Origin of the sequence: Cysteiniphilum sp. 19S12-1 (assembly GCF_052030685.1) — a bacterium.
Taxonomy (GTDB): domain Bacteria; phylum Pseudomonadota; class Gammaproteobacteria; order Francisellales; family Francisellaceae; genus Caedibacter.
Genome location: NZ_JBQAJM010000001.1, coordinates 115343 through 156900, shown reverse-complemented (window position 1 = coordinate 156900; position 41558 = coordinate 115343). Strand labels below are relative to the sequence as shown.

At 36.9% G+C, this 41558-nt stretch carries 35 protein-coding genes (1 of these 35 cut by a window edge); 26 read left to right on the top strand and 9 right to left on the bottom strand.

Annotated elements, in window-relative coordinates; all coding sequences use genetic code 11:
• Nucleotides 1–675 precede the first annotated feature (675 nt).
• Together glpK and ACTS4L_RS00730 are read left to right on the top strand one after the other, a co-directional pair.
• Complete coding sequence (gene glpK, locus ACTS4L_RS00735; RefSeq protein WP_440617564.1) at nt 676–2169, top strand: glycerol kinase GlpK; 1494 nt, start codon at nt 676–678, stop codon at nt 2167–2169.
• Entirely contained in the window at nt 2169–3086 is a 918-nt protein-coding gene (locus ACTS4L_RS00730; RefSeq protein WP_440617565.1) for a Dyp-type peroxidase, read from the top strand. Before glpK ends, ACTS4L_RS00730 begins: the two co-directional genes overlap by 1 nt.
• On the opposite strand, the gene ACTS4L_RS00725 is transcribed toward ACTS4L_RS00730, so the two are convergent.
• Nucleotides 3083–4345 carry an aminotransferase class I/II-fold pyridoxal phosphate-dependent enzyme gene (locus tag ACTS4L_RS00725; protein ID WP_440617566.1) on the bottom strand — a complete coding sequence of 421 codons (1263 nt, stop codon included), beginning with the start codon at nt 4343–4345 and terminating at the stop codon, nt 3083–3085. The genes ACTS4L_RS00730 and ACTS4L_RS00725 overlap by 4 nt on opposite strands.
• Before the next feature lie 3 nt (nt 4346–4348).
• Entirely contained in the window at nt 4349–4861 is a 513-nt protein-coding gene (locus ACTS4L_RS00720) for a RipA family octameric membrane protein (RefSeq protein ID WP_440617567.1), read from the bottom strand.
• Between the two features lie 269 nt (nt 4862–5130).
• Here ACTS4L_RS00720 and ssb point away from each other — a divergent pair, with 269 nt between their 5' ends.
• Genes ssb through ACTS4L_RS00705 form a run of 3 tightly spaced genes read left to right on the top strand, consistent with a single transcriptional unit; the run spans nt 5131 to nt 7023 of the window.
• Nucleotides 5131–5658 carry a single-stranded DNA-binding protein gene (ssb, locus tag ACTS4L_RS00715; protein ID WP_440617568.1) on the top strand — a complete coding sequence of 176 codons (528 nt, stop codon included), beginning with the start codon at nt 5131–5133 and terminating at the stop codon, nt 5656–5658.
• Nucleotides 5659–5675: 17 nt separating this feature from the next.
• Nucleotides 5676–6278, top strand: a complete 603-nt coding sequence (locus ACTS4L_RS00710) for a M15 family metallopeptidase (protein WP_440617569.1) — start codon at nt 5676–5678, stop codon at nt 6276–6278.
• A 22-nt stretch (nt 6279–6300) separates the two neighbouring features.
• On the top strand, nt 6301–7023 hold the full coding sequence (locus tag ACTS4L_RS00705) for an ester cyclase (protein WP_440617570.1): 723 nt from the start codon (nt 6301–6303) through the stop codon (nt 7021–7023).
• On the opposite strand, the gene ACTS4L_RS00700 is transcribed toward ACTS4L_RS00705, so the two are convergent.
• From ACTS4L_RS00700 to ACTS4L_RS00670, 7 genes are all read right to left on the bottom strand, one after another.
• Complete coding sequence (locus ACTS4L_RS00700) at nt 7024–7779, bottom strand: methyltransferase domain-containing protein (protein WP_440617571.1); 756 nt, start codon at nt 7777–7779, stop codon at nt 7024–7026.
• A 196-nt stretch (nt 7780–7975) separates the two neighbouring features.
• Nucleotides 7976–9373, bottom strand: a complete 1398-nt coding sequence (locus tag ACTS4L_RS00695; protein WP_440617572.1) for an MFS transporter — start codon at nt 9371–9373, stop codon at nt 7976–7978.
• 89 nt (nt 9374–9462) lie between these two features.
• Complete coding sequence (locus tag ACTS4L_RS00690; RefSeq protein WP_440617573.1) at nt 9463–10683, bottom strand: MFS transporter; 1221 nt, start codon at nt 10681–10683, stop codon at nt 9463–9465.
• A 140-nt stretch (nt 10684–10823) separates the two neighbouring features.
• Nucleotides 10824–11090 carry a helix-turn-helix transcriptional regulator gene (locus tag ACTS4L_RS00685; protein WP_440617574.1) on the bottom strand — a complete coding sequence of 89 codons (267 nt, stop codon included), beginning with the start codon at nt 11088–11090 and terminating at the stop codon, nt 10824–10826.
• A gap of 327 nt (nt 11091–11417) precedes the next feature.
• The gene (locus ACTS4L_RS00680) at nt 11418–12167 is read right to left on the bottom strand and encodes a sensor histidine kinase (protein WP_440651597.1); all 750 of its coding nucleotides are present in this window, start codon (nt 12165–12167) and stop codon (nt 11418–11420) included.
• An 820-nt stretch (nt 12168–12987) separates the two neighbouring features.
• Nucleotides 12988–14082: a hypothetical protein gene (locus tag ACTS4L_RS00675; RefSeq protein WP_440617576.1), complete on the bottom strand. Its 1095-nt coding sequence runs from the start codon at nt 14080–14082 to the stop codon at nt 12988–12990.
• A gap of 176 nt (nt 14083–14258) precedes the next feature.
• Entirely contained in the window at nt 14259–15464 is a 1206-nt protein-coding gene (locus ACTS4L_RS00670) for a hypothetical protein (protein ID WP_440617577.1), read from the bottom strand.
• A gap of 292 nt (nt 15465–15756) precedes the next feature.
• Between ACTS4L_RS00670 and ACTS4L_RS00665 the strand changes: the two genes are divergently transcribed.
• The 21 genes from ACTS4L_RS00665 to ACTS4L_RS00565 all read left to right on the top strand — a co-directional run.
• Entirely contained in the window at nt 15757–17964 is a 2208-nt protein-coding gene (locus tag ACTS4L_RS00665) for a hypothetical protein (protein WP_440617578.1), read from the top strand.
• A 79-nt stretch (nt 17965–18043) separates the two neighbouring features.
• On the top strand, nt 18044–19378 hold the full coding sequence (locus ACTS4L_RS00660) for a hypothetical protein (protein WP_440617579.1): 1335 nt from the start codon (nt 18044–18046) through the stop codon (nt 19376–19378).
• A 32-nt stretch (nt 19379–19410) separates the two neighbouring features.
• The gene (locus ACTS4L_RS00655; RefSeq protein WP_440617580.1) at nt 19411–19902 is read left to right on the top strand and encodes a hypothetical protein; all 492 of its coding nucleotides are present in this window, start codon (nt 19411–19413) and stop codon (nt 19900–19902) included.
• Nucleotides 19903–20003: 101 nt separating this feature from the next.
• Nucleotides 20004–21632 carry a hypothetical protein gene (locus ACTS4L_RS00650; RefSeq protein WP_440651595.1) on the top strand — a complete coding sequence of 543 codons (1629 nt, stop codon included), beginning with the start codon at nt 20004–20006 and terminating at the stop codon, nt 21630–21632.
• Nucleotides 21633–21730: 98 nt separating this feature from the next.
• A complete protein-coding gene (locus ACTS4L_RS00645; RefSeq protein ID WP_440616478.1) occupies nt 21731–24715 on the top strand; it encodes a hypothetical protein in 2985 nt (994 codons plus the stop codon).
• A 152-nt stretch (nt 24716–24867) separates the two neighbouring features.
• Nucleotides 24868–25935, top strand: coding sequence for a hypothetical protein (locus ACTS4L_RS00640; protein ID WP_440616479.1), 1068 nt, complete (start codon nt 24868–24870; stop codon nt 25933–25935).
• Nucleotides 25936–26102: 167 nt separating this feature from the next.
• Entirely contained in the window at nt 26103–26582 is a 480-nt protein-coding gene (locus tag ACTS4L_RS00635; protein WP_440616480.1) for a hypothetical protein, read from the top strand.
• Nucleotides 26583–26695: 113 nt separating this feature from the next.
• Nucleotides 26696–27367 (top strand): hypothetical protein, encoded by a 672-nt coding sequence (locus ACTS4L_RS00630; protein WP_440616481.1) that lies wholly within the window; start codon nt 26696–26698, stop codon nt 27365–27367.
• Nucleotides 27368–27735: 368 nt separating this feature from the next.
• Nucleotides 27736–28434, top strand: a complete 699-nt coding sequence (locus tag ACTS4L_RS00625; protein WP_440616482.1) for a winged helix-turn-helix domain-containing protein — start codon at nt 27736–27738, stop codon at nt 28432–28434.
• Between the two features lie 80 nt (nt 28435–28514).
• Nucleotides 28515–29300, top strand: coding sequence for a hypothetical protein (locus ACTS4L_RS00620; RefSeq protein WP_440616483.1), 786 nt, complete (start codon nt 28515–28517; stop codon nt 29298–29300).
• Nucleotides 29301–29438: 138 nt separating this feature from the next.
• Entirely contained in the window at nt 29439–29951 is a 513-nt protein-coding gene (locus ACTS4L_RS00615) for a hypothetical protein (RefSeq protein WP_440616484.1), read from the top strand.
• 84 nt (nt 29952–30035) lie between these two features.
• On the top strand, nt 30036–32504 hold the full coding sequence (locus tag ACTS4L_RS00610) for a TcfC E-set like domain-containing protein (RefSeq protein WP_440616486.1): 2469 nt from the start codon (nt 30036–30038) through the stop codon (nt 32502–32504).
• A gap of 8 nt (nt 32505–32512) precedes the next feature.
• Entirely contained in the window at nt 32513–33508 is a 996-nt protein-coding gene (locus ACTS4L_RS00605) for a hypothetical protein (RefSeq protein ID WP_440651593.1), read from the top strand.
• A 12-nt stretch (nt 33509–33520) separates the two neighbouring features.
• Complete coding sequence (locus ACTS4L_RS00600) at nt 33521–34018, top strand: hypothetical protein (RefSeq protein ID WP_440651591.1); 498 nt, start codon at nt 33521–33523, stop codon at nt 34016–34018.
• Nucleotides 34019–34027: 9 nt separating this feature from the next.
• Nucleotides 34028–34579 carry a hypothetical protein gene (locus tag ACTS4L_RS00595; RefSeq protein ID WP_440616489.1) on the top strand — a complete coding sequence of 184 codons (552 nt, stop codon included), beginning with the start codon at nt 34028–34030 and terminating at the stop codon, nt 34577–34579.
• A gap of 21 nt (nt 34580–34600) precedes the next feature.
• Nucleotides 34601–36106 (top strand): hypothetical protein, encoded by a 1506-nt coding sequence (locus ACTS4L_RS00590; protein WP_440616490.1) that lies wholly within the window; start codon nt 34601–34603, stop codon nt 36104–36106.
• Between the two features lie 570 nt (nt 36107–36676).
• The gene (locus ACTS4L_RS00585; RefSeq protein ID WP_440616491.1) at nt 36677–37234 is read left to right on the top strand and encodes a type 4 pilus major pilin; all 558 of its coding nucleotides are present in this window, start codon (nt 36677–36679) and stop codon (nt 37232–37234) included.
• A gap of 137 nt (nt 37235–37371) precedes the next feature.
• A complete protein-coding gene (locus ACTS4L_RS00580) occupies nt 37372–38232 on the top strand; it encodes a pilus assembly FimT family protein (protein ID WP_440616492.1) in 861 nt (286 codons plus the stop codon).
• 39 nt (nt 38233–38271) lie between these two features.
• Nucleotides 38272–38955 (top strand): TcpQ domain-containing protein, encoded by a 684-nt coding sequence (locus ACTS4L_RS00575; protein WP_440616493.1) that lies wholly within the window; start codon nt 38272–38274, stop codon nt 38953–38955.
• A 10-nt stretch (nt 38956–38965) separates the two neighbouring features.
• Complete coding sequence (locus ACTS4L_RS00570) at nt 38966–40561, top strand: hypothetical protein (protein WP_440616494.1); 1596 nt, start codon at nt 38966–38968, stop codon at nt 40559–40561.
• A 17-nt stretch (nt 40562–40578) separates the two neighbouring features.
• Nucleotides 40579–41558, top strand: the 5' portion of a protein-coding gene (locus ACTS4L_RS00565; protein WP_440616495.1) for a hypothetical protein. The gene runs 460 nt beyond the window's last position; only the first 980 of its 1440 coding nucleotides appear in the window; it begins with the start codon at nt 40579–40581; the stop codon falls past the right edge of the window.

Below are 41558 nucleotides of genomic sequence, written 5' to 3'. Positions count from 1 at the left end.
AACTCAGAAGTGAAACTGAATAACGCCGATGATAGTGTGGCATTCGCCATGTGAAAGTAGGACACCGCCAAATTATTTGACATTGAAAGACGATGGAATATCGCAAAATAAACTAATAGCACAATATCAAAAGGCACCTAACGGTGCCTTTTTGCTTTGTGGCATCAGATTTACAATAAAACCTTCCATGGTGATCATTCCGGACTTTGAATCAACGCTCGGGAGAAAGTACCCCCTCGCTTCAAAGTCGTTAAAAGCAGTGCTTTTAACCCATTCCGAACTGACGAAGTGAAACTGAATAACGCCGATGATAGTGTATTTATTAAAAATACTTCCTGTATTTTTTCAAATCGGCCACTTGCAGGTCCGTGACAAGTGGCGTTCGACGGCAGATAGTTGGCACTATTTGGTTTTCCGTCTCACCATTCGCCATGTGACAAATTTGTTGGGAACAAATTTGATCAATGGAAGTATGACATTGACCATGAAATGGCGTAAGGCAGGACGCCTGAAGTTAAGTAGAACATCATCAGGTTTTTTATTATTACAAAGGCACCTAACGGTGCCTTTTTGCTTTGTGATATAGAACTTTTCAAAAATACCTCGTTTATATTTGTATCGTAGCGGCTATAGCGTATATGATATCGGCGGAGCTAATGATAAGGAGACGTATCTATGTCGCAATATATTCTAACACTCGATCAAGGTACAACGAGTTCACGTGCGATTATATTTAACCAAAAAGGTCAAGTGGTTGAAATGGCACAACAAGAGTTCAGGCAAATTTATCCAAAACCAAGCTGGGTTGAGCATGACCCTAAGGAAATTTGGAGCACACAGGCTGGAGTTGCTGCAACTGCGATTACTAAAGCGGGTATTAATGGTAAGAATATTGCCGCTATTGGCATTACCAATCAACGTGAAACAACGATTGTTTGGGAGCGTGATACAGGTAAGCCGATTTATAATGCAATTGTATGGCAGGACAGACGCACAGCGGATTTTTGTAATAAGTTAAAAGCTGAAGGTCATGCCAAAATGATCCAAGAAAAGACAGGTCTTGTGATTGATGCCTACTTTAGTGCCTCTAAGATCAAGTGGATTCTTGATCATGTTGATGGTGCACGTGAAAAGGCCATGCAAGGTAAATTATGCTTTGGTACGGTCGATACTTGGCTTATGGCTAAATTTACCAACCTACGCCTACATGCAACAGACGCAAGTAACGCAAGTCGGACAATGCTTTATAATATCCATACCAATCAATGGGATGATGATTTATTGAAATTATTTGATATTCCTAAAGAAATGATGCCTGAGGTGAAATCCTCAAGTGAAGTGTATTCACAAACAGCAACTACTCTTTTTGCGACAAAAATTCCAATAGCAGGTGTGGCAGGAGATCAACAAGCGGCATTATTTGGTCAAATGTGTACTGAACCTGGAATGTTAAAGACAACCTATGGTACGGGTTGTTTTATGATGATGAATACAGGAGACACCCCAGCAGTTTCAAAGAATAACTTATTAACAACAATTGCTTGGCAGTTAAATGGCAAAACCACCTATGCGCTAGAAGGTAGTGTCTTTATGGGTGGTGCTGTTATTCAGTGGCTAAGAGATGAATTAGGAATTTTGCAGAATGCCGCTGACAGTGAAAAGTTAGCATTAACTGTTGCTGATAATGGTGGTGTTTATTTAGTGCCCGCAATGGCAGGTTTGGGTGCGCCGCACTGGGATCAATCAGCACGTGGTTCAATCTTTGGTTTAACGCGAGGTAGCTCTAAAGCGCATATTGCGCGCGCAGCACTAGAGAGCATTGCTTATCAAGTAATGGATATCGTTAGTGCCAAAGTCTCAGATACGGGTATTCATTTGACTGAAATGCGTGTGGATGGAGGGGCTGTGGCAAATAACTTTTTAATGCAATTTCAAGCGGATATGCTTAATGCTAAGGTTATTCGCCCACAAGTATTAGAGACAACCGCATTAGGAGCTGCTTATTTAGCTGGTCTTGCTGTTGGTTATTGGTCAGATGTTAATGAATTAAAATCATTATGGTCAGTTGAAAAGGAGTTTACAAGCTCACTTAATAACGAACTACGCACACAATATAGTAATTATTGGCATAAAGCAGTGACAAGAGCAAAAGGATGGAGTGAAGAATAATGATGCAAGTTCCAAAATATCAGCAAGGCATTTTAGAAAATTTACCATCATCGGCAATTTATTTATTTTTTGTCTTAGAGGATAAAAGCAAATTAAATGAAGTGATGCAAAGCTTATGCCAACTCATTGATGGTCAATCTACCGTGATTGGTTTAGGTGAGACGCTTATGCATAAAACGGAGCTAAAAAATGATTTCAAAGCATATACGCCAACCGTAAAGCAGCAAAAACTTGCGCCTAAAACACACTGTGATTTAGTGCTTTGGTTGAGAGATAATGATCAAGGTATGTTAATGCATAAGGCGCGTCAAATGATTGCTGTTGTAGGTGGTGCCTTTAAGTGCACGGATATATCACGTGCTTGCACTTATTTAACCTATGAGCAAGAAGGCAAAATGGTTGATCATGATTTATCTGGTTTTGAAGATGGTACAGAGAACCCTCAAGGTGATGAGCAATTTAATACTGCAATTGTTGTAAGTGATGATAAGCATTTGGATGGTTCGAGTTTTTGGAGTATTCAAAAGTGGCAGCATGACTTTAGTTGGCTTGATAAAGCGAGTCAACAGGTCAAAGAAGAACTTATTGGGCGAAGCTTGGATGATAATCGTGAATTTGAAGATAATAAGCCGTTTGCCCATGTAAAACGCACGGCACAAGAGAGCTTTGATCCTGAAGCGTTTATGTGGCGCCGATCGATGCCATGGATTAATGATCAGCTTGAAGGAGGTTTAATGTTCTCCTGCTTTGCCTCGAGCTTTTATCCATTTGAAGTTCAATTTGCACGGATGACAGGTGACGAAGATGGTGTTGTCGATGGATTGTTTAAGTTCTCAAAGGTACTGTCAACTCAGTTTTTATGGTGTCCACCTTTTGTTAAAGGTAAGTTGGTTTTACCTAAGTTTATGGATGATTAGTTTGCTTCTAGTGTCGCAATTTTGGTAACAACGGCTAACACTTCAGTGGCGATTTTAAGCTCGGAGACTGTTGGCAACGAAGGTGCAATACGAATATTGCAATCTTGTGGATCCTTGCCATAAGGGTAAGTGGCACCTGCGCTAGTTAATTTAACACCCGCATCCTGCGCCATTTTGACGATTTTCTTAGCAAGTCCTGGTTGACTATCAAAACTGATGAAATAGCCACCTTTAGGCTCATGCCACTGTGCAAATTGACCATTTGTGCCAAGTTCAGTGCTCAGCACTTCATTCACAATGTCAAACTTAGGTTTTAAAATAGCGGCATGTTTTGCCATGTGTTGCATAAAAGCCTCTTTATTTGGAAGAAGCCTTAAGTGGCGTAGCTGATTAATCTTATCATGACCAATGGTTTGTGTTTTTAAATGTTGTACTAACCAATCATAATTGCCTTTATTAGCGGCAATAACGGCAACGCCAGCGCCAGCATAGGTAATTTTTGAGGTTGAAGCAAACATAAATACACGATCTGGATTACCTCTTGTGCTACACTCGCTAAGAATATCAAGGATCTCAGCTTGATCCTGCATATCTAGGTGGTGTACAGCATAGGCATTATCCCAGAAAATTCTAAAGTTACTTGCTGCTGTTGTCATCGCAGCAAGACGCTTGATCGTATCATTACTGTAGCTTTCACCCGTTGGGTTGCTGTACTTAGGTACACACCACATGCCTTTGATACTGCTGTCATTGGCAACAAGTTTTTCCACTTGATCCATATCTGGACCATTGCCAGTTAAAGGGATATTGATCATCTCAATGCCGAAAGACTCACAAATGGCAAAATGACGATCATAACCAGGGGTTGGGCATAAAAATTTGATTTTCCCTTGTTCAGACCAACTTTTTGCCTGATTTGGCAGTTTGTGAATGAGCGCTTTAATGATCGTGTCATACATCAAATTAAGTGATGAGTTGCCACCAACAATTATTTGGTCAGTATTAATACCAAGAACATCAGCAAAAAGTGTTTTGATTTCAGGAAGTCCTGTAAGTAAATCAGGCGGACTGTAATTGCGATAATCAGGTGCAACAACGACATCCTGATGGTTAAGATTGTTAAGCAATTCATCGGATAGATTAAGCTGCTCAACACATGGCTTGCCACGTGTCATATCAAGTTTTAATCCCTGATCAATAAAAGATTGGTGCCGTGTCTTTAGTTGTACCAGTTCATCTTTGATTAAAGTTGCAGTCATTACTTATTTCCCCCAAGCAATCAAAAGATAGATGTAGATGCCAATATATAACAAGAAGAATACAAAGGGCATATAAGTTTCAATACGTTTAAGTGGCGTGAAAGAGCCTTTTTGCAGTGCAGTAACGCGCTCAGCGGAAAAAATTGGACTGGAAGGTAGACGTTTTTCAAGTGCGCCAATGACTTGTTCTTTGATGTTAACCGTGTGGCGATAAAAGCGTACCACGCGCCACCAACAGTAGCAAATGGCTAATAATCCCAACAAAGGCAAGACTAGTAAACCAAGTGATAATTCAGTGCTTGAGCGACTAATGCCAAGCGCCATAATACCAACGATGGCGATATTGGTGATAAGGAAAAATAGGTTGATTGATACGCGGCGGAAGCTTGCGCGATCTGCCATCTCAACGTAGATTTTATATTGTTCTATCAACAGTGAATAGTATTGTTCATTACTGAAATGATCTTGTTCTTCATTCCATAAATTATCCATGTTGATGTTATCATAACGACTCATGAATGATTAACTCCAATTTGTTATCAGTTTTACATCACTCAGATTAGCAGATTTGCAGGCAATGGACTATGGCAAAATGGCGTATTGTTTAATAAAAAATGATGAACTGGATTCTAGGAATAAAGTATTGCATAACAGTTAATTAGCTTATGAAGTTTGTCAATAATCTTACACGCTAATCGTGTTAACGCTGCAATCATTGTGATACCATAGGTCGGTAAATTTTAGATTAAAGAAAGTTTAGAATAATCAGAATAAAAAGGTGATTTATGGCTAAAGGTACAGTAAACAAGGTGATTTTGCTTGGACGATTGGGTGCGGATCCTGAGGTGCGCTATATGCCAAGCGGTATGTCAGTAGCGAATTTGCGACTAGCCACCAATGATGGCTATAAAGATCGCCAAACAGGGCAGTTTGTTGAAAATACAGAATGGCATCGTGTGGTGGTCTTTGGAAAGCAGGCAGAAACAGTTGCTCAGTATACACAAAAAGGTTCATTACTTTATATTGAAGGGCGTATTCGCACGAATAAATGGCAAGATCAAAACGGACAAGAACGTTATACAACTGAGATTGTTGCCAATGAAATGCAACTAATGGGTGGGCGAAGTGATAGTCAAAACAATGCTAACCCTCAGCAAGGCTATTCGCAGCCACAATTTAACCAACCATCAGCGCAACCACAGCAGCCTGCAGCTGGTGCATACAATCAGGCGCCACAACAACAAAATAAGCCGCAAGCACAACCGGATTTGAGTCAACTTAATGACTTTGATGACGATGATATTCCTTTCTAATATTCGGTAGTTGTCCCATGCATAGCGAGTTTATTGAGTTAACCCAATCTGACCCAATGCGTTGGGATATTAAATATAGTTATGATGATAATATCGCAGGCAGGGGTATAGCAGGCTATTATGCGAATAAATGCTTGATGACTAAAGCCTGTTACGCTGCATTGCAGCAGGTGGCTCAAAGTGTAGCTAAGCATAAGTTGAGCTTATTGATTTGGGATGCTTATCGACCTGCTAAAGCCGTTGATGATTTTTGGCAATGGGCACAGGATCCTCATGATAATCACACGCAACGTCAGTATTACCCTAACTTAAGTAAAGCTGACTTATTTGGGCAAGGCTATTTTAATAAAACATCAAACCATTGTAGTGGCAGTACGGTTGACTTAACTTTGATTAATCAACAGGGCAAAGCGCTGGATATGGGTACGATCTTTGATTATATGGATCCCTTATCTCACCCCGACAATAATGAAGTTTCAAAAGAAGCAATTGCCAATCGAGCATTATTGCGTCAAGCAATGTTAAATGCTGGGTTTGAACCAATAGCGACAGAATGGTGGCACTTTCGATTGCTCGATGAGCCATTTGCTAATCAAATGTTTGATTTTGATATTGTGTAATTAAAAAAGAACAGGGATGTCAATGAGTAATAACAAGGTTAATGAAACTAAAGAATTCTTAGACGCTCTATTAATTGGGCGCGATAATAATGCGTTGGGTGAGTTTCTAACACCTGATTGTTTGGCTTTGACTGACTATGGCATTGCTTTTGGTCGTGATGAAATAGCCATGGATCTTTCTTTTTATTTTCAATCAGTTGATGTCAGATCACTTGATTTTTTGCAACAAGCGCATTGTGCCGACACCACCGTATTGCAGTTCTCTGAAAACTGTGAACATATTGGTGAGTTTTGCGGTATAGAAACCACAGGCAAGAAATTTGTTTTTAATGCTTCAATTATGTTGCGTTGGCAAGAGGATAAAATAAAAGAATATTCGTTATCACCTGATATGGCGGGTGTTTTTGCACAGATTACGGATGATAAAACCGCTGCAAAAACGCTAGAGGCATTGAATGAGTCAAATAGTCGTTGCTATGCAATGTTAGCAAAGCTTTATGTTTTAATTAACGCACAAGGACTTTATCTGACAAAGCAGCAAATTAAATGTCTGGCTTTGTATTTTGAAGGGTATAGCACGGTTGTTAGCGCTAGAATACTACAGTGTTCTGTCGGTACAGTGCGCACGCATATTCGTAATATTCAGGAGCTCTATCGTAGCCATTTTCCAGGGAATATTGAAGCATGGTTTAAAAAACAGGGGTTATTTCAGAATATGCGCCGTTATGCGCGTTTGTTACGATAATTATAAGGGTTTATGAAAGCTAATAAAAGCCGGGTGAATGATTAGTGAATAATGATTATCATCGACATATTTACGCTTAGCATATTCCATAACATCTGCATTGAATGGCTCAATCCCTTTTTGTAAAAGTTGTTGATACATTTCATAGGTGAAGCTGTCCTCTAAGATTGAGAAGCGGCAAATCTGGTACATTTCATCCAAGGTTGTTGTATTGTAAAAAGCATCAGTTATCTCGAGATGATAGTTAATCTTATGTTTGTTAGCAATTGCCTTGAGAAGCTTATAGCACTTATATTGTGGGTTGTAACTTATGCATTTTTCATAGTGCTCACCCTTATTAGAGGGCACTACAAACATTAATACGCCTCCTGGAGCGAGCGCTTTATATGCCTTTAATGCAAAAGTCTCCCAGTCTTTTTCATCAACGTGATAGAGCACATGTGAGCATAATATAAAGTTATACTGCTCGGTTAATTCGGTTTCTTGGAAAGTTTGATTGATCACGGTTAGATCATCAATTGATTTTAATAGACTTGCGTAAGTAGGATTAGGTTCGATCGCCAGAGTATTATTAAAGTGTGGTGAAATCTTATTGGTAATTTTACCCTCGCCTGCACCAATGTCTAAAAAACGATTACAGTTGATGGTAGATAAAACCTCTTTCGTAATATGATCTATGATTTGCTTAGAGTTATCATGTTTTTGCAGGATTTTATAAATCTTAGCATATTCTTGTGCTGTATGTATGGTTGCCATTATTTTACTCTTGTTGTGTGGTTTATTAGATTGCAAAGTATGTACGAGCGGCTTTTAAAGCTATAACCCCTTAAGCTTTAAAAGCGCTGTACAATCGGCCCCCACCGTAATAGGTTAGCATGTGGAAAGATTATTTATGCTATGGAGGCATTTTAAGCGCTATTGTTTTATAAGTGAATACCACAAAATTAAGGTATTAATGTGAGGTTCTTAAAAAGCGATTAATGAGAAATGTAATGATGCCAAAGGCAAGGCAAATAATCGCAATATATAAAAATACATGACTATAGGTCTGATTGCTTAATAATAAATTTGTTGCTTTGTTGTCGGTAATAGTCAGCATAGAAAGTTGGCCTGAAACGGCAACACCAAGACCACTTGCAAACTGCCAAGCGCCTAACGCAAAGCCTCTGTTTTTCTCATTAATATACTCTCCAGCGGCAGCATTGCCATTGGGTTGTACGAGAATTTCACCTAGTCCCAAGAAGAAGAAAAATATAACAATCCAGAAAAAGGCAACCTGATGATTAGCACCACTAAAATAGATAGCTAGTGGAATGCTAGCACCTGCAATTGCGGTAACAATAAGCCCAATAAAGAACTTTTGATCAAAGGCGTTGTGCTTAAGCTTGCGATACCAAAAGTAGCTCACGCCAATTGCACAAATAAACATGCTGATATACCAAAATGTGATGACAGATCCAGCTGGGTATACAAAACCAAAAATATGTCGATTTAAATTGTACTCAGAAAAGAGAGTAATATTAGTTTGGGCTAGCGTTGCAATGCTCCAGTAAGCAACATTGATCAAGCAAAATACAAGGAACTTTAGTACCCCTTTTTTCTGAGTCATGTTGGGTGCTTGTTTAACGAGATAGAAAAAGTAGCCTACAAGCAGTATACCGACAATATAAATGGTTAATGCAGCTGTGTTTGGTCGTTGGATAAGATAGTGCACAACGATAAATGTAACCACAAACACGAGTATGCTATAAATATATTTGTTGAATGAAACTGAGCTGTTAGATTTGGGGTATATGTGTTGAAAGCCAAGAAAAAGCAACAAAGCAATGACGTTATAAACAGCGCCTATATAAAAGGCCGCTTGATAGCTCAAATAATCCGCAATAAACCCAGAGCTAAAGGTCGCAATCATACCGCCGGTTGCTAAGCTAATATAGGCAACCGTGAAATAATAAGATCGTTTAGCATTTTGCTCAGGAAAGCAGCTATTTAGTAGTTTCCAAATGCTTGGCAAGTAAAACGCGCCACCAATGGCAATACAACTTAAACTGGTGACAAGTAAGGGCTCACCAAATTGTGCTAAGGCAAAAAAGCCAAAAATACTAAACAGTTGCCCAATGATTAGTGTGCGTTTGGCATCAAGCAGCTTATCAGCAACAATGCCGGCGACAAGTGGCAAGCAATAAAAAAGTGAAAAGAGTGCGGTGTTGAGCATATATGCTTCACCTTCACTGACCTTAAGTGATAACGTTAAATATAGCACGGTTAAACTAAACATTACACCGGTACTCATCGTCTGAAATAGGGTAATGAAAAAGGTCAGTGTGACGGGTTTGTTTTTGATTGACATATAAATTATCCTTATTTTCTCCCTTTAAAGTAAAGTGTCATGATACGCGAAATTCAAAACAAATCACTAGTAAATAAGTATAACTTATGTTACTTGTCTAGTTTGATGACTAATCCTGCGATTAAAATACTCACCGCGGCTAGATATAATGGTAGTAGTAAGTAAAATGTTGTCAATAAGCCAAGCGTGAAAGCATTAATCGCCCAAGCAATACCAAAAACAGATGTAGTACCACCCATGATGGCACCCTGTTCATGGCTCTCAACTTTGTTGGCAATCACGGATAATAAGGCGGTGTAGAAGATGATTTCTAATAACGCGCCAACAAATGCGCTGATAATCATCGAGCTTGGGCTTAAGAAAAAGGTGCAAAGCGCCAACAAGATCGCAATAATAATACCACTTAACAGCATCGCAAGATGATTGTTAAGGCGCTTAAGCACGACGTTTTGAAAGTAAAGTGTTGAAAATGCAAAGCCTAAACTCATGATCACAAAAACAAAACCAATGCTTGCCGGTTCAAATTGGAACGCTTGTGCTAGCACTAATGGCAAGCCTTGGGCGTAGTAGCCCCAGCCGATTTGCAAAAGCAAAAAGGCTAATGCAAGTATTTTGACACGCTTATCGCTAAACATTACTTTAAAGCTAAAGATGAGGCTTATTAGCTTAAGCTTTTGATTCTTGATGCGATTGGTGTAGGTTTCGGGTAGGAATAAACAAACACTTAGTAGGTTGATTACAGATAATCCGGCACCAAACCAAAACGGTAGTGTAATGGCTTGATACTCCGTTTGCGATAATAAGCCAACAGCTGTCGTTATTAGGGGACCAAAGACAAAGCCAATAGAGGCAGCAAGCGTGATTAAACTTAAATTTTTCACACGATTTTGTTCGTTAGAAATATCCAAGATAACTGCTTGCGCGATACTAAAGCTGCCACCAAAAAAGCCGCAAATAAAACGACTAAGTATAAAAATGCTTAATGAGCCTAACGCTAAGGAGCTCACAGATAGTAAATAAGCAATAATTGTACCTGCTAGTGAGACGATGATCATCAGTTTGCGTCCATATTTATCAGAAAGTCTGCCGATAATCGCACTACCAATAAAAATCCCCAAAGGCCATACTGCCATCGATAGACCATAATAAAAATTGCGTAGCGAATCAGGTATGCCAGATCCAAAAAACGGACTTTGTTTTGACATGATGATCTCAGGAATGACGGGAAAAACAAGCCCTACACCCATGACATCAATAACAATAGTCAGCATCAAAATAGCGACTAATAAGCGGTTGTTAACCGGTTTCATTGATAACTCCAAATATTTAAGTAGCATTTAGTAAAGTTGGCAAGTGCTCAACTTTTTATCATTATTATAACTAGCGAGCCACTTTAGAGTGTTGGCAGATAAACTGCAATTAAAATGATCGGTTTTTTCTGGTCTGTTGTTCATTCAAATAACCCTTTCTGATTCGGTGGGTCGAATAACAAATCATCGACTTTAACACCAAGATAGTTTGCGATTGGACCTAATATTAGAATGCTAGGATTACATTTTCCATTACAGATTTTGCTGATGGTTCCGGTTGACATGCATAAGGCGCGAGATATTTCTACAGTGTTAATATCTTTTTCGTACATGAGGAGTTTAATGTTTTTCCCGATGATAAATAGCTTGCGAATTTCATCATCATTGCGACCTATAGAGGTTTCCATTGCTTTGTGGGTGCTCAAGTGGCTACACGCTTTGGAAAGATGCTATAGAAAATAAAAATATTATTCAACAAAAATATTGTAACATATAACATATTCTGATATCATGCCACCCGAGTTGTCGACGAACCGTAGTCCGCCCCAGACACGTTCGTAGCTGAATTTCCTCCACCTTCCCTAGAAAATGGACTTTGTTCTCAGCAAGGACGGCAACTCAGAGAGTCACGATCTTCCTATAGGAAACAATAGGAATAGTAAAACGTTATTTTGAATATATCAAGCTTTTATTTTGAAAAAATCGATTTTTTTTACTTTATCAGGGTGAGGTTATTATAATTCCTTAAAAATAATCTTGACAATCAAGCCCGAAGAATGAGGATTGTTTTCGATGAAAAGTATTGCTTTATTGTGTGTAACAATCTCTTTGACGATGGATAAGCCTAAACCTGAGCCTGAAAGGTCATGACCTCTAGCACAATCCACACGGTAGAATGGATCACAAAGTTTGGCTAGGTGTTCTTTAGGTACACCTGGGCCTTTATCGATAAACAGTAAGTACAATTGATCACTCTCTTGTTTAACCTCCACCATGACATCACCTGCATATTTTAGCGCATTGTCAATCAGGTTTTGCATGACGCGTTTGAGTGCCTTATGCTGAGTTTTGATAATAGCGGACTTCAGTTTTGTTGAAAACGATACATTAAATCCATTTGATTGGTATTCATGACATACAGATTCGCTAAAATCAACTAAATCAATTCTTTGCTGCTTTTCATTTAGATAATACTTTTTTGTGTAAGTACTAATTTGACCAAGTAGATATTCCATATCGTCATAATATTGAGTAAGTTCCTTGTGGTGTTCCTCAGGGATTTGGTTATACATATAGAGCTTGGCTTTTGTTAGCGGTGTTTTTAGATCATGCGCAATTGCTTTAATGGTATATATTTTTTCATCCATAAGCGCTTTAAGTTTTTGACCGGTTTGCTCCATCAACTGTGCTAGGTTTTTTAGGTTAAATGGTTTCATAGCAGATGAAGTATGGCTAAGGTTGAGTTTATTGGCAACTTTTTGCATTTGCAAAAATGGTTGAATTAACTTTTGCTTATACAGGAAATGTAAAGGAGTGACGATTATCATAAATATGGCAAAGAATAAGAGCAGAAAATATAAATAATAACGATTTGGTAACTCAATAGTGAAATTTGCACATTGCTTAAGGTCTGCATAACAAATAGAGACCTGTTTTGAGGAAAAAAATGGTAATGAGCCTAGCCCGTCTTTGATTTGCTTTCTGATGTCTGTATACAAAAGGTGACTATTTTTTTTATACTGCGCCGGCATATCCAGTTCAATAACTGGCAAAAAAACAGGCTTTTGAGTAAATAGATAGGTAATGTAACTAGGAGTAGTATGTGCAATCGGTTGTTGGGCGCTTTGCAAGGTTTCGTTCTTGCGCAAATAGACTTGAAATATCGTATTGGTTAGTGAGTAAATTATTTTATGATCTTGATGATCACGATAATTCTGGTATGAAAGGACGATAAAGCATAAGTTTAAAATAACAAAAATAATGAACAGAACCGGGAAAAACCAAAATCTAATATACTGTTTAATATTGTCATAAAATTTCATCATAAGCTTTAGTTGGTCTTTGTTGTGTAAAATCATCCATGATTATAAGGAATCGTCATCAAATAAACTAAATGTTTGCATTGCCTATCCTCCCTCTATCTGTGTTGCTTAAACTTTATCATAGCCTTACTATGTCTGCGTTTAAGACGCCTTGATAGAAAACAGATTTGCTTTGCTAACCTTTTACTTTATTTTTCTTCAATCCCTAACGAGATAAACTGGATCTATTATATCCAGTTATAATAAGTCAGCAAGTTTTATTTTAAGCAATGTGCTTGTTTAGTTGTATTGCTATTTGATTTAAAATTGCCCAATAGGCTTGCTCAGGTTGTATGGCAAAATGCTGGGCAAGAGCTTGAGCAAATGACACCATCATTTTCGCAAAAAGATTGCTGTTAGCTGCCTTAACAATGGCATTGTAATCAGATATTGTTGATATATCTGTCTTTATCATGAACATCAATGCTTGATAGCTGTCAGTGAGTCCTGCCTGTTTTTCTGATTTGTGGACATGATCAATAACACTTTGTGGTAACTTTAAAGTAAAGATTGTGACACCGAAAACCTTAATTGGCTTATTGATATGTAATGCTGACTCAAGGGCATTGTTAACATCAATGATTGCCTGAGTAACACCTGAAATGGTTGCATTTTGGCGCAATAATTGAATGTTTGATTCAACCATTTCAGGTTTTATATTGTAAAGATTATCAATCGTTTCCTGCTTGGTCTTTGCGTAGGCATCTTGGGCATCAATTTGTAGTTGATAAGCCATGGCATTAATGGTGACATATGTGTTTTTAGCACGGTCTAGACCTTGTTTTTGGATGTTTGATAAACCATAGATTGTCATATAATTGATGAAATGATTAAAGTCCTGTGCTTTGTCACTGCTATCGTTATTTTGCCAGAAATTAACACGTGCTTCCCATGCCTTATCAAAAGCATCCTTATAGTTTAGTAAATGTTTATCCATTACAGGAATGTTACTAACATTTTGTAATGCATTATATACCTCAGTGGCAGCAACTTTGGTTTGTTGGGTAGCTAGAGAAATGTTTGGGTCCTTCTTATATGCAGGATATTCTTTGATTAGTAGGTCGGCAAATGAAATTCCCGTTGACATTGTTTCAATATAAGAGTGGCTTTTAGCTGCATTATAAAATGCCTTTAACTGTTTGACGCTCTCTGGATTGCCGGATATGCTGTCTTCTGAGAAGTCTTGAAGTGACTGACTGATGATGTCTTTATTAATTTGGTCAGTATTTTGTTGAGTAGAGCTTGCAAATGATAGATTTGCGCCTGTTATTGCAAGTGATATGCTCGTCAAGGCAGTGGGTAATTTCTTAAAGTCCATTATATCTCCTTTGTTTTTCAATTGGTTAGTTTTGCAGAGATATACACACCGTAGAATGATTTACAGTCGGTATACAATAAATGATTTTGTGCTCTGCAGCACTATTGTTAATGCGAAATAAGGAAAATACTGCACGAGTCAAAGCAAAATGGACGGATTGTCTGAAGTTTGAGTGGTTAGATACCTGATATTGAAGGTGAGGCGGTGGTCACAGTGGCATTATTTAATGTGGAATTAAATAATGTAGGCGCATAATTATTATCGGTCGTTTTGTCATTTTCATTATTATTTGTATTTAGAAGCTTATTTTTTTGATATAGGTTATAGATGCTACTGAAAATGGCGATTGCTGAACAAAATAAGGCAGCGGCAAACCCAAAAGTTGCAATATTAGCGCCTATAGCAAACAATACAACGGTAAGAACTGTTAAAGCAACAGTGATTAGAGCAAAAAACTTAAGCGGCTTTTCTAAGCGATAAAGGAATTCACGTCTCTTGATTTGACTTGTGCATAATGTTAGTGCGAGCATGGATTCATGACAATCACCTGCTTTATTGTTGGCTTTAAGACGGTCTTCCAGTTGTTGTAAGGATTTGATCAAGCTTTTATAACTTTCTTCACTATTGTTAGCATTTTGAATTTCATTCTGCCACTTTTGATAAGATATCTGGACCTGAGATATGCTCTCTTGATTAACCAATTCAGCTAAGGCATCAATCGACAATGACTCACACATTAGATAGCTAATACGTGCATCACACAGCTTGGCTGCTCTTTCGCTTAGGAGCCATGAAATAACTAAAACACTTGCACCACCAATAGGACTAGCTAGCGTGCTGATGGTGCTTAGTAAGCTACAGGTTGATACAATTAATGCGCTTAATGCAATCCCACTGCAGAGGGTGAGTTGTGCCGTGCTGTATAAATAATGATTTCTTGCCCATTTATCCTCCTTTTGATCGGAGTTTACTGCCATTATACTGAGTATCATCGTGTCAAATAATTGCCAAGCTAAACCGATAAAAGGTAGTTGTAAAGCTAATGATTTAATGCTTAATGCCAGAATTTCATACACGTTACGAAACAAACTAAGCCAATCGACACAAAAACTATAAGTGTGAACAATTTTTCTGGTTGTGCTCAACGAAGCGTGCTTGAATAACACTTCTAATTTTTTGAGTGTTTTGAGATCCGTCTGTGTGTTGTTGCTAAGTTTTGCGCGCAAAAACGCCTTAAGCTCGGGAGATAGCGTATGCAGATTCTCCATTTCCAATAAAGCGTGTTCCCAATGCAAATTGATCGACCCCTTATAAGAGAAAGGCCAAAATTCCAAAGTTGGCTTACGACGATATTTTTCTAATTGATCGGTAAAGATTGGCATAGACATCATCCTTTTAAGAGTAAAATAAATAGATATTTAAAAATATCTGGGCGATACACATAAAGCAATGACAGATGCTAGATATGGACAAGGTGATTGTTTTGTGTGATTTGCAGATGTCTTTATTAAAGGGGCAATTCATGAATTGCCCCTACTAATCAATCTGTCCGATAACTGCGTCAAATATTGTCACTTAAAATATAACAATGTAACTTTTGTGTCAGGCATCAATATGATGCTTTGGTAAAACTATTAAAACATAAAGATTAAAAATTAATTTTAGGAGAAATGTATGTCATTTAAAATTATTAACTCTAAGGATTCATCTCATTATTTAACTATTCAGAAAAGTTCTGCTTTTCGCAATACAGGCAGTAAAGTTTCTGAGAATGATAAGAGTTACTTCGGTAATAAAGCGACGCACAAAAATGGTTTTTATCCTGAAGATATTGAGCAGGCATTAATCGAGTTATCAAAGGACAGAAGTACAATTGTTCTAGATAAAGAGGGAAAGCCATACGATGAAAACCCTAATGTAAGTCGTGATGGGAATGGAGACTTTATTTTATCAAATGATTATTATGATAAGCTTAAAGTTTTTACTCGTTTAGAGTCGGACAATAGCTCAAAAGATTTAGCAGAGTCTATGGATAAACTCGGAATGATTATTTCTTCTGCTAAGGAAAACTCGGCTGACAATAAGCAAGCGCTACGAAATTTTAATGCAAATGTGATAAAGGGTTTTTTGCAAACAAATGATATGGAGACACTTCAAGCAAAAGTTAAAGTGGAGGTTGCTAATCTTGAAGCTTCATTAAAGTTTAACTCCCCTTCTTGGTGGACTCGTACAGGCAATACTGTTAGGGATTTTTTCGATGAATTAGGCACGGCTATTAGCAATTTCTTTAAATACATAGGGAGTAAAATATCATCGATATCTACTTCTAATTTACAGAAAAGGCAAGCAGCGTTGGAGCTGGAGCTAAAGTCTCGTGAAATTACAGATGAGCCCACTGTGCAACAGCTAAAAAATTTGATGGCTGACTTTGATAAGGATAGAGCAGTTGGAGTTGATGTGTCAGCGGAGAGAGTGAAAAAATTTATAGAGGATAATCAGGAATATAAAGATTTAATTAGAACAATCTCTAATCAAGGAAAAGAAAATTCGACTGCTTTGGCAAGTTATGGTACGGTGCAAAAAGAGATCGATGCAACTTTAGACAATATTTCCAGTGCGATAGAAGGTGCTTATAAAGCCAAAGAGTTGGATGATGAAAAAGCAAGAAATGCCTTGGCGAGAGATAATAAGTTTAAATCTAATTATAAGCCAGGGGTTGCGAAAAATAGAACCCAAAAAACTATAGACGCGCACAAAATGAATTTTAGCAGTGATCTTGAGAAGTATTTTGATGAACGACGAGAAATAGAAAACCGCAGTTCTATAAAAAATAATGATAATGTCAACTTGGATGCAAAGTCAGTTGATCATGCAGACCAAATTAAAACAAGAACTAATACAACATCAACTACATTAACTACTCATCTAGAAAGATATAAAGATGGAGTATTCAGTGATAGCAAAAATAATGAAAATAAGAGTGAGTCAAATTCAGATAAAATTATAAATCAAGAAAACCTAGAAAAGGAAATTAGTGATAAAGTAAGTAAGCTTAAAGTTAATGTTGAAAAAGTCATTAAAAGGAATAAGGAAGAATCGTCTAACAATACAAATCATAATACCAGCGACTCGCAAAACAAAGTAAATCCACTCTTCAAGCCCAGCAATAAACTTGGAGAACAATCAACCAAAACCACGAGCAAAAGAGTAGAGGTAAAAACAGGGTTAGAGTTGGATTCTATAAAAGAGGTAGCGTCTAATGTTGAGGAAGAAAAACCTTCTAACAACAATATTGGTTCAACAAATCAAAACATTAATACCAATACTAAGGTTGCAAACATTGAAAATCAAGGAAACCTAAAACTGTTACTGGAATTCTTTAAAAACAACACAATCAAGCCCAGTTGGAGTACTTATACCTACTATAAAGAAGGTAATGTTAGTATTGGAGAGAAGCAACATATTGATGTTGTGCTACCAAGGTATGTCCTAGATGCTTACGATTCAGCACAGCATAATCTTCAGACGATAGTTAGTGGTATTGCAAAAGATTTAAAAGAGAATAGTGGATATAATCAGATTGCTCAAAAAATTACTGAAGCTAGAAATAAGCATCATGAGGGGTACGATAAATACGTTACAGAAGACTTTAAAATGGCTATAAAGTCAGGAAATGATCTAGGTTTTTACGCAAATGTTCCAGAATATATTAAAGACCCAAGTAATGTAGAAAAAGCGTTAAAAAAACATGAGGATAGGAGGGGCAGGAGGGGCGGCAAAGATTGGCAAAGTGGATTAGAAGAAAATGTACTGCCAACTCTGTTTGATTCTAATAATCAAGGCAATAACATTCAACAAATGGGAGTGCTGTCAAAACAATGAGTTTCATACTAACAATTCATGTTTTAAAACCTAAAATGCGTAACTTTAGTTCGTAATTAAAAACTAAAAAGGCAAACATATGATTAAATATCAACTAAAAGACAATGGTGGCAATAATAACAATGACTGTTTGTTAATTGCCATTGGTCGACTGGATAATCCAGATTTAAAGGAACAACAAGCGCTTGAAGCTGGTTGGCAGGCTGTTTTTAACGGTGTCAACAAGATGTCGCTTGATGACTTACAGATGCTGTATACCGAACTAAAAGATGCTTATTCAAGAGATATTGATAATATTGGCAACTATTTTTCCTTGGATTTTAATGATGATAATTCAATAGCGTTATTCAAGTCTGAATTGAAAAAAACATTTGGAGATAATAATCTATCAGAAGAAGTTATAAATTCTCAGTTGCAGGACAAAGTAAGGCAAGAAGTTAATGCGTTTTTGGGGCATTTAAAACAACAAAAAGATCTCCAAAAGTACGTTGAACTGCTTAAAACCATTCCTGAAGATAAAAAACAGCATTTGATGCTGGTATCTGTCAATGACTTAGAGTCTCATCCAAGTCAGGTCTATGAGCAGTTTAGAGATTTAATATCATCAGGTAAAGTCCCGCATTTTATGGCTCATAACGGTGGGCATTACAGTAATATTGTGCCCACTAAAATTGATTATGAACTATTTGATCAATCAACTGACCCAGAGCAATTAATCAAACAAGCATTTGTTAATCTCATGAATGATGCATTGCTTGATGCTACAGGGTTTACTCATCCTGAAGTATTAACACGATCAGATGATAATTCAAATTCACAATATAGCTTACAGACCTTGGACAATGATCTTAAGTTTGAACAGGATATGCGGCAAGCTAAGAGCGAGTCAGCAACGTTGTATCAAGAAAAAAGATTAAATAATTCCAGTGAGAATATATCAAGCAATATTCTACAATCTGGAAGTGTCGATTACCCCACGCTAGAAGAGCTAGAGGCATACTATCATGAACAAGAGGTTGCGACGAAATTAGAATCGCTTCTAGCGTTTGTTGATAAGAATATTGACAAGGATTATATCAATAATTCGCGTTATACCTATCACTTAAATCATAATGGTAAGGATTATGATGTGCCATGGAGTTTGATGCAGGCATACGATCCTAGAACATTTGGAAGCTATGATAGTGATAAGATTATATCAGGGCTAAAGGCAGATCTGAAGCAGGAGAATTCAGCGGATATTATTGCTCAAAAATTAAAAGCACCGATGTACGGTAAGCTATATAACAATACATATGGTGTAAGCAACAAATATACAGAATGTCTGAAGAACCCTAAACAGCTTAATAATGAATTCAGTTTATTTAATCCTGAAAATCAAATTGGTTTAAAAGAGTTCAGTAAACAAATTTAAAAAATATCAACCAAAAGTAAGGAAGATTAAAAGTGACTGTTAATGTAAATGAAATATATAACCAAGCCAAGCAATTGAAAAAAGCGGGACTTGATTTTAATGAACGCCTATCAGGAATTGAGCAATACTTATTAACGAAAGAATCTGGTTTCGTGCAAACATTGGTCGATAAAGGTGTTCAAAAGGATGATGCATTTGTCGCGTGGTTTGGACTATCGCCAATGGCAGCGCAGAAAGATACATTTGAGGGGTTTAAACAACTGATAGATACTTTAGAGTCTAATCCAAAAGAGTTTTCAACAACAATGCAGCAACTAAGGGATCATTATTTGGTTGAAAGTGGCTCAGGTAATCTCAAGGTTTTTTTGGCTGAAAATCGCTATAAAAATGAAGCGTTTAATACGGCTTTTGGAAATGCGTTGGCAGACACGAAGAGTGATAAGGCGGATAGTGGAAATCATATGATTTTTAAGCAAAATAAAGAGATGTTTGAACAAAAAGCTGTAGCAGGAAAGTCTGTATAGTTTTCACGTAAGATAGGGGGTGGAGAAAAATAAAGTAACAGGGTTGCAAAGCAAACATCTCGTTTGTTTTGTAACAATTCATTACATCGGGGGAGTGTGTTATGGAAATAGCATTTGCACATGCGACTGAAAGGGTTACAGCGAATAAAGTAGACCCAACACAAAAAATAGATGGCAAAAATTCAAGGGCTGGTAATCCCTATAATGGTTTTTATAGATTGAGTAAAAAAGATCAATCACTTGAGGCGGGTGATGAGTATTTTATCAAGGTGCCAATAAATAAAACAGAATTTTTTTTTGAAGCGTTAGCAGCGCGAATTATTGCTAAATTCAAGGAAAAAAATGTGATTCCTGTAGAGTATCAGCATTTGTTTGTTACTGCGGAGCCGGTGACAATTTATGATGGAGATAAAGAAACAAAAGCCTTGGCATCCAAAAAAGCGAAAGTGACAGAGCTTTTTAAGCTGTTTTTCCCATGGGAGGAATCGAAGCTTAGGAGTAACAAGTTAGAGAAATTTGACAATAAATATTTATACCAACTGATTACTAGTTTTAAATCTGCAAATAGTGGATTATCAATGGTAATATTTATGTCACTTTTGCTAGGTGACTATAGTGTTCATTCAGGTAATGTTTTTGGCATAAGTGGGGATGATGGCAAGTTGAGTTTTGGGAAATTAGACTTTGGTGCTGCTTTCCGCGACTTTGCAAAAAATAAGAGCTTGATTAAGCCGCATGAGTATGAGGTGAACTTATACAAAAAGTGGTATAAAAACTATCTTGAGTATTATTTGCGAATCCCAGGGTTTAAAGCCTCTTTGGAAGAGGTAAGAGAAAAGTTTTCAGAGGCTGACATAGACAAAATTAAGCGTTGTTTTAACGATGGCTTCGACGAATGCTATACTTTTTTTGATTTGAACAATCATCAAGCCATGTGCCAGAAGTTGTCCAAATATAGTGGTATTGATTTTGCCGACCAACAGCGCCGAGAATCACAATTTGGGACAATTATTAGCGATCGGCTGACAAGCCCCTTAGTTACAACAGAAGCAGGAGAAAATGTAAAAACGTATAAAAAGTACAACACCATTGAAAATCCAGTGTATGAACTCAGGACTTTTCATGGGCAAGTGTGTGTTGGTGAGCAAAAGCCGTTATCTGCAAAAAGTAATTCCGCAGAGATCAATCTGTGGGCGATACTAAAGAGCAATTATGAACATAAAAAAGATGACACGAGTGATGATATAAAAGCAATTTTTACCAGTTTGATGAAGATTTATGCGCATATGCTGGGTAAGAATGCTTCAAAAGAAATGGTGCATGATGCTGGTTTAAGGGCTAAGAAATATCATATTTTAAATCAATTGATTAATGGTGTTAGTGATATTTTGATAAGTGAGGAAAGCAATGAGCTAAACGGCTCAAAGTACAAACAAGTGATGGAAAAGTTTGATGCAATTGAGAGAAATGGTGGTTTAAGCATTCTAGATATACATTCCTCAAAAGGGAAAGCGCTTTTACGCAAACTTGTTGAGGTTGTTTTGTACCCTTTGCTGTTTGTTGTCTCGTTTGTTTTTCCAAATGCTAAAGACTTGCTGGCGCCAAAAAGTGCAGCACTTTTTAATCAAGCAAAAAATACGCTCACACAAACGTCTGAAATTCAGTTTAATGCCCAGTTTCAAAATCAGTTGGAAGCAGGACAGCAAATGGAAGCACACCCAACAAAATGACTGATATTTATTCTGAAGGTGGCTTTTGAGCACTGTATAAGTCAATAATAAATTACTAAATTATTTTTATTGTTAAATGTATAAATTAGGAGAAGCATATGCCCAATCAATTAGCAGCTCAATCCATGAAAAATATTACCCAGAATCATAAAAATTACCTTGAGCAAGTAATGAAGACAAATATAACGAGAGAGTTTAGCAAGAAAAACGTAACTGATGAAAAGATCAAGTTATTAATGATGCAGTTTGAACAGTCTTCATCAAAGTTTTCAGCATCAATAGATACCTTGCTTGAGGGAGCATCGGTGTCAAGCCAGATTAAAACAAGGGTTTTATCAGGTGTAGCGGGTGTTGTAAGTGGTCTTGTTGCTCGATCTGCACTAAATGAAATACTCCCTATTCCTGATTTTACACCAGGTAAAAATCTTGCAATTAATACAATCAGTGTGGCGCTAGGGGGTGTTGTTGCGAATGCGTTTTATAATATTCTGCCTGAAAAAACAAGGCCAGCAAGAGACTCAGAGGCATTTCAACAACAATTCAAAGAATCAGGTTTCTTTGCGTTGAGTAACGACTTAACCGAAAAATTTATCAGACTCTTTCACTATCGTGAATCACTATTGTTCGGAAAGCAGCATAATATGCCGATTGATATGCGTGCTGAATTTAAGGAATCATCAAGTACGGATGAATATAAAATTGCCGTTGAAACCTACTTTTTGACTGAACTTGATAAACTATTTGTGAATACATTCAAAGATATTTATGAGATCCATGATGAAAAGATTCAAAATGATAAAAATAGTTATGGTATGACAAGAGGCATCAAACGTTACTTTGATGATGTTGATCCAGATAATTTTACACAAAAGCTTCAGGTAAACTTTTTAACTCAAGTCAGCAAGTTTCTTACCAATCAAGCTGATGAGCCAAGTGTATATGCGCAATATCCCTTTTTGGCAGCAAGTGCGCTAGGGCTAGCTGCCGGTGCTTTGACAATTGCTGCCGCACCTGTAAGTGCGGGAATTGTTTCAGGGGTTTTAATGGGTGTATTTGCTTATTATTTACCGTCAAATATTGAGTCATTAATGTATAGTCATAGTAAAGATGAGCGGCAAACACTTAAGAAAATTACACAAGCAATTAATGATGAAGCAATCGAACTTGATAGACAAACCAAACAAGTGATGCCTACTTCAAACAGTAGTATTAATCAATTACAAAATTATGTTTCTAATCAATGTGATGGCGTTATATATAATGCTTATATTCTAGTTGGATCAACGCAATCCTGGCTTCAGGAATATGCTAAGCGTTATCGTCATAGTAAACGCATTGAAACCGACCTTGGTGCAAATACGATTGAACCAATCACCAAGACTGCTGATCGTCAAGCGATAGACTTTGCCAAGTTGCTCGCGGCAAATATCAATGACTCTACATTTGAGAAGTGTATCCAAAAAACTCAAGAATATTTAAATAATCGTGATAACAGCAGTTTTATCGAAAAATTTGGCGTGAAAGCAAAAGTCAAAGATCAGATATTAGAAATTGTTGCTACTTTGCCGAAAGATAAAGTGTTGCCTCAGTATTTGACTGCTTTTTATGTCAATGAACTTGGTGGTATTGCGCATGATTTAACACAAATACGTGATCTTAAGACCAATGAGGCGTTAACAGATGCTGCTAAAAAACTCAATACTGCCTTTGGTGCGACTTCTTTAGACAAGCAGGCATATATTTTAAGAGGGGATAGTGTGTTACGTCATCTTGTGGCGCTGCCTGCAGACGAGAAATTGCCAAAGATTGATGAAAATAATATCGATAATTACTTAACGCAATCCAGAGATTTCTTATTTTCGTTATTAAAAAAACCAGACATTGATTTAAATGCAGAAAATCACCTTGAACAAGCGCTTACATACAGTAATGAGTTCAGTGTCTATCATACATTACTACTTAAACAATTAGCAAAGTTGATTGATCCAAATAATCAATCAGTAAATGATAAAACAAAGGCAAAAATACATCTTTTTCTTAAAGAGAAATTATTTGTTGATTATTCAGACTTGTTAAGTCAAGCATTTACTGATGCCTTGTTAACTGGCAATAATCCAACGCTTGAAAGTATGCGTGAATCAATGCGCAATGCAATGGCTTATACTAAGCGATTTTACTCTCCTTATGCACTTATCACGGCAGAGGCAGAAGCATTTGTGAATAATAACGATAAGCTTCTTTTTGCATTGCATAATAAGCGGGTTAATTTCATGCCCGAAGCATCGAAGGCGTATATAGATAAACTCGATAAAGCTATAGAATCAACGGCAAAATTTATTGAAAAAATCAAAGATAATCAAATTCTTATTGGTACTGGTGCATATGGCGTTTATTTATACGAAGTACAGCAGGAGATTACAAATGCCATCAATGATATTAAGCAATATATAAAGGACAATCCTGATCACAATAACGTGGATCTAAGTCAGGCAATAGAGAAGCTCGGTACAAATAAGGAGAAGATAGATCATAAACTTTCCTTAGAGAATATGCGTTATGACAATTCACGGTATTATCAGTTGATTGATGAGATAATAACCGAGGTGCAAGCCTATGAAAAATCACAACATGGAACCTTTAGGAATGATAATAATAAAATAAAGGTGGCAACGGCTGTTATTGAAAATCTTAAAGCATTAAAAGATAAACCGATTGAACAAGTTAAGTTTGATGATATTTTCAAGCTTTCTGAAGGTTCTGATCAGGATAAGAGGGATCTGCAAGACTTAAAGAATAACATTGATAAATCGCTACTTGATCGAATTAGCGGTCTTTTAGAGCACTTCAAGGCATATATTGATCAATTGACGAATGCTTCAAATAATCATCAAGCTGAAGTAAAGATTGTTAAGCGCGATGGAAATCTTGAGACATTTTATGAAGTGGCGGATGATTTATCTGACGATAATGAAGACTATGAGGTTTGTAATAATGAGCATGAAATAGAAAAGAGTTGGGAGTTTGTGTCTATGTTTAATCAAAGTGTACCTGATAAAGATCCTAATTTGGCAAATGGTCAGTAACTAACTAAGCACCTAAACAATAGTTCCTTGGTAATAATGGATATTCGGATTAAGCCCGAATATGACAACTCGCAGTCATTCTTGGACTTGATCCGAGAATCTAAAAAAACACATGACAATATTTACATAGGTACTTAAGAGGGAGACCACTCATGCCAAATGATTTTGAAAATAAGGTGAATTCCGTTGAAATGGTTAAAAAAGCCATGGATTATGCGCATAAGCTAAATTTACCATTGGTCAATAGCACTATAAGACCTCTTGTGCTTTACGCGATGGCTTCAGTTCTTTCAAAAGTAATGGAGAGTGCCTCTAGCGGTTATTTACCAAGTGATAAGACACATGAAATCATACAAAACACCCTTACATTTTTACTGGGAAATGTTGTCGCACCATTGGCAGCAACGCAACTGTATAAAATAGTGGGGGATTTTTTTACAATTAAAAATATCGATAAAACAGACAAAGCTGAAATTAGTGATGCTGAAAGTCTCAGGCGTTCAGCCTTGTTTGTGAACTTATTTTTGCGAATTAATGGTTCATATCCCATCATAAATAGGTCGATAGACCTATACTTGAGTTTGTATAACTTTCGGGAATGGATCTATCTGGTGACGGGAAGCCATCCATTGATGTTTGGTAAAACTTCCTTAGATGCTTTTGATATTGATTTTTTTAACTCACGTAATCTAGATTACGCATTTGTAAGTTGCAAAGATGCACAAGGGAAAACGTGTTTTGAGACCAAATTTAACGTACCTTTGATTGCAAAATTGTATCCGCATAAAGTGGGTTACCTACCGGGCAAATGGTGCAAGGATAATGATAAATGGGTGTTTGCTACAACGGTTTCAAAGGATGAATTAATTCGAGAGTGTGATCAAAGATACCAGCAAAATTGGTTTACAGGAGGTGGTAAAGTATCTGATGTTGTTGCGTTAACGGCATTGGGCAAAACATATGATATTCACTATTACAAGCCTATGTTGTTAACGAGTGATAGTGAAAAAGGGATCGAAGATTTAAACAATCGGTCAGAGAGCGCGATTTATGAGTCATCAAAACCTGTATTGGTTAAGTTTGACCAAACTAAAAAAACGCATGCAGCAAATAACGATCGTTTGATTCATGACTTAAAGCAAGTTGCAGATAATAAATATGAAAATGTTTTCTGGGTAAAGCAACAGGAAAATGTTAAAGAAAAGACATTTTCACAATAATTTCTGAGGGGCTAATTCATCAGGTAATCAAATTGTCCAATCAGGAGGTTGTCTATTGAAAAACTGAGTAACAATATGTAACTTTAAGCATGCCTGTTTAAGCACAGCGATCTAAAAATTGATCAAAAATTCATTCATCAAGAAATTATAAATCAAAGGAGATAAATATGGGGCGTAACGAATTATTAAATGCTATTGAATCAATAGCTAATGAGGAAATTAAAAACCAGGTAATTGATTCTGTAGGTGAGTTAGAAGCAGAGTATAAATCTAAGTTAGAGGACTTAGCTAAGGACAATAGTGATCTAGAAGAAGCTTTTAACGAGGCGATAAAGATTGGGGAAGAATACAAAAGCCAACATGAAAGTGACAATCAACAGATAAATGATCTTAATGAAGCCTTAATTAAGAATCAACAGCAATTTGATAAAGTAATTAAAGACTTTTATCAGGAAAATGAGCTACTTCAAGACAATAATTTCAAACTACAAGATGAGCTAAATAATATAGGAAATAAATTTAATAAAATGGAAAGTGTACTTAGCTTAAAAAATGGAGAGTTAGAAACCGTCGAGTTTCAGCTTGCAGAAGTAAAGAATGAACGGCAAGAATTATTGACACAACACCAAAAATCAGAAAAAAATTAATCAAAGACATTGAGGAAAAAAACAATAAGCTCAAAGAAAAAGCTGAGTTAATTGATGTTCTGGGAGAGAGAGTTGATCAACTTACTAACAGCAACCAAAAGCATCAACAAGAAGTGTTATTAAACCAGAAAAAGGTTGAAGAGTTAAATAAGGAAAACAACGCTTTACGCAAAGAGAGCACTGATAAAGACCTTTTAATTGAAAAGTTGCGAAATGAACTTAAAGCATTAAAGGGTGATTTAGATGATACGAAACAAGCTTTAAATGATGAAAAGCAGGCAAATGCTGAAATGCTTAAGAAATCATCAGAATCTAATGGTCTAACTTTAGATGAGGTTTTGAAAGAACAAAGTTATACAATAGAAAACGTTATACGTGAAAGTTTCAAAGCTCCTGACTCAATCAACACAGATTCTGCTGTAGGCAAAAACTTTAAGGAAGCTTCTGTAAACTTCCAAAAAGAGTTTATGAGTTCTCAAAATACTTCTCAACAAACAGAAGATTTTTGGAGCAGCTATGGCAGTAGTATAGCTGCTGTTATCAGTGCAGGTGCTGTATATGCTGTAGCAAGTGTATTTGCAACTCCTGCAGTGGCAGTGCTCTTGGCAGGTGCATCAGGTATGGGTGTGAAAGCTTACAATGCGAGCGATAAAAATCAGAACCTAATGCCTAATGATGCAGTGAGTGATGGTAACTTAAAAGATAGTCCTAGCAGCCAATCATCTATGAAAATGTTCAATGGTTATGAATCTACCAGTGATAATGTGGTTAAGCATCAAATGTAATCATTTTTATACCGCATGCAAATCATTTCCTTTAAGTCAAAACGCCAATACAGGCTTCGACTTACGCTCAGCCAACGTTTACACAATCAAAGTGGGCAGGAATATGATAATAGTCTTGGAATCCTAAATAAAATAACAGCATTAGGGATGACTCAAAGTTACAGGTGCGCCTAAACAACACCTAAATGACAAGTGAGTGAGGTAAAGAAACAGTGCCTATTTATGCCACCTTGTGACAAAAAATAATATATCCCACCTAAATAATTATAAAAATACATCATTAGACTTTTTATTACCTAACTAATTGGCATGGTTATTTTAGGATACCACCCGAGAGTTTTCTATTGACGAAAGTATAGGTCTGGGGTGTGTTCAAAAATAATATCTTACTATTTGGTATACATAAAACGCAGATGCAGCAATTGATTTTGTGTTTACCAAATTGCCGTTTTCTCATATGTCACCACACTTTACAGTTACAAAAACAGATTAAAACACAAAAAATTTCTCTTTTAGTGATGTCAGCATTTGATGGACATCAAACAAATATTGCTATATGCGATAGACTCTGTAAGCAATACAACAAGCTTCCTGTTATTGTCGTAGGAGGTGTTGAGGATACTGAATTAGAAATGTCCTTTTATTGTGCTGGCGCTGTGGATTACTTGTGTGGAGATATGAATATCAAAATACTCTCACGAAAAATTGAGTCAACCTTGCGGGTGTTAAAAGCTGATGAGCATTGTAATCAGTCTGAAGATATTATTATTGGCGATTATCGGTTTAATATAGATAGGAAAATTCTAGTTGACCATAAGGGGACTCAGTACAAGTTAACACAGTCAGAGTCATTTGCGCTTGATTTGTTGGCACAGCGCCAAAATCAAGTTGTTTCAAGAGATGAGCTTTATTGGTGGGTATATGATCGCCCTTATGATGGCATGGATAGAACCATTGATGTTTTGATGAGTAAATTAAGAAAAAAATTACATACTCAAAAAACAAACAAACCGTTAATTAAAACTGTCAACCGAGGGGGGTATATGCTGAATGTGCCTTGTTGTTAACAAATGGGTACATTATATCAAGTGCATTTTAGATTTTTGAGTGTTGTAATTAATTCGCAAAGTTTGATGGGAGTAAATTAGTGAGATTCAAAAAATTGATTTTAGTGGGATTGTTAAGCATGACAGGCGTGGCATCTGCAAATATTGCTGTGGATAGTCTTTATGATATTTGGTCTGAAGATAAGCTTGCGTTTTCAAAGACTATTCATAACAATGATTCAAGCAAAACAGCCTATGTCAAAGTTGAATTGTTGGAAGTGAAGAATCCTTTGTCTAAAGATAAAGTCGAGAAAATGCTATCTTCTAAAGAAATGTCAGAAGGATTATTTATTACCCCAAGTAGATTGATTATTCCACCGGGACAGTCCAAAAATATTCGTTTTTACCATCCAAAAGGTAGGAGCAAAGATCAGATTAGCTATTATCGTGTCAATATGATTCCAGTATTACCGAAGAAAGAAGATGGGTTTGAGATTAATGATGAAGAAGCTTTGTCAAGTGGTGAGATATCTGCGGGCGTTGGCATTATGATCGGCTTCTCGAGTATCTTAGTGGTTCAGCCGCAAAATACCAATTATCAGACGAGTGTTAAATTCAAAGATAAGCATATTGAAATTGACAATGATGGTAATGCGCTAGTTGAGGTTGGAGTCAAGGCAAAATGTAAACCTAAAGAGGAGCTACAGAAGTTGTCTGTAGACTTGAAAGAGCAACATTGTGATGATCAGAATCTATTTGAACAAAGATATAAAGTTTACCCATCAAATCCCAAAATAATAGACACAGTGCCATTGGCTGATAGTGTTAATGTTGAGGTTTTTGAAAACGGTAAGCGTGCTTACAGCCAAAGTTATTCAATTGTCTAGTCCAAGCGGGCAAATCAAATAAATCCGATTAGCTATTTATTGTTTCAAGTTTAACCAACAGAGTTTTGATCTTTCTCGTAAGCTTTTGCTTGCTGAAAGGTTAGAGCTCATATTATCAAACCAAAAGGAGAGAATATTATGTTAAAAAGTAAGAAAATCTTAATGGCAGGTGTTGTAACAGCATTGTTTAGCAGTGCATGTTTTGCAGATGCAAGTGACAGCGTTACAAAAAAGATTACAGTTGAGATTGAGGTGGGGGCAAAAACTCTTCAGGATAAACTTAAGATGACAGAAGATACATCTACTAGTGCTGTGAAAAGGGGTGCGTTAGAAACAAATAAAGGAACTTCAAGGATTGATAACTTTATTACGTGGAATGATACTACATCAGGAGAGGTAGTTGTGACGGTTGCTAGTGGGGATAAAGATGGTGGATCATATGTCATTAAATCAGGTGAAAACAAAATGCCTGTGGCTTTTAGCATAGATGATAAAGAGATTAATGAGACTTCTGGGAGCGACAAAAAGCTGAAGCTAAACTCATCAGGTGATACCAAAGAGTTAGTAGTAACCTATGGTGATGGCTCTAGCGCTTATCCAGAAGGCGAATATTCAGGAAACTTCACCTTTAAGATATCAACTGATTTTTAACTAAATTTACTATCCCTGTCGTAAATCATTTTACGATGGGGAGTTGTTCAATAACATAAAAATATAGTCGAGAGAGTCATTTAGATGAGATTTAAAAGGTTTAAACAGCTCTTGTCATTTGTTTGGATAGGTTTGTTGCCCTTGCCAATAGGGGCAACTCTTTCTGTTTCTTTGGATGATAAATTCAAAAACGGGATTGAGGGTCTAGAAACGATCCCAGAAGATTTTGCCTCACAATTAGCTGATGCCATTGAGGTGGACGTCTCTATTTTGGGGGTTGAATTGGGGCAGCATATGATTCGACTAGATAAAGGTAAAATTTTCCTTGAGTCAAATGGTTTGTTTGACAATACCAGTGTTCATCTGAAAGATGGTGCGCGATTGATTTTAAATCAACTATTTGCTCAAGGGGTTGATTCCAGTAAAACCATTGATTGCTCACCTGTGTGGGATCAAAGTGGTTTGTGTCAGCGTAATTTACCTTTTATGATGACACAATTAGATTTAAATAGTATGCGTTTGAAGTTATGGCTGCCTGCTGAAGCATTTAGCTATCAGTCACAGCAAAATGATAAATATCTTAGTGCGCCCGAGGTTACTCATCTAAGTTCATTTTTTGGTTATCGATTTAATTTTAATTATGCAGATCATCGTGATACTAATTATTATCTTGAGCTTGATAATGCCACAGGCTATGGTCGTAATCATTTAAATAGCAGCGTTTTTTTGCAGCAAAATCGCCAAAGCAGTGATGTGCGAGTGAATAATGTCTATTGGCAATATGATAAAGAGACGATGTATTCACGTTTAGGCTATTTTAATAATGCTAATTTTTACAGTGGTCAGAATACGTATAGCTTGAATTATGCGTTTAATGGCACAGGTGTGATTAGCGAACTAGGTAGCTCTGATAATTTATCGTTGTCATCACAAAAAGCATCACTTATTCCGATACCTTTGTTTATCAATGCCAATTCAGTAGTCAATGTCTACAAAGATGGTCGTTTAATTTCGGTGCAGAATTTTAGCGCAGGCAATCACTTATTACAAACAGAGAGTTTTCCAAGTGGTATTTACCCGGTCAGAATCGAAATTACTCAGGCAGGTCAAGTAGTTCAAACTAAGACAGCGATGATCAATAAACCATCGTCTTTATCAAAGCTTCACGATAATAATAAAAACTATCGTGTGTGGTTGGGTGTAGTAGCTAAAGATCAAGACTCAGTGATCAAAGCTCCTTACTTGGGTGGAAGTTTTGCAACTGCGATCAATGAGACAATGATTATGAATTTTGGTGGTTATGGTGTAAATAACTTGGCAGTTGCTGAATGGGATAGCGAAGTTTCTTTGCCTTTAAATACACAAATAACGCAGACAGTTGCCGTAGATTCTGGGGCTAACTATGGTTATAACCTGCAGTTGTCTAATAGCTATTTTAGATATTTTTCAGTGAGCGCTTGGTACAATACAAATAGCAAAAGTGATAATGCTTATAGCCCCTTTAAATCACGTTACAATAGAGTTGGGCTATCACCTTATCTAAATTTAGAATCGATCAAGTTAGGGTCGATTTCGGGTACTTATAGTTATAGTTTTCACACCAATAAGGATAATCTGAATGCTTCGTATTTTCATACGTTGTATCAACGACATAATTGGTATGTTAATGCATCGATAAGTTATGACAGAAGTTTGCAAGGAGACGGGGAGAAGCAAAATAATTACGCCTTTATGCTCAATATTTCTTATACCTTTGGTAGTGGTAATACGTTAAGTGATTACTTACGCTATTCACCGAGTGATAAGCAGATTTCTAATGGCTTAAGCTTCAGACCAAATCTAGACAATGAGCATATAAGATATATCAATGCCAATGTTGATTATCGTAAAGATTATGTTAATGGTATGTTGTCAACAAGTCTGGCGTCAAGTTATCTGCAGGGGGATCTAGCAACATCCGTGGTCAGTCAAAATAATCGTGAAAATTATTCCGCTTCAGGTAGTCTCTATGGTGGTATAAGTCTCACGCCACAAAGCATTGCGCTACACAATGATCACCGTGGTAAGTCAGGTGTGGTTATTCATCTGGATACAGAAGATAAAAACCACAAGATGGCAGCACAGATCAATGGTGTCAGTTATCCAGTTTATAAGGGGAATAACTTCATTGCACTGCCTCATTATAAACAATACAAGGTTTCATTGAGTGATCATCAAGATGAAGCGCAATTGCTACAGTACTCAGATAAGCGAGAGTTTGTCAGTCTTTATCCTGGTTCTATTTATTATCTGTCAAGAGCAGCATTTCCGGTGATTGAGGTTGTTGGTCAAGTTATTGATGGCAAAGGCAATCCAATTCGCGGTGCCAAACTATTAAGCTATGGCGATATGGCAACTTATAGCGATGAGTCAGGATTTTTTGTCACAAGTGTGAGTAAGGTAAAACCTGCGTTAACGATTGCAACGAAAGCCGAGAAATGTGCTTATGATTTAAATGCAAATGAAATAACAAGTGCTCAACCTGGTTATTGGGTTGGTGCATTTACGTGTTGAGGTGTGTGATGGTAAGAAAATGTTCTAATATATTGGTAGGGTATCTATTAATGAGCTTTTGCTATATAAGTGCCAATACAATAAGCATTAACGTTGATTTGGCTGAGAAAAAGATTACACAGACTGGGGGAATTATAACCTCTAAGGTGACATTTGATCGTCAGCTAATTTTTGATGTAGGGCAGCTAGATTTAAATGGAAAAATAAATCAATCTTTAAATGGGCATTTTAATTATTATTGTGGATATAGCTTTTACAATTATTGCAACGCTAACTCTAAAGGGACACTATCTAACAAGATCAGTTTAAGTTGTAACAATGGTGTTGAGTTAACCGGCACAGTGACCTCAGAAGGTGATAATTTTTACTTGAACAATTCTCCTGTAAAATCCTTCGGTAAGAGTCCTGGTCACTTATCTATTCGTTCTTCTGATTTATATCATATTAAGAAATTGCATTTTAGGTTTGATAATATCCAGCTTGCTGATTCAGCAGGAATTTCAAATTGCTCGGGTAAAGTCAAGCTTAATGGCAGTTTTTGGCTTAATCGATATCAAAATCAACATGATCGTAATCCGAAGGAATATAAGGAAATTAAAGTTGATAATCAAATACAGATGACGCTTAATTTTTTGCCTTACATAAAGTTAAAAGGGCCGTCATCATATAAGGTCACACTCACTGAAAATAGTAGCTCCGGTAATTATCATGCAACGGCTAGTATACCTTATGTGACTAATGCTAATAACGTTCAAGTAAAACTTAAAAGCTGTGACAGCTATCAAGACGGTTGTGTTTTGAAAAATGGTGATGACGAACACATTCCATTGACATTAAAAATAAATAATCAGGAATTAAAAACGGATCAAAATCAATCTATCGCTATACGGCAAGCTTCCAATGAACTAAATGTCGATTTACTTGCGGCTGCAGCTGCGGTTAAACAGGCAAAGGTAGGCAAGTACACAAATAAGACTGTGCTTGTACTTACGGCAAACTTTTAGGGAGAGATGGCAATGAACAAAATAATAAAATGGGTAGGACTGTTTATATTTCCGTTGAGTTGTATTGCTTCTAATACAGCAGAGGTTACAATTGATAGCGAGCTTGAGGTAAAGCCTTGGTTTACTGTTCAAGTCGATGGTAGCAACAATATTGATTTTACATCACAAGTAAAGACGGTTACCCACAACTGTTCGGTAGCTAATGAGGCTGACTATGTTTATGCAGGTAAATCTTCAAATATAAGTTTTCTAAGCAATATTCCTAACCCTAGTTATCGCATGAAATGTGAACAAGCAACGATGAAACATCATGAATCTTCTCATACAATTACTTTAGAGAGTTATGTTTGTATAGAAAACCAAGCGGAACCGTTAGGAGCTAGGAATAGGCGAGTGCCACAACGAGGTACTGAATTTTTACTTTTAGTTAAAAAAGTTGGCGGAAATGCCTCTTATCAAAGAGGTATCTATAAAGGGCAGCTTGTTTGTCATGTTTCGGTAGACTATTAGGTGGAAGTTATGATGCGAAAAACGATTATTTTTTTAAGTGGAATACTGTTAGCAATTGTATCAGTTGGGAGTTCACTTCCACCACAACAAGTTCTGTTTAATTTAACGCTTGATACTAGCAAAATGCCAACGGTCGAAGTTGATCTATCCAATCAACATTTAAATATTGGGCAGATTAAGCTTGATAAAGATCAGAAACTACCTCCTTTTAAATCTAAAGAATTACAAGGGCAAGTGTTGTTAACCAATAGCAATGTACTGGAGGTTTCAATAACCTGTCAGAATCAAGATAAGGGGCACTGTGTCTTACATGCAAACGATGCGAGTGGACAGTGTCCAGCTTGCAAAATAAGTTATCAGGTTTGCTTGTCTGTTGAGCGTAAAAGTCCTTTTTGTAAGGATAGTTTAAATAACCAAATCATTAAGCTCAATCAGAAGCAAAGCAATATACCGTTTAGTATTTATATTCAGGGTAGTGGGGGTGATCTTATTCCATTGGGCTCAAATAGTGAGAAGTTTATAGGAGACTTTTCGTTGACATTTAAAGCAAGTTTTATTTAACACACATAAGGAGAAAATAGCATGAGAAAAAAGAGTACTTACGTTTACATATTATCAGGTTTAATGGGTATGAGCAGTATTGGTTATAGCAATAATGTAGATAGTGGGGTAGGTTCTAGTGAGCCTATTAGCATTCCAGCTAACTATACTTTGCATGAGCAAGTATTAGATCCAGACTTTGATAAGACAGTAACCACAGAAACATACCATAAAGAGCAGTTAGATAATTTGCTAGCTACAGATAAAGGCTTTTTGTGGCTTCAATCACCAGCAGGGAAAAATTGGCTAGTAAGCAAAGTTGGTCATAACTGGTTTTTATCAGATTCGTTGGTTGTTAATCGTTGGTTAGATACAGAAGACGCAAAATCTTGGGTCTTAACACATGAAGGGCAGCAGTCGATGCTTGCAAAAGTAAATTCGCTTTCGGATGAAAAAGCGCTTAATTTTCATTCTGTAGATGCTAAGTGGTGGCCAAGTTTCGCGAGTATTATTGGTTATGGAGCAGCAGGAGTTGGTGGTGTTGCTGGCTACAAATACTATGATGGTGACGTGAAACAAAAACTTAGTGCAGGAGCTGCAATGGCAATAGCTGGATTAGCAGCTTTTAAACTAACTCAATCAGTAGTAAATGCTTGCACCAGCTTTAAATCAGACTTAGATAAAGTATTCATAACAAAAGCAGGACAGCAATGGTTGTATACCGAAAGTGGTATTAAGTGGCTAGTGAGTCCACAAGGTTCTCAGTGGCTTATGGATTCAGAAGGTCAGGATAGATTAAGCTTATTGGAAGGAAATAAAAATGGTCACAGTGTTGCAAAGGGCATTATACATAATGGGAGTCCTAATAAGATCAATCAAGTCGTACAACAAATGGAACAAGTTCTACTTAACAAAGTCAATAAGGCAAATACAATCGCGGGCTATTGGCATGCTTCTGATTTAGATCAATTTTTATCTACTTATGTGGGTGGATTGTGGTTAGCAAGTTCTACAGGAATTTCATGGCTGCAAACTTATGATGGCAGTCAGTGGCAGGTCGATTCAAAAGGTAAGATGCGTCCAATTTTTAACGAATGGTTAAATAAAGATTCCACTGTAGGAGTAATTAAAACCAATGCAGATTTACAAAAGATCATTCTTGAGCATATTGAAAGTATGGATAATCATGATGATTCCAAAAATTGGTATTATGAGTCCGAATTATCGCAATTTATATCCTCAAAAGCTGCTGGTATGTGGTTAACAACCGATGTTGGCAAAGAATGGATGAAAGGTAATAGTTGGCAGAGTTGGTTGAAAAGTGCCCGAAATGGTTGGTTTTGGGAGTATTCTGTTATTAAATGGTTAAATACGCCAGCTGCTGTAGAATGGATACAATCAAATGATGCAAAGACCCAGTTTAAAACTATTTTAAATCAATGGGATGCTGAGAAATGTAAAGATGGCATGATATATAACTCTAGCTGCTCTGCGGTGAAAAATACAAAAGCTGGGAAGTTATATGTAAAAGCTTTGTCTAAACAATAAAGCTGTTGATTGGATTTCATATATCAAAATAAGATCAATTAATTTCTTTTATTAAATAAATATCAATGGTGTTTTCTAATAACATGCTCATCTGTTCTTGACAGCATGATGAGTATCCATGTTGCACTTGGTGACATAGTCTAACATCTTGTGGCGTGACTTAAATCAGACTCTATGCGTAAATGGTTATGGGTTGGTTGGTTTCTCAAGTAGTTATTTGATGTGGTAATTAAAGGGCTGATCATTGTTATGTTTTTTGTAGTTTAAGGGGAAATATGGGGTTTAAGTTTAAGTACTGTTTTATTGCCAGCATTGTTCTATCAATCTGTCCGATAAAGCTTCTGGATATTGAGTTTTGAACATGGGCTGTGTACCTTGAGCTTACAGGCAAATCGCACAATATCTATTGATTTAGGTAAGTGTTTTGAGTTGGTGATAAGAGCGCTGTTATCTGAGGCTAATCTGCTAAGGCAGATAAATCGAACTGACTTTAGAGTAATTATAGTAAACAAAATATAAGTGATATTAAAACTAATTAATTAAAGGTTTAACAACAAAAAGGAGAAAATAATGATGAAGAAAATAAACAAAATGAACAAGCAAAAAGGTTTTTCATTAATTGAGTTAATGGTTGTGCTGGTTATTATTGGGGTACTGACTGCCATTGTGATTTCACAGTTTGCCAAGGCGGCACAGAAAAACCGTATTTTAGAAACAACAAACTTAATGGGCGCTGTTCAGTCAACACTGCATGATGTCACACAGATGGATTTAGGACGTGAAATTAATAATAGTTTAGTTGTAAAAAGTGATCGTATTCCTCAAAAGTATATCAACTCAATCAAAGGTGAAGGTGGTAAAACTACTAGTACAAGGATTGTGACGCCATTTGGTGGAGAGCTCACACTTGAAGGTGCAGCAGGTGGGACATCATACACAATTAAGTTTGATAGTATGTCGCAGCAGGCTTGTGATTCATTAGCGAATGCAGCATTGATGTCAGATGCAACTAATATAAAAATTAATGCTACAGATACACTGCTTACCCCTGATGCTATTTCAAAGGCATGTGAAGGTGGTGCCGGCACAGATAAGAAGTATCCGGTTCTGTTTACATTTAAAAGATAATCCTTTTGGTAGTCTGCAATTCTAACATTGGTTGTGTAAGCCTAGTTGATGATACCTATCCCTGCTAGGATGAAAAATAATCATTAGGATTACATGTTTTTGCAGTAAACAATAAAAACTTATTCTAGGAAGATCTAGTGCATATATTTTCAAAGAGACAAAACTGTCAGCTAAGACCTAAGCAACAAGGCTATATCCTCATTTCATTAATGGTGTCATTGGTGATTTTAGGGCTGATTGCAATCAATGAATATATGCGCTTGGTCAAAAAACAGCAGCTGGATCGAGCAGAAACAGCAGCGATACAGATGGTTAGTGTTGCCAATAGCATTGGTGATGCCATTTATGAGCCAATGGCAATGATTGAAAGGGCGAAAGGCAATTCAAAAGATCAACAAGAAATACGGGTAAAAGCGCTACAAGGTCAGGCGACTGAGATTCAAGACAAATGGCGCAAAGAGACCGATCATAATAATCATTGGGTTACTCTACAGACATTTTATAATGAACCTATTTTATCTGCAGTGTGTGGCATGAGTCGTCCGCCGATTACGCAGAGCCAAACGTTTTTATCTTGTCTTAAGGCGCGTCAAATGAATTATTTTAATAATGAATATCGTTCGGTTTGCCGATGCGTTAATCAAAAAATTGGCTATGCCGGATTTATCAATATGATACCGGCTGAGATTGATATGCAGCCGATTTGGGGTGAGGATAGTGAAACACCTAAATCTGTATTGTTACGCGTGCCATATCCTGAGCTTGGTGGGGAGGTCGATAGTGGCTTGGCATTGAGAATGTTGGCACATTTAAAGAGACATCTCGTTGATACACCACAATTAAAGTTTGCGGTGTGTATGGGGGAGCTAAAAAACCCCTATCGGTTGCCGTCCAATCCATTTGCTTGTGAAACGGATGTTGAGACAAGTAATTATTTGGAGAAAAGTAATCAGTCGATTTATATCCATATTGAAAGAAAAGATTATAAAAAATCATAAAAATATAGAAAAATAAAAAAATAGAAAAGGTAAAGGAAAGTGAGCGATAACAGAATCTGGCAAAAGCTGCCATGTTTAGTATGTTTTGTAACTGTTTTACTGGTGATTGCGCTGTTTTATCAACGTGCGCTAGCACAGGAGTCGGTTTCAGAGAGTTCTTTTAAAGTGGTGAGTCTTAACTGTGCCTTATCTGAACATTGTGCTGACATTGATATTAAGCAATCCCGAGGCGTAGGCAAGATTGTTTCGGATGATGAGTATAACGGTTTTACATTAATGATTGCCGATAATATTTTAGATGATTTGTCGTCTGAAGAGATGCATATGATTTTTGGTCAAGAGGATACGCGCTATGCAATTGGTGTTAATCTTGAGGATAACACGGTTGCCATTGCGCAAACACAAAAAGAAGCCGATTTATTGGCAAAGCACCCACGAGAAGTCTTCTATGCCCTAAAGGGACAAACCTTAAAACAGACGATTGAACGTTGGCTTTCTTATCAAGGGGTTAAACTGATATGGGAGGCATCTGTCGATTATAAGCTTGTTGCATCTGCTGTATTTGAAGGTAAGCTTTTTGCAGCCGATGGCGCATTAAACAATCTGTTAAAGGCGTTTGAGGAGGCTGATCATCCATTACAGGCGCAATTAAAAGCCAATAACGTGCTGGTAATTAAAGCCAAATCATATTCTTCAAATATGGTTGTTATGCAAAATGACTGAAGGTTGTCTTATGAAAAATAATAACAAAATATTGAATGTCTTATTAAGCAGTTTGCTGTTGTCCTTAACAGCATGCAGCACTGCCGTTTATAAAACGATTGATAAAAACACAGATGATCATATTGCAAAAGCAAATAACATGATGTCAAGCCTTAAAAAACCGGCATCAGAGCAATTTGTGACGGTGAGTGATACGCCTTATGTGCAAGGTGATCTTATTGATATTGAAGCAGAAAATGCTTTGCCTCAAATATTCCAACGTTCCTTTCAATATACTACTGCCGCAACGGGTGTTGCATTGGAAACTTTGATCTCCAAGATACATAAAATCACGCAAGCTAAAGTGATTGTTTCAGAAGGTGCGATTGCCTATATTCTTGAGCGTGAGCATGCTGCCATGCCTGAAGCTGATGTGGCAAAGAAAGAAAAAGTCGCTTATGAAGTCGCAGATATTCAAGATGTGATGCTACATTGTGACTATGTAGGTGATATTGCTGGATTCTTGGACTATGTTGCATTTAAGCTGGGTGTTTTCTGGAAGTATGATCAAAACAGAAACACGCTTGAATTCTTCAGAACGGAAACCAAGACATTTCATGTAGATATTTTAACAGATAAGATTAAAACGACGACTAAAGTTGGCAGTAACTCGAGTACGGGTGTTAATCAATCGGCTTCACTTAAGACTGAAAATGAAGCAGAGTACGATAATCCTTGGGCTGCGGTGATTAAAACCATTAAATCGATTATTGGTCAATCAGGCAGTGTTGATGAGAACTCAACGCTTAATCTGATTACAGTCAAGACCACGCCACTATTGATGCGTCAAGTCGCCCAATATCTTGAGGAGATTAATCGCACGGCAAGAAAGAAAGTCGTCATTAGACTGGATGTCTATGATGTTGATCAGAAAAATACCTCCAATTACGGTTTTGATTGGAATGCACTATATCAAGGAACTAAGGGGGCAATCGATTTGAAGACAGCAACAGCTTTAACGGGCAGCTATGGCACGCTAACCAGTGCGATTTCATCAGGACCGTGGAGTACTTCAAAATTAATTATCCAAGCATTGCAAACCATGGGTAAAACCACACATGTTACCGGTACGACAATGTATACTGTCAGTGGTCGTCCGGTGCCGATTCAAGTATCAACAACCACTGCCTATATTAAAAAGGTTGATGTGGTAGTGAAAGGGGGTGGTGATACACCAATCGTGGAGCAGTCAGCGACGCCGAGTGAATACAATGAAGGTTATGAGATTAAAGTGCTCCCAATTGTCGTTAAAGGCAATGAAATTTTGGTTGACTTAAGTGTTAATCTGACCAATCTGGTGCGTATGGATGAGTCAAAAGTGCCTGTTCATGGTAGTAAAGAGCCACAAACCATTAAACTGCCATCTATTCGTAACAAAAGCTTTATGCAGTCAGTGCCATTAAAATCAGGTCAAACGGTTATTTTAGCCGGCTTTGAAGACAAGAAAGATATTGCGCAAACCGACAGTGTTGGTCCGCAAAGCACTTGGATGTTAGGTGGTTCGCAGGCGGCGTCAAATAACTCAACGGTCACGGTGATTGTTGTCACACCGTATCTGATACGTTAACAACTATGGAGAAACACATGATTATTGCTATAGACAATAAACGTTATGCCATTGGCTTAACTTGGTTTATTGCGGATAGTGAACATAAATTATTTGATGCACTTTATCATATTGACTGTCAAAGCTTTGTAATGGATGTAAAGCGCAATATTGCTGCAGCTATGCCGTCAAATGTAACACAAAGTGAGGTGATTGGTGCTGTCTCACTTGCTGCCGTGCTTAGTGAACTATTGGCAAAAGATGCTATTTATATCTTTCGCTTGTTTGATAAAGCGGGTAATTCAATAGATAAGTATTGGTTGTGTGTCGTAAAAAACGGTGTGATTTTACCAACGGTCAAATTACCGGTCAATCAAGAAGCAAGTTTTCAAAATGACAATATAGAGTCATTAAATGGGGAGATTGAATTATCTGGCGATATGATTGTTGATGAGGCTTCTTTACATCAATGTATGCGTTATTTAGCCAAAGTTTTTTCAGTTGATACTTTTGGGCGAATTTTACAGTGTGATACAGCGGTTGATAATCCGTTGATTGATAAGATTGTCTTAGATTTTGCCATTGATAGGACACTAATCAAAAGAAACGCACTGACGCAATTATTGATAAATATCAAAGACGAAGACTCGCGCCAGTTTGTGATTAAGGCATTGCCTAAACATGTCAAAAAGGTAGACAGTAAGCCTGTTTCTCGTAAGGAAAATGTTTCTACATCAAGACGTAAACTCGTTAGTTACGGGGTGTTATCGCTAGTATTAGCTGTAGGAGGATATATGTATTTTTCAAATAATACATCATCAAAAAGTTCTAACAATAAAGATGCCAATGAGATGAAACTACAGCAGGAAAAAGCCTATATTCAGAAAGTTGAATCAGACATTCAGCATAAGAATGCTTACCCTTTGATTATTAAGTTTGTCAATGCCGTTGGCAATTTGCCTACGTCGGTATTGCAGTGGCATATCCAAAAAGTTAGTTATCAGCCGGGGGCATTGAA

What these genes read in the sequence shown, in the direction of transcription:
- ACTS4L_RS00710 (WP_440617569.1), top strand. Translation starts at nt 5,676, where the DNA reads ATGCATAGCGAGTTTATTGAGTTAACCCAATCTGACCCAATGCGTTGG.
- ACTS4L_RS00670 (WP_440617577.1), bottom strand. Translation starts at nt 15,464, where the DNA reads ATGCCAATCTTTACCGATCAATTAGAAAAATATCGTCGTAAGCCAACT.
- ACTS4L_RS00720 (WP_440617567.1), bottom strand. Translation starts at nt 4,861, where the DNA reads ATGAGTCGTTATGATAACATCAACATGGATAATTTATGGAATGAAGAA.
- ACTS4L_RS00595 (WP_440616489.1), top strand. Translation starts at nt 34,028, where the DNA reads ATGATGCGAAAAACGATTATTTTTTTAAGTGGAATACTGTTAGCAATT.
- ACTS4L_RS00645 (WP_440616478.1), top strand. Translation starts at nt 21,731, where the DNA reads ATGCCCAATCAATTAGCAGCTCAATCCATGAAAAATATTACCCAGAAT.
- ACTS4L_RS00690 (WP_440617573.1), bottom strand. Translation starts at nt 10,683, where the DNA reads ATGAAACCGGTTAACAACCGCTTATTAGTCGCTATTTTGATGCTGACT.
- ACTS4L_RS00590 (WP_440616490.1), top strand. Translation starts at nt 34,601, where the DNA reads ATGAGAAAAAAGAGTACTTACGTTTACATATTATCAGGTTTAATGGGT.
- ACTS4L_RS00570 (WP_440616494.1), top strand. Translation starts at nt 38,966, where the DNA reads ATGAAAAATAATAACAAAATATTGAATGTCTTATTAAGCAGTTTGCTG.
- ssb (WP_440617568.1), top strand. Translation starts at nt 5,131, where the DNA reads ATGGCTAAAGGTACAGTAAACAAGGTGATTTTGCTTGGACGATTGGGT.
- ACTS4L_RS00695 (WP_440617572.1), bottom strand. Translation starts at nt 9,373, where the DNA reads ATGTCAATCAAAAACAAACCCGTCACACTGACCTTTTTCATTACCCTA.
- ACTS4L_RS00635 (WP_440616480.1), top strand. Translation starts at nt 26,103, where the DNA reads ATGGGGCGTAACGAATTATTAAATGCTATTGAATCAATAGCTAATGAG.
- ACTS4L_RS00685 (WP_440617574.1), bottom strand. Translation starts at nt 11,090, where the DNA reads ATGGAAACCTCTATAGGTCGCAATGATGATGAAATTCGCAAGCTATTT.
- ACTS4L_RS00585 (WP_440616491.1), top strand. Translation starts at nt 36,677, where the DNA reads ATGATGAAGAAAATAAACAAAATGAACAAGCAAAAAGGTTTTTCATTA.
- ACTS4L_RS00675 (WP_440617576.1), bottom strand. Translation starts at nt 14,082, where the DNA reads ATGGACTTTAAGAAATTACCCACTGCCTTGACGAGCATATCACTTGCA.
- glpK (WP_440617564.1), top strand. Translation starts at nt 676, where the DNA reads ATGTCGCAATATATTCTAACACTCGATCAAGGTACAACGAGTTCACGT.
- ACTS4L_RS00725 (WP_440617566.1), bottom strand. Translation starts at nt 4,345, where the DNA reads ATGACTGCAACTTTAATCAAAGATGAACTGGTACAACTAAAGACACGG.
- ACTS4L_RS00705 (WP_440617570.1), top strand. Translation starts at nt 6,301, where the DNA reads ATGAGTAATAACAAGGTTAATGAAACTAAAGAATTCTTAGACGCTCTA.
- ACTS4L_RS00730 (WP_440617565.1), top strand. Translation starts at nt 2,169, where the DNA reads ATGATGCAAGTTCCAAAATATCAGCAAGGCATTTTAGAAAATTTACCA.
- ACTS4L_RS00700 (WP_440617571.1), bottom strand. Translation starts at nt 7,779, where the DNA reads ATGGCAACCATACATACAGCACAAGAATATGCTAAGATTTATAAAATC.
- ACTS4L_RS00680 (WP_440651597.1), bottom strand. Translation starts at nt 12,167, where the DNA reads ATGCAAAAAGTTGCCAATAAACTCAACCTTAGCCATACTTCATCTGCT.
- ACTS4L_RS00650 (WP_440651595.1), top strand. Translation starts at nt 20,004, where the DNA reads ATGGAAATAGCATTTGCACATGCGACTGAAAGGGTTACAGCGAATAAA.
- ACTS4L_RS00600 (WP_440651591.1), top strand. Translation starts at nt 33,521, where the DNA reads ATGAACAAAATAATAAAATGGGTAGGACTGTTTATATTTCCGTTGAGT.
- ACTS4L_RS00615 (WP_440616484.1), top strand. Translation starts at nt 29,439, where the DNA reads ATGTTAAAAAGTAAGAAAATCTTAATGGCAGGTGTTGTAACAGCATTG.
- ACTS4L_RS00640 (WP_440616479.1), top strand. Translation starts at nt 24,868, where the DNA reads ATGCCAAATGATTTTGAAAATAAGGTGAATTCCGTTGAAATGGTTAAA.
- ACTS4L_RS00610 (WP_440616486.1), top strand. Translation starts at nt 30,036, where the DNA reads ATGAGATTTAAAAGGTTTAAACAGCTCTTGTCATTTGTTTGGATAGGT.
- ACTS4L_RS00605 (WP_440651593.1), top strand. Translation starts at nt 32,513, where the DNA reads ATGGTAAGAAAATGTTCTAATATATTGGTAGGGTATCTATTAATGAGC.
- ACTS4L_RS00660 (WP_440617579.1), top strand. Translation starts at nt 18,044, where the DNA reads ATGATTAAATATCAACTAAAAGACAATGGTGGCAATAATAACAATGAC.
- ACTS4L_RS00665 (WP_440617578.1), top strand. Translation starts at nt 15,757, where the DNA reads ATGTCATTTAAAATTATTAACTCTAAGGATTCATCTCATTATTTAACT.